The organism is Streptomyces sp. A1277, from assembly GCF_004795015.1.
In the GTDB taxonomy this organism is placed as follows: domain Bacteria; phylum Actinomycetota; class Actinomycetes; order Streptomycetales; family Streptomycetaceae; genus Streptomyces.
The window spans coordinates 56,932-104,084 of record NZ_SSBI01000027.1 but is presented as its reverse complement, the minus strand read 5'-3'; the positions used below and the strand labels follow the sequence as shown (position 1 = coordinate 104,084).

Sequence of the window (47,153 nt, the reverse complement as noted above, 5' to 3'; positions counted from 1 at the left end):
GCCTGTACGGCCTGTTCACCGAGCCCGTGGTGACCGACTCGGGGCACGGCGGCGTCCGGACCTGGGTGGCCGGATCCGACGGCCGCCTCCACACGGTCGGCGACGTGGCACCCGGCGGAGCCGGGCGCGCCCTGGGCGTGGCCGACCGGGCCGTGCGCCTGGGGGACACCGCGCTCACCCACCGGGAGCTGGGCCGGGCCGGCCTGGCGGTCTCGGGGGCGACGGTCTCGCCGGACGGAAGGCTGGGCGCCGGCAAGGGCGTCAAGGCCGTCACCGCCCGGGGCGCGGCGTGGACGGAGCCGCCGCTCGCCGCCCTGTGGGAGACGCCGCCGGCCGCACAGGCCGCCCGCGCCCTGCGGACCACCTCCCGTTACGGGGACCCGGGCGGAGGCGGCGGCGACCTGCTCTTCCTGGACGTCGAACTCCTCGGCGCCGTGGCGGAGCCGGGCGGCACCTGCCTGTTGGCGCTGTGCGAGGGAGGCATCCCCGTCCGGCTCGCCGTCGCCGACGACGATCCCGCGCTGGCCCACCGCGACAACCTGATGCTGCTGGCCACGGCACCGGGGACACGGCTGAGGATCATCGGCCGCATGGTGCCCGCCCTCCACCCCCGGCTCACCCTCCTCGCCTGCTCGCACCCCGCAGGCGAGGGCACGCTCGACCTCGGCCTCGACCGCCTGCGCCGCGCCGACCTCCCGGACCCGTCCGCCCCCGTCCGCCCTGCCCCGCCACAGCCCGGAGGGTCCGGCGCGGAGTCGCCCCTGTTTCTCCTGGAGCGCCGGGTCGAACAGGCGGTCACGGCGGGCCGCTCAGCCCTCGGCATGCTCGGCGACGTCACCGCCGAGACCCGCCGCATCCGCCGCGCGGGCCTCCCCACGGCCGCCGGGCTCCTCGCCGCCCTGTGCGCATCGGCGGGCCGGCGCGAGCGGGACCTCTTCGGCCGCCTCCTCCCCGCCGACACCGACGGCTTCGCCACCCACTGGCTCACCGCCGCCCGCTACACGGCCGCCGTGGCCGAGTCCCTGTGCGCCGCAGCCTGGGAACCACCCCTCCGCCGCAGCGCCGGTCGGCCGCTTGATCGCCCGCGCTCGGGGTAGCGCAAAGGCATGGCCACTGACAACACACCCCCTGCCGAGAGCGCCGAGAGCGGTTACGTACAGCCCGAGGTCGACGTACGGGCCCTGACCGAGGTGCTCGACGGCGAGTACGCCGGCATCCGTGACCTCGTCCGGACCAATCTGACGGCGTACGCCTCCGTCCTGGAGGAGGCCGAGGAGCTCGGCATCGACGCGTACCGCGAACGGGTGCGGGACATCGTGGTCGAGATGGCCGCGACGGGCCAGACCGGGATGGGATTCCCGAGCGAGTACGGCGGGGGCGGCGACATCGGCGCGTCGATCGCCGCGTTCGAGACGCTGGCCTTCGGCGACCTGTCCGTGCTGGTGAAGGTCGGTGTGCAGTTCGGACTCTTCGGCGGCGCGATCCTCCATCTGGGCACCCGCCGCCACCACGAGGCCCATCTGCCCGACCTGATCACCGGGCGCCTGATGGGCTGTTTCGCGATGACCGAGACCGGGCACGGCTCCAACGTGCAGGCGCTCGGCACCGTCGCGACGTACGACGCCGCCGCCCAGGAGTTCGTCATCACCACCCGGGGCGAGGGGGCTGGCAAGGACTACATCGGCAACGCGGCCCGCCACGCGGAGCTGGCGGTGGTCTTCGCCCAGCTGGAGGTGGGCGGGAAGGCCGAGGGGGTGCACGCGTTCGTCGTGCGGGTCCGGGACGGGGGCGAGGTGGTGCCCGGCGTCCGGATCGAGGACGACGGCCGCAAGATGGGCCTCAACGGCGTGGACAACGGCCGCATCCGGTTCGACGGCGTGCGGGTGCCTCGTGAGGCACTGCTCAACCGGTTCGCCGACGTCACCCCCGACGGCGTCTACGAGAGCCCGATCGAGAATCCCGGACGGCGCTTCTTCACCATGCTCGGCACGCTGGTGCAGGGCCGCGTCAGCGTCGCCGGGGCCGGGGTCGGCGCGGCCAAGGTGGCGCTGGCGGTCGCCACGAAGTACGCCGTGCGGCGCCGGCAGTTCGCAGCCGCCCCGGACACGGACGAGCAGCTGCTCCTCGACTACGGCCTGCACCAGCGCAGGCTGCTGCCGCTTCTCGCACGCACGTACGCGCTGCACTTCGCGCAGGACGTCGTGCGCACCCAGCTGCACGACGTCTTCTCCGGCATCGAGGACGACGCGCAGGCACGGCGCCTGCTGGAGTCACGGGCCGCCGGCACCAAGGCGCTCGCCACCTGGCACGCCACCCGGGTCGTCCAGGAGTGCCGTGAGGCGTGCGGGGGCGCCGGCTACCTCAGCGTCAACCGGTTCGCCGCGCTCAAGGCCGACAGCGACATCTTCACCACCTTCGAGGGCGACAACCACGTCCTGCTGCAGCTCGTGGCGAAGGGGCTGCTCACCCACTACGCGAGTGAGTTCGAGGACCTGGACCAGCTGGGCACGGTCCGCCACGTGGCCGGTATCGCGGTCGAGGCGGTCATGGAGAAGACATCGGCCCACAAGCTGCTGGAGCGGGTACGGGACCTGCTGCCCGGCGGCGACGAGTGGGACCGCGAAGCCGGTCTGCTCGATTCGGAGTACCAGCTCGCCATGCTCCGCTTCCGGGAGGAGCACATGCTCGCCGGTGTGGCCCGCCGGCTCAAGCGCGGGATCGACGACCGGCGCGACCCGGGCGCCGTCTTCTCCCAGGTGCAGGACCACGTGATCGCGGTCGCCCACGCGCACGTCGAGCGGCTGGTCCTGGAGGCGTTCACCACCAAGGTGGGCGAGCTGCCCGAGGGCGGCAACAAGGCGGCGCTGGTCCTGCTGTGCGACCTGTTCGCGCTGTCCACGATCGAGGCGGACCGCGCCTGGTTCATGGAACACGGCCGTCTGACCGTCCAGCGCTCCAAGGCGATCAGCCGCGAGGTGAACGACCTCTGCCGCAAGGTCCGCCCCCTCGCGGTCGACCTGGTCGACGCCTGGGGCATCCCGCCCGAGATGCTGCGCGCGCCGGACCTGGTGGGCTGAGCCTCCGCACCAGGCCGCCCGGACAGGCCCGGGCGGCCTACCAGTTCGGCGGGCCGCCGTCGCCCCGCAGCGGGCGCGGCGGCTGGTTGAGGATGTCGCGGGCCGTGCTGCCGTCGCCGGACGGGGGCCGGCGGGAGCGGGTCCTGCCGACCAGGAGGAGGACGACGCGTTCGAGGAGCAGGGAGAGTGTCCCTTTGGTCCGTTCCACGGTGATTCCTTCCAGGGGGTCTGGGAATATCCACCGCGCATCTGAACAATAGACATCAGTACGGGCTGGGCGGAGCCATCGGGGCTGACGAGGGGGTCGGGTGGGCGGCATCGGTGGGGACGACGGCCGGCCGGCCGGGCCGCGCGAGCAGGCGGCGGGCACGGCACCGAAGACGCAGCTGTCCGAGGACGCCGTCCGGGTGTTCCGGTGGGTGAGCGACCAGGGCTCGTGCGACGCGCGGACCGTGGGCGCGACGCTGGGCCTGCCGGAGAACTGCGCGGCCTCGGCGGTGCGGACCCTGACCGACCTCCTGCTGCTGAGACATCTGCCCGAGGACCCCGACCGGCTGGTCCCGGTGGCGCCGGACGCGGCCATCGCCGCGCTCATCGCGCCGAAGGAGGCGGGGCTGCGCCGGGAACTCGCCGAGATCGACCAGCTCCGCGGCGAACTGGCGCTCCTGACGCCCCTCTACACGGAGGGCCGGCGAAGATGGCAGGGGCGGCCGGCGCTGACGGAGGTCACGGACCTCAAGACCGTCGTCGGCATGATCACCGAGGCGACCCTGCGATGCCGGTGCGAGGTGCGCACCTGTCATCCCGGCGGGGGCCGCTCCCCGGCGCTCCTGGAACAGGCATTCGTCCGGGACCGGGACATGCTGCGCAGAGGGGTGCGGATGCGCACGCTGTACCAGCACACCGCCCGCTACCACCTGCCCACGCAGGAGTACGCGCGGCGGATGACCGGTGAAGGGGCCGAGATAAGAACCCTGAGCGAACTGTTCGGCAGAATGGTCGCGTTCGACGGGGACACCGTGTTCATCCCGCACCAGGACGACCTGGACGCGGCCATCGTCATCCACGACCCGTCCACGGTGGCGTACCTGTGCACGACCTTCGACCACGCCTGGTCGCTGGCGGAGCCCTACCAGCCGGCCTGGACCGAGAGCTCGGCGCGCGACGAGGTGAAGCAGGCGATCGTGCGGCTGCTGGCCGAGGGCATGAAGGACGAGATGGTGGCCCGGCGGCTGGGGATGTCGCTGCGGACCTGCCGCAAGCACATCGCCGAGATCATGGAACAGCTGGGCGCGGCCAGCCGCTTCCAGGCCGGTTACCTGGCCCGCGTGCAGTCCTCCGGCCCGGCCGCGGCGGCCCCCGGTGGCGCCTGAACGCCCCGGCGAGCCCGGCGGAGCCCCCGGCGCCGCGCCGGACGGGTCCCGCCCCGCAGCTAGCACCTCGTTTCCCGCGCGCTCGCCCGGTCCCGCTGCTCCCGCGCGAACAGCAGGGTCAGCCACGGCAGTTCGTACCGTACGCACTCCTCGGCCGCCGACGCGTGCGCGATCACGTCCGGGCAGGGCGGCGGGGCCAGGACGCCGACGTCGATCAGGTGCTCCAGGGCCCGTTGGGTGTCCCGCCCCTCCAGGCCCAGGGCGCGGGCGGCGGCGGGCAGGGAGAAGGCCGGGTCCGGCAGCGCGGCCAGGGCGTGGAGGGTGGCGCGGGCGGGCCCGGGCAGCCGGGCCCAGGCGTCCGCGAGCCGCGTGCGCACCCCGGCCCCGCCGGACGCGAGCTCGTCCAGCGCCTCCGCCGGGTGTTCCAGCCGGTCCGCGTACTGCCCGAGCGGCATGTGGCGCAGGACGGAGAGGCGGTTGCCGGCCGCCCGCAGGGCGTACGGGAGGAGCCCGGTGGCGGCCACGATGCGTGCGGCGGCGGCCGGTTCGGCGGCCGGCCGGCTCCGGCCGATGATGCCGCCCAGCAGGTCCAGGGCCTCGTCGGGGGAGAGCGGCGGGAGTTCGGTCCGGTGTGCGGCCTCCAGGCAGGGCAGCCGGCTCCGGGAGGTGACCAGCGCGGCGGTGGGGCCCGACGGCGGCAGGAGCGGGCCGAGGGCGGCCGGGTCCGGCGCGTCGTCCAGGACCAGCAGGACGCGGCGCCCGGACAGCCAGGACCGCCAGGTGATCGCGGCCTCCTCCCGGCCGGCCGGGAGGCGTTCCGTACAGCCCAGGGCGCGGGCCAGTTCCGCCAGCACCGATGCCCAGGGGCGTACGGACCCGTCCTCGGCGCAGAGCCGGGTGGCGACCACGCCGTCCGGGTAGTGGACGGCGAGCCGGTGCGCGACGTGCACGGCGAGGGCGGTCTTGCCGACACCGGGCGGGCCGGTGAGCAGCACCGGCGGCCCGCCCTCGCGGCCCAGCTGCGCGCAGACGGCCGCCACCTCCCGCGCCCGCCCGGTGAAGTCGCCGAGGTCCGGCGGGAGCAGCCGCGGCCCGGTGGCACCGTCGCGCGGCCGGAAAGGGGCAGCGTCCGCCAGCAGGGCGCGGTAGGCGCTCTGCAGGGCCGCGCCCGGCTCCAGGCCCAGTTCGCGGGAGAGCTGCTGGCGGCAGTCGTCATACGCGGCCAGCGCCTCCGTGCGGCGGCCGGCCCGGTGCAGCGCGGTGATCTGGGCGGCGCGCAGCCGCTCCCGCAGCGGGTGACGGGCGGCCATCTCGTCCACCGTGTCGGCGACCGCGGCCGCCTCGCCCGTCTCCAACTGGGCCTCCGCCCACGCCTCGTACACCGCGAGCCGGCGCACGTGCCGGCGTTCGACGGCGGCGCGCAGCACATCGGCGCGGCCGGCGAGGTCGGCGAAGGGCTCGTGCCGCCACAGGTCGAGCGCCTGGCGGTACAGCCGGGCGGCGCGGCTCGGGGCGCCCGCGCGCACCTCGGCGTCGCCGAGCCGGGCCAGCTCGTCGAAGCGCAGGCTGTCGCACTCGTCGGCGCCGAGGTGCAGCACGTATCCGCCGGGGCCGTGGTGCAGTCGGCCCAGGTCGTCCGGGTCGAGGATCCGCCGCAGGGTCGAGACGTACACCTGGAGGTTCTTGCGGGCCGTGCGCGGCGGGTCGTCCGGCCACACGGCGTCGGTCAGTTCCTCCAGCGAGACCGGCGCGTTCGGGCGGGTGAGCAGGACCGCCAGGACCAGGCGCTGCTTCAGCGGGCCGAGCGGCAGCGGCAGCCCGTCACGGGTGGCGCGCAGCGGACCGAGCAGGTCGATCCGCAAACGGACGCCGGCGTGTTCTCGTGCGGCCCCGGTCTCCGCCTCCCCGGGGCGAATTTCCGCAAAGGTGTCCGTCATCTTTTCCTCAACCCCTTCCCCAGCCGGTGTCGTCGGAGTTCAGGGAGCAGAGAACAATGGCATGCACGAAAGCCTCCGGGGAGCGGTCGGGGGGTGAGCGAATCCGCGAGGAGCCGTGAATACAGCGGCAATGCGATGGAATTCCCGCTGTTCATCACAGCATGGTCACAAGCCGGGGGCGCGGCCATGGGCTTGAGGATGGCTCAAGGTGCATGCAGCAACACACCCGCCGGGACGAAGGGTGAGCAAGCGTTCATAGCGGGGTGAAACGGCCGGCCGGTCGCGCGGGCGGACGGCCCCGCTCCCGTACCGGCTCCGAACCGGACGCCAACCGCCGCCGAACCGGTGCCGCGCACGCTGGCGCCGCATGCCCCGGTGACCGAGGAGGTGACGCGATGCGACTGGCGGAGATCATCGAACTGCGCCCGGTGCCCGCCGCCGGGCTGCTCGCCACCCTCACCAGGCGCTGCCCGCTGAGCTGCGCCCACTGCTCCACCTCGTCCGGCCCCCGGGGCGAGGACACCCCGGCCGAGGCGTTGCGCCGCTTCGTCGGCGGCTTCACCCCGCAGGACCGGCCGGAGGTCCTCATGCTCACGGGCGGTGAGCCGCTGCTGCGGCCGGCGCTCGTGGACGGCCTCGCCGGGCTCGCCGCCGCGGCCGGAACGCGAACGGCCGTCCTCAGCGGCATGTTCTTCGCGGCCGACGGGTACATACCGGCCCGCATCCTGCGCGCGCTGCGGAACATCGACCATTTCTCCGCGAGCATCGACGCATTCCACGAGCGCGAAGTGCCACGCGCCGCGGTATTCCGCGCGGTGCACCACATCATGGGAAAGGGAATCGACGCGAGTTTCCATGTCGTGGGCCTTTCGCCCGACGACCCCTATCTCGCGGAGGTCACCGCCGCGATCCGGACCGAATTCCGGGACCGGGCGGCCGTCCTCGTCAATCACGTACGGCCTGTGGGGCGTGGCGCGCACTGGGCGGCCGCGCGCCCGCCCCACGGATCCGGGGAGCGCCCGGCCCCGTGCGCCATGGCGGCCTGGCCGACGGTGGCCTTCGACGGAACCGTCACCGCCTGCTGCAACCAGCGCGTGGTGGACGCCCGCCCCGCACCCGAGCACCTGCGCCTCGGGCACATCGCCGTCGACGGCTGGGCGGCGGTGCGGCGCCGCTGCCAGGAGTCACCCGTGCTGCGCACCCTGCGGACCGCCGGCGCCGGGTCCTGCGCGGACTGCCGGGCCCTGACCCGGCGGCCCGGGGCGCTGGCGGCGGCCGTGGCCGCCGGGTCCCGCCCGGCCGCCGGTGCGATGGACGCACTGGGCGCCCGGCTCCAGCGCGACGCGGGGGCGGAGACGCTGCTGCGGCGGTACGGCACCGGGCGGTACGCGCCGCTCGTGCTGCTCGGCGGCCGGGACGGCGAGGAGGCACCCGCGTGAGAGGCGCCCCGGTGACCTCGTCGGCCGCCGCGCTGCTGCGGCTCGAACTCTCCCTCGTACAGCCGGCGTTGCGGACCGCCGCCGCCCGCATGTGGCGCTCGGGACCCGGGCTCCCCGCCCGCTACCGGCACTACCTGCGCACCATGCACCAGGTGATCCGGGCCTCCGTCCCCCTCATGGAACGGGCCGCCGAACGCTGCGAGGCCCTGCCGCGCGACCCGGTGGCTCCGCCGCTCGCCCGCTACCTGCGGGCGCACGCCGAGGAGGAGCGCGGCCACGACGACTGGCTGCTCACGGACGCCGCCTTCTGCGGGGCGCCGCCCGGCGAGCTGACCGCCGCCGTCCCGCCCGCCCACGTCGCCGCCCTGGTCGGGGCCCAGTACTACTGGATCGAGCACAGCCACCCGGTGGCCCTGCTCGGCTACATCGCCGTACTGGAGGGCAACGCGCCGGCGCCCGGGCTGGCCGGGCGGCTCGCCCGGGAGACCGGGCTGCCGCCCGCCGCCTTCGAGACCGTACGCCTGCACGCCGACCTGGACGACGGCCACAGCGCGGACCTGGACCGGCTGATCGGCCGGCTGCCGCTGGAACCCGGGCAGCGGTCCCTGATCGCCGTCAGCGCGCTGCACACGGTCACCGCACTCGCCGAGCTGTTCGACCGCATCGCCACGGGACCACACACATCGGGGAGCACCCATGAATGACCCTGCGGACGACCGCGACCGCCTGCGCGCACTGGAGGACGCCGGGTTCCCGCTGCACAGCCTCTCGCCCGAGCAGCGGGACGTGCTCCGGGACCTCAGCGCGGAGGAACTGACCCTGCTGCTGGGCCTCAAGGAAAGGCTGGACGCGGCCGAACCGGAGGTGCAGGCGCACAGCGAGATCGCCGGCGGAGCGCTGTTCTGATGGCCGCAGCCGCACGCACCACGTGCCCCCGCTGCCCCGAACCGCCACCGGACGGCGCCGCCTTCTGCCCCCGGTGCGGAACCGCCTGCGTACCGGCGGCCGGTTCCGCAGCGGCCGAGGAGCGCCGGGTGGTGACCGTCGTCTTCTGCGACCTCGTCGGCTCCACGGCCCTGTCCGGACGGCTCGACCCGGAGACGCTGCGCACGGTCACCCTGCGGTACTTCGCGCTGATGCGGGGCCGGATCGAGGAACACGGCGGCACGGTGGAGAAGTTCATCGGCGACGCCGTGATGGCGGTCTTCGGCATCCCCGCACGACACGAGGACGACGCCCACCGGGCCCTGGCCGCCGCCCGCTCCATGGTCACCGGCCTCGACGGGCTCAACGCCGACCTGGAGCGGCGCCACGGGGTGCGGCTCGCCGTCCGCATCGGCGTGAACACCGGCGAGGTCGTGGTGAACGCCGACCCGGCGGCCCGGCAGGCCCTGGTCTCCGGCGAGGTGGTCAACATCGCGGCCCGGCTCGAACAGCGCGCCGGGACGGCGGAGATCCTCATCGGCCCCGCCACCCTCCGCGCCGCCGGGCCCTCGGCGGTCACCGAAGCCGCCGGGGCGCTGTCCCTCAAGGGCGTCGCCGCCCCCGTACCGGCCCACCGCCTGGTCGCCCTGCACGAGGACGACCCGGAGCGGGTCCGCCGCTTCGACACCCCGTTCATCGGCCGCGAGCAGGAACTCGCCGAACTCCGCCTGCTGCTGCGTAAATTGACCACCGACCCCCGTTCGCACCTGGTGACCGTCTACGGCGAGGCCGGCCTCGGCAAGACCCGGCTGCTGCGCGAATGGCTGCGGGACTGCCCGGCGTACGGGGAAGGCAGATGCCGCCCGTACGGCGAGACCGGTACCCTCGCCCCGCTCGCCGAAGCGGTACGCCAGGTGCTCGCCGCCGTCGGCGAGGACGCCGGGCTCGCGCGGCTGCCGGCCCCCGAACGCACCGAGGCGGACCAGGCGCTGCGCCTCCTGCGCGGCGGACTGCTCGCGGACGGCACGCCCAGCCCCTCCACGGACGACACGCTCATGGCGCTGGCCTGCCTGCTGGACGCGCTCTCCCGGGAGCGGCCCGTCGTGCTCGTCCTGGACGACTGCCACTGGGCCTCCGCGCCACTGCTCGACCTCGCCGACCGGCTGCTGGACGAACTCGACCGCTCGGCCGTCGCCCTGGTGTGCGCCGCGCGCCCCGAACTCCTGGAGACCCATCCGGGATGGGGCAGCGGCCGGATGCGGTCCGCCTCGCTCATGCTCACCCCGCTCACGCGCCAGGAGGCCGCCGCCCTGGCCGGCGAACTGGTCGAGGTCGCGGCCCACCGGCAGGGCGTGCTGGAGAGCGCGCTCGACCGCGCCGAGGGCAACCCGCTCTACCTGGAACACCTGACGGCCATGGCCGCCGAGTGCGACGACCTGCCGCTCACCGTGCACGCCCTGCTCGGCGCCCGCATCGACGCGCTCCCGCCCGAGGAGCGGACCCTTCTCCAACTGGCCGCCGTCCTGGGCCGCGAGTTCCGCCGCGCCGACCTCACCGGACTGGCCGCCGCCGAAGAGGCCGGCCCCGCGGAGTCCGCCACCGGCCTGCTGCGCGGGCTCCTGCGGCGGCGGCTCATCGAGACCGGCGACCGCAGCCGCGCCGCGAGCGCCGTACTCCGCTTCGGCAGCGCCCTCGTCCAGGAGACCGCGTACCGGGGGATGGCCAAGAAGGTGCGCGCCCGGCGGCACGAGCACGCCGCCCGGGTCCTGACCGGGCAGGAGGCGGGCGACGCCGCCGTCGGCACCCACCTGGCCCGTGCCCACCGGCTCCTCACCGAACTCGGCACGCACGACGAGGACACCGACGTGCTGCGGGCCCGCGCCGCCGCGCTGCTCACCCGGGCCGGCGCCGCCGCCCTGGCCCGCTCCGACCTGGCCTGGGCCGACGACCTCCTCACCCAGGGCCTGGAGCTCGCCGTCCCCGGCGAGCCCGTCGCCGCCGAGGCCGCCCGCCGCCTCGGTGAGACGAAGGCCGCGCGCGGCGACGCGGTGCGCGGCCGGGAACTGCTCGCCGGGGCGCTCGACACCGCCGAGCGGGCCGGCGACCCGCTGGGCGCGGCCCACGCCCGGCTCGCGCTGACCGCGCTCGACCCCCGGCACGGCTCGGCCGCCGATGTCGCCGAGGCCGCGCTCGGCCTGTTCACGGCGGCGGACGACGACCAGGGCATCGCCCGCGCCTGCGTCCGCATCGCCCAGGACCGCCAGCGGCGCGGCCGGCACGCCCAGGCCGAGGCGCTGCTCAGCCGCGCCCTCGACCACGCGGGCCGCGCCGACGCCGAACCCGAACGAGCCCTGGCACTCGGCGCGTTCGGCATCTCCCTGTGGCGGGGCCCGACCCCCGTCGCGCGCGCCGTCGACCGGTGCGAACAGCTCCTCGCGGCCCACGGCGCCGGCCGGCCGACCGTCCGCGCCACCCTGGCCTGCCCACTCGCCGTGCTCCTGGCCCTCCAGGGCCGCGCCGAAGAGGCCCGTGCACGGCTGGCCGAGGCGGCGGGGCTCGCCACCGGCCTCGGCTACGCGGAGAGCGCGCTGTTCGTGCCACTGTTCGCCGCCGAGGTGGAGGCCCTGACGGGCACGCCCGAGCGCAGGCTCGCCCTGCTGGACGAGGCGGCCCGGGCCGGGACGGAACTCGGTGCCACGGGCGCGCTGCCCGGCATCGCCCGCGAGCGGGCCCGCATCCTGCTGGAGCGCGGCGAGCCGGCCCACGCGCTGGCGTTGCCCGACCCGCGGGAGGCCGGCCTGCCCCCGGCGGAGTCCGCCGACGCCTTCGGGCTGCGGGCCCGCGCACTCGCGCTCGCCGGGGAACCGGCCGCGGCCCGAGCCTGCGCCCAGCGGGCGACCGCCACCGCCGCTGACACCGACTCACCGGTCGTACGCGGCACGGCCGCCCTCGACCTCGCACACACCTTGCGCACCCTGGCCCTGCCCGGCGAGGCGGCCCGGGAGGCGCGCACGGCGCTGCGGCACTTCGCAGCCAAGGGACACCGGCTCGGCGCGGACCGCGCGGCCGCGTTCGCCGACGACAGCGCGGCCGCGGCCCGGGGCGCCGGCCCGGCCGGGCGGGAAGGCAGGACCGAATGACCACCAGGACGGCGGGAGGGCTCACCTGGAGCCTGCGCGACCGTACGCCCGACGACCTCGCGATGCTCGCCGACACTGTGCCGGCCCTCTCCGCCGACCCTTCGCAGTGGTCGGACGGGGCAGGGGTACGGGTCTGCGTGGTCGACACCGGCGTGGAGTGCGGGCACCCCGGGGTCGGCCCGGTCGACGGCTCGTACGAGGTGGCGGCCGACGCGGACGGGACCCCGCGCGTCATCGACAGCGGCCCGCTGCCGGACGGCGCCGGAGACGGCTGCGGGCACGGCACGGCGTGCGCCGGGATCGTGCGGCGGGTGGCGCCGGAGTGCTCCCTGTACAGCGTGCGCGTGCTCGGCCAGGGCTTCACCGGCACCGGCGACGCCCTGCTCACGGGGTTGCGCTGGGCCGTCGACCAGGGCTTCGACGTGGTCAACCTGAGCCTGTCCACGACCCGCCCGCAGTTCCTCGAAACCCTGCGCTCCCTGGCCGACCAGGCGTTCTTCACCGGGACCACACTGGTGGCCTCGGCCCACAACACGCCGGTGGAGAGCTTCCCCTGGCGGTTCTCGTCGGTGATCTCGGTCGGTACGCACCGCGAGGACGACTCCGGGCTCTTCCTCTACAACCCCGCACCGCCCGTCGAGTTCTTCGCGCCCGGCCAGAACGTGCAGGTGGCCTGGACCGGCGGCAAGACCATCCGCACCACGGGCAACAGCTTCGCCACCCCGTTCATCAGCGGGCTGTGCGCGCGGCTGCTCGGCAGCAGGCCCAAGCTGACCCCGTTCCAGATCAAGCACGCGCTGTACCTCTCCGCGGCGAACGTACGCATCGGCGAACCAGGAACCCGAGGTGAATCATGAGCCAGTCCCACGGCCTCGTCCCCGCCACCGGCGCGGGTCCAGCGACACGGGCCGGCAGCGCCGAACGCGATCTGCTGCAGTCCGTCGTCGAGACGGCACGCGCCATCTTCGGCGCGGCGGCCAGCTCCGTCCTGCTGCACGACCGGGACGCCGACGAGCTGGTCTTCCAGGCGGTGGCCGGGGAGGGCGAGGAGTCCCTGGTGGGCTCCCGGTTCCCGGCCGGCCGGGGGCTGGCGGGCTGGGTGCTCGTCTCGGGCGAGCCGATGGTCGCGGACGACCTGAAGCAGCAGGGCATGTTCGCCCGCGATGTCGCCAAGTCGACCGGCTATGTGCCGGACGCGCTGATGGCCGCGCCCCTCGCCCACCGCGACCGGGTGCTCGGGGTGCTCGAAGTCCTCGACCCGGTCGAGCAGTCCCGCTCCAGCCTCTCCGAACTCGACCTGCTCGCCCTCTTCGCCCGTCAGGCGGCGGCGGCCCTCGCGGTCGTCACCGAGCGGCGCGAGGAGGAGCCGCCCACGGCGGTCCGGGCGCGGAGTCTGGAGCTGGTGACCGCGCTGCGCGACGTCCTGCTCGACGGCCTTCCGCCCCAGGCCCCGCACGGGGGATGAGGGTCCGCGCGTCAGCGTGCCGCCGACTCCACGGCGTCGGCGGCACGCGCCTCGCTCTTGCCGTCGGCCAGCAGACCGCCGACCTCCCGCACCCGCGCGCGCAGCCCCGGATCGCGGCCCGTCTCCTCGACCGCGGCGCGCAGCTCAGCCGTACCGGCACCGGCATCCGGCAGCCTGCGGGCGACACCGGCGCGCAGACAGGCGGCGGCGAGGACCTGCTGCTCCGACCCGTTGGGGGCGACGAGCAGCGGCTTGCCGTGCAGGAGCGCCGCCAGCACGGGGGCGGACGTCGCATTCGTCAGGACCAGGTCCGCCCGCTCCACGAGCGGCCCCATCCGGGCACGGCGCCCCACGGTCAGCCGGGCGCCCGGGGCGGCCTCGGGCGGGCCGGACCGGCCCAGCTCGACCACGGCCCGGTACGCGCCGGAGGCGAAGGCGGCGTTCAAGCGCGGCCAGAGGCTGCTGCCGCCGAAGGTGCGGCCGAGATGCACGTACGCCACCGGCCCGGCATCCGGCAACGGCTCCTCCCGCGCCGGGGGCGCCGGCTCCCACCAGCACGGGCCGACATGCCCTACCACCGAGGGCAGTTCGGCGCCGGGCACCTCCATGACGGGGTGGCCGCGCAGCAGGAAGGCGGAGCCGAGCAGCGGGGTGTCCGCGAAGCGGTCGCGGCGCGGGGCGAGCCCGGCGCTCTCCCGTACCGCCGTGTAGTGCTTCAGCATCTCCGCGAGCCGCCACGCACGGCCGCAGCCGTCGTCCGGCCCGAAGCGGTAGGGCCACAGGTGCGCCGCGAGACCCAGGACCACCACCGGCAGGCCGGCCGCCTCGGCTGCGACCAGGGCGCCGTGGTTGAGCACGGAGGTGACCAGGACGTCGGGCCGCAGTTCGCGGACCGCCGCCGCCACCGCCGCGTACTGCTCGGGGCCCCGGACCGTCCAGTGGGCCACCGACAGCGCGGTGCGCGGGGCGAGGGCCGACAGCTCAAGTCCGGCGGCGGCGACGGCGGGCGCGGCGTCCGGCCCGGCGAGGACCTGGACGGTGTGGCCCCGGCGCCGCAGCTCCCGCCCGGCCGCGAGGACCGGGTAGAGGTAGCCGGGATCGCTCAGCGGGCACAGGGTCACGTTCATCCGGAGGCGTCCTTCGTCAGGTCGAGGCCCAAGTGGTGGGCGAGGAAGGCCATGACGTCCGCGTACAGGCCGGCGCTGCGCGAGATGCCGCGCGTGCCGTGCCCGACCCCGCGCTCGGTGCGCAGCACCACCGGCCCGTCCCCCGTACCGGCCCACTGCAGCGCGGCGCACATCTTCCGCGCGTGCGCCGGGTCGACGCGGGTGTCACCGTCGAACACGGCCAGCAGCACGGCCGGGTAGCGGACGCCCCGGCGCACCCGGTGGTACGGCGAGTACGCCAGCAGCCGCGCGAACTCGGTGGGATCCTCGGCGCTCCCGTACTCGTCGCGCCAGCTCGCACCCATCCCCGACAGCTCGTAGCGCACCATGTCCAGCAGCGGCGCCGCGCACACGACCGCCCCGTACATCTCCGGCCTGCGGGTCAGCGCGGCACCGGCCAGCAGGCCGCCGTTGGAGCTGCCGAGCACCCCGAGCCGGCCCGGCGCGGCCCAGCCCCCGGCGAGCAGGTGGTCAGCGGCGGCGTCGAAGTCCTCGAAGGTGTGCTGCTTGTGCTCGCGGCGCCCGGCCCGGTGCCATGCCTCGCCCTCCTCGCCGCCGCCACGCACGCAGGCCACCGCGTACACCCCGCCCGCACGCACCCAGGGCACCGCCTGCGGGGTGAAACCGGGCGTCATCGAGGCGCCGAAGCCGCCGTACCCGGTGAGGACGGCGGGGCGTGGCCGGTCGGGAACGCCCGTGGGGGACATGACGAACATGCGCACCTCGGTGCCGTCGCCGGAGCGGACGACCTCCTGGCTGACCCGCACCCCCTCGGCCGGCGGCGCGGCAGGCGGCCCGCCCGCCCACGGACCGAGCCGGCCGGTCACCGCGTCGAAGTGCAGGACGGTGGTGGGCGTGATGTGGTCGGTGTACGAGAACCACGCCTCATGGCCACCGTCCTGACGTGTGGTCAGGCGCGTCACCGTGCCCTGCCCCGGCAGGGGTACGGACCCCGTGCGTGCGCCGGTCCGGGCGTCGTGCAGGGTCATCTCACCGACCGCGTGCCGGGTCCGTACGACCACCAGCAGCGGCCGCTTCAGCGCCGGGCCGTCCAGGACCGCGAAATCCTGGAGCACGGTGCCGGGCCGCTCGCCGACCAGGGTGCGCCACCGGCCGGGGCCCGTGGCGTCCGGGCGGGCCTCGGCGATCCGGCCGCGCGGCGCACCCGCCGTCGTCCTGAGCAGCAGCGGCCCGCCGCCCGGGCGGAGGCGGACCGAGGTGCGCGCGTCGGTGCCCTGCTGGAAGGGGCGCAGGACGGGCCGGTCCGGGCCGGTCGCGGTCAGGTCGGCGGTCCACAGGTCGGTACGCGGCGCGGTGCCCTCGCTGGCCCCGACGACGAGGAGCCGGCCGTCGGGGGAGGTGGCCACGGTGTAGTACTGGGTCTCCGGGCGCCCGGCGCCGAAGACCTCGGTGTCCCGGTCCGCCGGGGTGCCGACCTCGTGCAGATACACCCGGCGGTGACGTCCCGGCGTCCGCTCCGGCGGCAGCCGGCGTACGTAGTAGAAGGACCGGCCGTCCGGCAGCCACGCCACGGGGGAGCGGCGGACCCGGTCCACTGGCCCGTCCACCACCGCCCCGGTCACCGCGTCGAGCACCCGCAGCACCGACTGCTCCGTGCCGCCCGACGACAGCTGCACGGCCACCAGACCGCCCTCCCACGACGGCTCCCAGGCGTCGATCACCGTCGTACCGGACGGGTCGGCGTCCAGCGGGTCGAGCAGCACCCGGGTCCGGCCGCCCTCGCGGACGGCGAGCACCGCGAGTTCACGCCCCGCCTCCCTGCGCAGGCGGAACTCCCGCCCGCCGCGCACCGCCGGCGGCGCCGCGCCGCCCCCGGCGAGCAGCTCCGCCATCCGGCCGCGCAGTGCCTCCAGGCCCGGCCGGCGGGCCTCCTCCCAGGCGTAGAGCCGGTCCTGCGCGGCGCTCCAGGCGGCGGTGGCGGGGTCCTCGGCGTCCTCCAGCCAGCGGTACGGGTCGGCCACCGGCCGGCCGTGGATGATCTCGACCGGACCGGTGCGGGGGGCGGCCGGGTAACCGGGCCGGGCGGACGCAGGTCCGGCGTCGCGGGGCGGGGACACGGTCATCGCGGCGCTCCAGGGAGAACGGTCACGTCGGACACGGCGGGAGGCGGGCGCGGTCAGGAGCCGCCACTGCCCGGGCGCGGTACGGGAGGCGCCGCGACCAGCCCGGCCGCCCCGGCGTCCTCGTCGTCGGCCGGCGCGGGAAGCGGCACGTCCGCCTCCTTCGGCGCGGCACCCCGGTCGTCGTCGGTGGCGTCCAGACTGGTCTCACGCAGCAGCGGCACCGAGGAGAGCACCGTGACCACCGCCGCGGTGCCGGCCAGCACCAGCCAGGTGCGGCTCGCCCCGATGGAGTCCACGAACGAACCCGCCAGGACCGGCCCGGCGGAGGCCAGCCCGGCCATCATCAGGCCGGTCGCGGTGCTGATCCGGCCCAGCAGGTCGCGGGGCGCGAGCACCAGCACCGCGCGGCCGACCACGATGCCCGCGGGCGGGCTGAAGAAGACGACCACGATCAGGACCGGGCCGAGTGCCCAGGGGAGCGTGGTCCGGGAGAAGACGGCGAGGCCGAGCGCCCAGACCATGCCGATGAGCAGGAACAGCCGCCCGGCCGGGTTCCGCTTGATCAGCCAGGGCGCCGCCGCCGCGCCCAGCAGCCCCCCGACCCCGGCACAGGCCATCACGGCGCCGATCGCCGTGCCGCCCGCGCCGCTCTGGCGCAGCGAGACGACCATCGTCACCTGCGCGGCCGCCGAGACGATGTTGATGCCCGCGGCGAAGAGCAGGGCGGCCAGCAGCGCCCGCTGATGCGTCAGCCACCGCAGCCCGGCCGTCAGCCGGTTGTCGCGCTCGCTGTCCGCGATCCGCTCGGAGGGCCTGATGCCGATCCGCAGCAGCAGCACGGCCGACACCCCGTAGGAGGCGGCGTCGGCCGCGAACGGCAGGATCGGGTCCAGGGTGAACAGCCAGCCGCCCAGGAAGGGGCCGATCAGCGAACTCGACGCCATCGCCGTCTGGCTGCGGCTCAGCGCGTCGGTGAGGTCCTTCTCCGGCACCACGTCGCGCACGGCGATCGTGGCCGCCGGTGAGAACAGTGCGGTGGCCGCCCCCTCCACCACGGCCACGCCGAGCAACTGCGCCTGCCCGAGCCCGCCGAGCCCCGACGCCAGCGGGATGCTGGCCAGCGCCACCAGACGCACCACGTCGGTGCCCACCATGATCATCCGCCGGTCGAGCCGGTCGGCGAGGTGGCCGGCCGGCAGCCGCAGCAGCGTCCGGGTCACCATCGAGCAGGTCGCGACCGTTCCCGCCTGGGCCGCGCTGCCTCCGATGGACAGCACGAGCAGCGGGAAGGCCAGCAGCGACAGCTGGGAGCCGAGGGTGGAGAGCGTCGAACTGAGCCAGTAGCGGCGGAAGTCGGCATTGGTGCGCAGAATGCCCGCGCTCTTCATACCGGCATTCACCCCAGCCGTCCGGCACTGTGCAGGCAGTCCAGCACCCCTGCGTCCACCCGGTCCTGGAAGACGGCCCGGACGGCGGCCTCCTCGTCGTACCGGTAGTGGTCGTGGCAGCTGACCCAGCGGCCCTCCGTCTGCTCCGCGCTCAGGTAGCCGTCGGCGACGGTGCCGACCTCCATGCCGGGCTTGCCGGCCGTCTCCCAGCAACTGGCCAGCACACCGTCGGCGTTGATGACCGCGCCGTAGCGGCCGTCGGCGAAGGAGCATGCCTGGCAGGGGACGTGGGCGCGCGGCCGGGACACCGTGAAGCCGAGCTCCAGCGCGCGGGCGTGCCAGCGTACGAAGTCCGCGACCAGACCGTCCTCGTGCAGCAGGTTGTTCGCGTAGCCGACGCCGACGTCACCGACGCGGGCGAAGTGGATGCCGCAGCGGGCCGGGTCGAGCCGGGAGCCGAGGCGTTCGACCAGCTCGTCGACGCCGTGCCGGTTCAGGTGCGAGACGTTGACCCGCAGCATCCAGCGCAGCGAGGTGCGCTCGATGGCGCGCGCGATGTTGGAGACGATGACGTCGAAGGTGCCGCCCCCGGAGCGCTTGACCCGGATGGAGTCGTGGTCGGCGCGGTCCCCGTCGAAGGTCACCTGGACGGAGCCGAGCCCCGCCGCGTTGAGCTCCTTCGCGATCAGCGGGGTGAGCAGCGTGCCGTTGGACGTCATCGACGCGGTGAGCGGCCCCAGTTCGCCCGCCCGGGTGAGCAGGTCGCGGCAGCCGCGCGGGTTGAGCAGCGGCTCCCCGCCGAACAGCAGCAGCGACAGCCGGTCGAGCCCGGCCGCGTCCATGCGCGTCCGGGTGAAGTCCAGGACCTGCCCGACGGCCTCGGGCGTCAGGCGTGCGTGGCGGATGCGCGGCGGCCTGCTGCCGCCCTTGGGGTCCTGCGCGGTGTTCTGGAAGCAGTAGCCGCAGCCGAGGTTGCAGTCGGTGCTGGTCAGCACGGTGAGGGAGTAGGAGTTGTAGGGCTTCAGGTCGTACAGCCCGGCCTCGCGCAGATAGCGTTCGGCCGAGGGCCGCAGGGTGCCGTCGGGTTCCACCTGGCCGGGGCGCATCAGCGCGTACCCGCCGGCACCGAGGAACCACCACCCCCTGTCGGCGCGGATCAGACGGGCCCCGGCGGAGGGGGCGGCGAGGGACTGCGTACCGGACACGGCGACCTCCGGGTCGGGGCGGGGGCGGGACAGGGGTGGCCGGAACGGGCCCCCGGCCGCGGCGACGTGGTCGCCGCCGCGGCCGAGGAGGACCGGCCGGAGGACCGGATCAGAGCTGGTGCTCCTGGTGGACGCCGCACCACGGGGTGTCCTCGCCCTCCTCGGAGTGGGCGATCACCTCCGGCTCCTCGGCCACCTCCTGGTGCACCCCGCACCAGCCGATGGGCGACTCGACGTGGGCGACCACCTCGGGCTCCTCGGCCACCTCCTGGTGTACCCCGCACCAGCCGATGACGGCGTCGGAGTGGGCCTCCACCTCGGGGGCGTCCTGCTCGGGGGTCTCGTTGGGCTCGACGTTCTCGGCCATGATGGTCCTCCATACGACGGGCGATCGGGACGACGGACGGCGGCACTGCGCCGACCGCCAGGAAGCTAGGAGCAGAGGGTTCGGCACCGGTTCGCCCCCGGTTGGGCGGCGGTGAATCCTCCTGGTCGGGGCACCGGCGGACCCCGCACGGCGGGGCGCGGGCATACCGGAACCGCACCGGGGCCGAACCGGCGGGCAACCCGCCGTCCCTACGGTGTGCGCCGCACACACCGCGACGTGAGAGGACGGCTCCGCATGGACACCGAACCCGCTGTCACGGCCGGCGCTCCCGTGCGGGCCGGCCGACCGCGACTGCCGGAGCCGCTCGGGGGCGCGTTCGTGCGCCGGCCGGCCGGGGTACTGGCCGAGATCCGGGAGAGCGGCTGCCCGGTGGCCCGGGTCAGGACACCGGCCGGGCGCCCGGCGTGGCTGGTGACCCGCGCCGAGGACGTACGGGCCGGGTTCATGGACCCCCGCCTCTCCCTGAGCGGCGGCCGCACGCCCGACCCCGGGGTGCGCCGGCGCGCGCTGGACCTGACCCTCGTCAACTACGACCCGCCGGACCACACCCGCATCCGCCGCCTGGCGACGCCCGCCCTGACCCCGGCACGCATGGCCGCCCACCGCGAGCGGATCGAGCGGGCCGCCGCCGAACTCCTCGACGCGGCGGACGCGGCGCGCGGCCGCGGCCCCATCGAGCTGATGGGCGCCTTCGCCCGCCCCTTCGCCTTCCGGTCGCTGTGCGAGGTCTTCGACGTCCCCGAGGAGGAACGGGCCGCCCTGTACGAGCCGGTGGCGCTCCTCGCGGACAAGACGGGCCGCTCCGCCGCCGAGGTGGACGCGAGCGTCACCCGTGTCGACGCCTTCGTACGCGGAGAGATGGCCCGCCGGTCCGCCGCACCGGGCGACGACCTCGTCTCCCGCGTCCTGGCCGCCTGGCAGGAGCAGGGCGGCGCGAGCGAGGACGAAGTGGCCTCACTCCTCGCGATGCTGCTGCTCGCCGGGTTCGACAGCACGGTGCAGGCGATGGGCATGAGCGTGGTGGCGCTGCTGGCCCACCCGCAGGTGCAGCAGCGCCTGAGCGAGGAGCCGGAACGCATCCCGCGCGCGGTGGACGAGCTGCTGCGCTGGGACACCCCGGGCTCCTTCGGCACCAAACGGCTCGCGCTGGAGGACATCCGGTTCGGGGACACGGTGATCCCGGCGGGCAGCGGTGTCCTGCTGTCCGTCGCGGCGGCCAACCACGACCCCCGCTGCCACGCCGACCCCGGCACACTGGACCCCGGCCGGTCCACCGCGAGCCGCCATCTGAGCTTCGGCCTGGGCCCGCACTACTGCCCCGGATCGGGGCTCGCCCGGCTGGAGCTCACCGTGGCGCTGACCCGGCTGCTCGGCCGCTGGCACCGGCTGGCCCCGGCGGTGCCGCTGTCCCAGCTGGCCTGGGGTGGCGGCTACCTGCACCGCCGCCTGGCCGCACTGCCCGTCCTGCCGGGCGGGCCCGCGTAACCCCTGGGCCCCGGTCCGCTTCACCCCGGCCGGCACCGACGGCACGGACGGCCGGGACACCTGAGCCGCGCTCGCACCCAGGTGTCCCGGCCTTCCGCTCAGCTCCCGGTCAGGAGGCGGGCAGTTCGTCGCGGACGGTACGGGCCGCGGCGACCAGGTTCTCCAGCGATGCGCGGGTCTCGGGCCAGGCGCGGGTCTTCAGACCGCAGTCGGGGTTGACCCAGAGCCGTTCGGCGGGGATGGCCTTCAGGCCGGTGCGCAGGAGCTGTGCGGCCTCCTCGGCGCTCGGCACGCGCGGGGAGTGGATGTCGTACACGCCGGGCCCGGCCTCACGCGGATAGCCGTGTGCGGCGAGTTCGTGGGCGACCCGCATGTGGGAGCGGGCGGCCTCCAGGCTGATGACGTCGGCGTCGAGGTCGTCGATGGCCTGGACGATGTCGCCGAACTCGGCGTAGCACATGTGGGTGTGGATCTGGGTGTCCGGCCGTACCCCGGAGGTGGTGAGCCGGAACGCCTCGGTGGCCCAGGCCAGGTAGTCCGCGTGGTCGGCGGCCCTGAGCGGCAGGGTCTCGCGCAGGGCGGGCTCGTCCACCTGGATGACCGAAGTGCCGCTCGCCTCCAGGTCGTCGACCTCGTCGCGCAGGGCGAGGGCGACCTGGCGGGCGGTGTCGCCGAGAGGCTGGTCGTCGCGGACGAAGGACCAGGCGAGCATGGTGACCGGGCCGGTCAGCATGCCCTTGACCGGACGCTCGGTGAGCGACTGGGCGTACGAGGTCCAGCGCACCGTCATCGGCTCGGGGCGAGAGATGTCCCCGGCGAGGACGGGCGGGCGGACGTAACGGGTGCCGTAGGACTGGACCCAGCCGTGCTGGGTGGCGAGATAGCCGGTGAGCTGTTCGGCGAAGTACTGCACCATGTCGTTGCGTTCCGGCTCGCCGTGCACGAGGACGTCGATGCCGGTCTTCTCCTGGAAGGCGATGACCTCGCCGATCTCGGTCCGGATGCGCTTCTCGTAACCGGCCGTGTCGATGCGGCCGGCGCGCAGGTCGGCGCGGGCGGTGCGCAGTTCGCCGGTCTGCGGGAAGGAGCCGATGGTCGTCGTCGGCAGCAGCGGCAGCCCGAGGTGGGCGCGCTGGGCGGCGGCGCGTTCGGTGTACGGCTGGGAGCGGCGGCCGTCCGCGTCCGCGACGGCCCGGGCGCGTGCGCGTACCGCCGGGTCGCGGGTGATCGGCGAGCCTGCGCGGGAGGCGAGGGCGGCGCGGTTGGCGGCGAGCTCGGCGGCCACCGCCTCGGTGCCCCGGGCCAGCCCCTTCGCCAGGGTGACGACCTCGGCGGTCTTCTGCCGGGCGAAGGCCAGCCAGCCAAGGACCTCCGGGTCGATGTCCTTCTCCGGCGCGGTGTCCAGCGGGACGTGCAGCAGCGAGCAGGACGCGGCCACGTCGACCCGGCCCGCGAGGCCGAGGAGCGTGGCGAGGGTCGCGAGGGACTTCTCGTAGTCGTTGATCCAGATGTTGCGGCCGTTGACGATGCCCGCGACGAGCCGCTTGCCGGGGAGCCCGCCTACGGCAGCGAGGTCCTCCAGATGGGCCGCGGCGGCGCCGGTGAAGTCCAGCGCCAGACCCTCGACGGGGGCCTTCGCCAGGATGGGAAGGGCCTCGTCGAGCCGGTCGAAGTAGGAGGCGACGAGCAGTTGGGGCCGGTCGGTGAGGGCGCCGAGGTCGCGGTAGGCGCGGGCGGTGGCGTTCAGTTCGGCCGGGGTGCGGTCCTGGACGAGCGCGGGCTCGTCCAGCTGTACCCACTCGGCACCGGCGGCGCGCAGATCGGCCAGCACCTCCGCGTACACCGGCAGCAGCCGGTCGAGCAGGGTGAGCGGTTCGAAGTCGGCGGCCACCCCGGGGGCGGGCTTGGCCAGCAGGAGATAGGTGACGGGGCCGACGAGCACGGGCCGGGCGGTGTGCCCGAGTGCGAGAGCCTCCTTCAGCTCACCGACCTGCTTGGTGGAGTCGGCGGTGAAGACGGTGCCCGGGCCGAGCTCGGGGACCAAGTAGTGGTAGTTCGTGTCGAACCACTTGGTCATCTCCAGCGGGGCCACGTCCTGGGTCCCCCGGGCCATCGCGAAGTACCCGCCGAGCGAGTCGGAGGCGACGGCATCCCGGTGCCGCCCGGGAACGGCCCCGACCATGACGCTGGTGTCCAGGACGTGGTCGTAGTACGAGAAGTCACCGGTGGGCACCTCGTGGATGCCGGCGTCCGCCAGTCGGCGCCAGTTGGACCGGCGCAGCTCTGCCGCCGTCTCCCGGAGGGCACCGGCGGTGACCCGGCCCTTCCAGTACCCCTCGACCGCCTTCTTCAGCTCCCGGTCCGGGCCCTGTCGGGGGTAGCCGTACACGGTGGCCCGTGCTGCCGCGGCTGCGGGCTTGGATGTCACGGAAATCTCCTTCGCGAGATGACTCCTGAACATCCCGGGACGGGACGCGGGCGCGAAGGGATGACGAACCGGACGGGCCCGGACACACACGGTGCGGGTTCTCCGTCAGGTATGCACGCCGACCCGCCCACGAGGTCACCGGGATATCCGCACACGAGTGGTCGTGCGCGGGCAACGGGCAGGTCTTCGGACTCGCGGGCACATCCGCCAGGGGCGGACTCCTACTGGCCGTCGCTTCCCGGATCGGACTCGGTCCAGTGCGTATGACGGCGGTCGTTCCCACTCACCGCTGCGGGGCAGTCCCGGATTCCCACCGGGTTCCCTCTTACGACGCGCTTGTCTGGCGGACAGGGCGAACCAGCTGCACCGGCCACCCTAAGGGGTCGCCTCCGTCCGCAGCGTCCCGGCTCACATGCCGGGACGGAAACCGCGCAGGAGGGGCGTGGGCCTTCACGCGGCCTGGCGCCCTACGGTAGGTTAGGTGAGGGTAACCTAAGCTTCCGGTGCTGCCCGCCTGAACTCCGTGCGGTGGATGTCCGGTTGGCGGAAGGGGTGCCTGTGCCGCACAAGTCGATGTTAGGTTAGCCTTGCCTGGGCCTGAGGGGGACTTCGTGTGGGCGTGGAAGGTGAGGGACGGTGGCCCGGTGGTCGGGACCGTCCGCACGGCCGAGCTTGACGCCGGTACCCCCTGAGCCCGTGCGGGTCCGGAGCGTGCGCCCCGAGGCCGCCGTCCGCCCCCGCCGCGAGCCGCCCCGCGCCCCCGGCGGGACGAGCCGCGCCGCCATCTCCCGCGAAACCCCTTGTCCGGCACGGCCGTTCGCGCTGCCCGCCGCCGGGCCCGTACCCGCTGCCACCGCCGCTCCGACCCACCCGTCGGTGCTCACCCCTGAAGGAGTCGTCCGATGAGCCAGACCTTGTCGCCCGAGCGTGTCCGGGCCGACATCGCGGAACTACTGGGCTGCGAGCCCACCGAGATCGCGCCCGAGGAGAATCTCGTCGACCTCGGACTCGACTCGATGCGCATCATGGTCCTGGTGGAGCGCTGGCGTGCGGCGGGGGCGACCGAGCTGGAGTTCCCCGACCTCTTCGAGCTGCCCGAACTTGGCCACTGGCAGGCGCTGCTGGCGGGTGAGGCCGCATGAGCCGCGTCGACCACCGGGACCGGCACCTGGAACGGATCGCGCAGGTGCGGGCCGGTCTGCACGCCGAGAAGGTCGGCTACCCGATCGGCATCAGGGAGGCCGAGATCGTGCGTACGGGCACGGTCGGCGCGGGGCTGCTGCGGGTGACCCTGGGCGGGGCGGGCACCGAGGGATTCGAGGCCCACGCACCCGACGAACACGTCAAGCTGATCTTTCCGGAGGCGGACGGCACCCTGCGTCTGCCCGAGCGCAACGGATCGATGCTGCGCTGGCCGAGGCCGGCGCCCACCTCGCGCGAATACACCGTGCGCCGCTACGACCCCGTCACGGGCGAACTCGACATCGACATCGCCGCGCACGACGGCGGCCTCGCCTCCGACTGGGCCCGCAAGGTCCAGCCCGGCGACACCGTGCACATCGCGGGGCCGCCCGGCGGGCTGATCGTCCCGCACACCTACGACCGCTACCTGCTCGTCGGGGACATCACCGCGCTCCCCGCCATCGCGCGCCGGCTGGAGGAACTGCCCCCGGCCGCCAGGGGCTGGGCGTTCATCGAAGTCGCGGACGCCGGCGAGGAGATCGAGCTGACCGCGCCCGAGGGCGTCGAGGTGCGCTGGCTGCACCGCGGCGGCCGGCCGGCCGGATCGGGTGACGCGCTGTCCCGCGCCGCGATGGCGGCCACCGTGCCCGAGGGGGAGCGGGCGTATGTCTGGGCCGCGGGGGAGGCGGGGCAGATCAAGCCGCTGCGCCGCTGGGTCCGCGACGAACTGCGCCTGGACAAGGCCGACTACGACATCACCGGCTACTGGAAGCGCGGCGTCGCGGACTTCGACGAAGACGATCACGACCACGACCACAGTCACGACGACTGATCCCGGCTGTACCGGGTGGTCGGCCACTCGCGAGTTGTCCCGCCGAAAGACCATCAACTAAGGTGAGCCTTACCTAAGTAGCAAGGAGTTCGTAAATGTCCATACGCAGATCGTCCGGCCTGGTCGGCGCCCTCGCGCTGGCCCTCGTTCTGGCCGGATGCGGGTCATCCTCCGACGGCGGGTCCGACTCCGCCTCGGAGAAGAGCAGGACCCGGGTGTTCACCGCGGACAACGGCAAGATCACCATCCCGGTGAACCCGAAGCGTGTGGTGGCCACCGGGTACGCCGTACCCGCCCTCATCGAGGCCGACGCCCCGCTGGTCGGCATCTCCTCGTGGAAGCGCGGCGAGCCGATGATGACCAAGGACGACCTCGCCACCTACAAGAAGCTCAAGAAGATCGCGGGCGAGCAGGCGGCCGAGACCAACTACGAGGCCGTCGCCGAGGCCGAGCCCGACCTGATCGTCATCGGTGTGCCGGCGCCCGTGCTCGGCGACATCGACGTGAAGCGGCTGGAGTCCATCGCCCCCGTCGTCGCGATCGGCCCGAGCCTGCCCTCCGCCTGGCGCGACCTCTCGCGCAAGCAGGCCGACGCCGCGGGCGCCCTCAAGCAGTTCGACGCCCAGAAGAAGACCTACGACACCAAGGCCGCCGCACTGGCCGCCAAGTACAAGGACGTTCTGCCGAAGCTCAAGCTCGGCCACGTCGGTGCGTACGGTGACGCCGCCAAGGGCACCTTCCAGCGCGAGTTCAACGGCTCCTGGGGCACCAACATCGCCGAGGACCTGGGCGCCACCTACTACGGCAAGGTCAAGAAGCCCGGCCCCGGCTCGCAGGCGGTCAGTGAGTACCCCTCCATCGAAGAGCTTCCCGAGGCATACCGCGAGGCCGACGCGCTGACCTACTCGGTCAACGCCGACGGCAGCGTCCCGCCCTCCGTGAAGTACGTCCTGGACTCCAAGGTCTGGAAGAACCTGCCCGCCGTGAAGGCCGGCAAGGTCTACCCGTTCCGCTACACCGAGGCCGCCACCTACGGCGAGGCCCTGATGACCCTGGACGCGATCGACAAGTCGCTCGCTCCGCTGCTGAACCGGTGACCGTCGCGGGCCGCGCGTCCGATGCGGCGGGAAACCGGCGGGCCGTCCCGCAGACCGCCCTGCTCGTCGGCGGACTGGTACTGCTGGCAGCTCTCGCCGTACTCAGCATGGGCGTCGGGGCCCGCCACGTCGCACCCGGCGAAGTCGTGCGCGCACTCTTCGACTACCGGGGCACCGACGACCACGTCATCGTGCGGGACGTGCGGGCACCGCGTGCGATGCTCGCCGTCGCCGTCGGTGCCGCGCTCGCCGTGGCGGGCGCGCTCATCCAGACGCTCGCCCGCAACCCGCTGGCCGAGCCCGGCATCCTCGGGGTCACCGCGGGTGCCGGGTTCGCCGTCACCATCGGCTCCGCGCTCGGCCTAGCCGGCGGCCAGGCGGGCCAACTGGGCTTCGCCATCATCGGATCCGTGCTCGCGGCGCTGCTGGTCGCCGCGGTCGGCCGCCGCTCACCCCTGCGCCTCGTGCTCACGGGAGTGGCGCTGACCGCGGTGCTGACCGGCGTCGCCCTCGGCATGCGGCTGATGCTCCCCGACGTCTTCGACGTCTACCGCTTCTGGTCCGTCGGCACCCTGGCCGGCCGCGAACAGGCACCGCTGGCCTGGCCGCTGACCGCGATAGCCGTCTGCCTGGCCGGTGCGCTGCTGCTGAGCCGGGCGCTCAACGCCCTGACTCTCGGCGAGAACGTCGCCCACACCCTGGGCGCCGACGTGGGCCGGGTCCGAGTCGCCACCCTCGTCCTGATCACCGTGCTCAGCGGCGCGGCGACGGCGGTGGCCGGACCCATCCTCTTCGTCGGACTGATCGTGCCGCACCTGGTGCGCAAACCGGCGTCCGGATCGGTGCCCTGGCTGATCGCCTACACCATGGTCCTCGGCCCGATCCTGCTGCTCGTCGCCGACATGGCCTCCCGCGTCCTGCTGCCCACCGGCGAGGTGCCGGTGGCCATCGTGACCGCGTTCCTGGGCGGCCCCATGCTGATCTGGGCGGTCCGCCGCTACGGGGCGGGGTCACTGTGAACGTGCTGAGATTCCACGTCGAACGCCGTACGGCGGTGCTCGTCGCCGTGCTGGTCGCCCTGATGCTGGGGCTCGGCCTGCTCGGGCTGTGCTACGGGGCGTCATGGTCCTCGCCCAGCCGGGTGTTCGCCGTCCTCACCGGCTCCGAGCACTCCGTGGTGATCCGGGACTGGCGGCTGCCGCGGGTGCTGGCCGGCCTCGTCTTCGGCGCCGCGCTCGGCGTCGCCGGCGCCATCTTCCAGAACCTCACCCGCAACCCCATGGGCAGCCCCGACGTCATCGGGCTCGACGCCGGCGCCTACACGGGCGCCCTGGTCGCCATCACCGTACTGTCGGGCACGTCCGCGCAGCTCGCGGTCGGCTCCGTGCTCGGCGGCCTGGTCGTCGCGGCCGCCATCTACCTGCTCTCGTTCGAACACGGCTTCTCCGGCCTCCGGCTGGTCGTCATCGGCATCGCGGTCAACGCGATGGTGACCGCGATCAACTCGTGGATCGTGCTGCGCGCCGAACTGGAGGTGGCGATCGCCGCAGTCGGCTGGAGCGCGGGCTCGCTCAACGGTGTGGGCTGGGACGACCTCGGCATCCCGTTCACCGTGATCGCCGTCCTGCTGGCCCTCATGACCACGAAGGCCCACGCCATGCACCAGGCGGCGCTCGGCGACCCGATCGCCGTGACGACCGGCGTCGGACTCGACCGGCTGCGGCTGCTGATGGTCCTGGTCGGCGTCGGCTGCACCGCCACGGTGACCGCCGTGGCCGGACCCATCGCGTTCATCGCGCTGGCCGCCCCGCAGATCGGCCGCCGGCTCGCAGGCGCCGCCGGAGTACCCCTGCTCCCGGCCGCACTGACCGGGGCGGTGCTCCTCCAGGGTGCCGACCTGCTGGCCCAGATGCTGCTGGCGCCCGTCGCGCTGCCCGTGGGCGTCGTGAGCACCGCGATCGGCGGTTGCTATCTGATCTGGCTGCTGACCAAGGAGGTGAGGCGCGCGTGACCGCACGCCTGACAGCGCGGGAGATCACCCTGCGCTACGGAGACCGGGTCGTGTCCACCCGGCTGACCCTCGACATCCCCGACGGCGCGTTCACCGCCATCGTCGGCCCGAACGCCTGCGGGAAGTCCACCCTCCTCAGCGCGCTGGTACGGCTGCTGCGGCCGCACTCCGGGCAGGTGGAGTTCGACGGCCGCGAGGTCGGCGGCTTCGCCACCAAGGCACTGGCCAAACAGCTCGGCTTCCTGCCGCAGGACCCGACGGCCCCCGAGGACATCAAGGTCCGCCAGCTCGTCGCCCGGGGACGCTTCCCGCACCAGTCGATGCTGGCCCTGTGGTCGGCCGACGACCAGAAGGCCGTCGAAGGGGCGATGGCCGCCGCCGGCGTTTTTGACCTGGCCGACAGGCCGGTGCAGGAACTGTCCGGCGGACAGCGCCAGCGGGTCTGGATGGCCATGGTGCTCGCCCAGCAGACGCCCTACCTGCTCCTGGACGAACCCACCTCGTTCCTCGACATCACCCACCAGTACCAACTGCTCGGCCTGCTCGCCAGGCTGCGCAACGAGGGCCGCACCGTCGTCGCGGTCCTGCACGACATCAACCAGGCATGCCGGTTCGCCGACCATCTGGTCGCCATGAAGGCCGGAACGGTGGTCGCGGAGGGCGACCCCGGGGACATCGTGGACGCCACGCTGATCAAGGACGTGTTCGACCTGCCCAGCGTCGTCGTCCCGGACCCGGTGACCGGTACTCCCATGGTCGTCCCCACACTTCAAGGAGAGTAAGTTGAGCACCGCGAGCGTGTCCTCGGACGGCCTCCTGCCCCTGACCGGTGCCCAGTCGGGCATCTGGAACGCCCAGCGCATCGAACCCGACTCGCCGTACTACGTGGTCGGCGACGTGGTGGAGATATCCGGCGGCGAACCGGTCGACGTGGACGCCCTCGCCCAAGCGGTCCGGGCCACCACCGAGGAGGCCGAGAGCCTGCGGCTCAGGGTGTACGAGACCTCCGACGGGCCGCGCCAGGCGGTCAGCGAGGACCCGGTCCCGCTGCCGCCCCTGGCCGACGTCAGCGCCGAGGCCGATCCCGCCGCGGCGGCCCAGGCGCTCGTCGACGCGGAACGGGCACGTCTCGCCGAGGCATGCCGGGGCATGACGGACCGCCCGCTGTGCTCACGTACCGTCATCAAACTCTCCGACCGCGAGGTCTGGTACACCCAGCTCGGCCACCACCTCGTCTTCGACGGATACACCGCCGCCCTCCTCGCCCGCCGCACCGCCGCCCACTACACCGCCCTGGTACGCGGCACCGAGCCGCCCCGCTGCACCTTCGGCGCGTTCGCGCGGCTCGTCGCCGACGACCTGGCCTACCGCGAGAGCGACCGGGCCGCCGAGGACCGCGCGTACTGGGTCGAGCGGTTCACCCCGCTGCCCGACGTCGGCGACCAGGAAGGACCCGACGCCGCAGGCGCCCCCGCCCGCACCCTCACCGCCCGGGCCGTCCTCGGCCCCGAGGAGACCGCGCGGCTGCGCGCCTTCGCCGACGGAGAGGGCGTCACCTGGGGCGAGGCGCTGATCGCCGGCTACGCGGCCTTCCTGCACCGCATGCTGGGCCGCACCGACGTGGTGTTCGCGCTGCCGCTGATGTGCCGGACCGGCTCGGCCGCCCTGCGCACCCCCTCCATGGCCGTCAACGTGCTGCCGCTGCGGGTGACCGTGCGCGGCGGCGACGGGCTCGGCGAGCTGAGCCGGCGGGTCGCCACCGCCATGCGCGAGATGCGCGACCACCAGCGCTACCGGGGCGAGGACCTGCCCCGCGACCTCGGCGTGCCCGGCGCCGGCGCGCTGCTGCACGGACGCGGCGTCAACCTCAAGGCATTCGACCTGGCACTCGACTTCGCCGGGGCGGCCGGTGTGATGCGCAACGTCGCGGGCGGACCGCCCGAGGACATGGGCCTGAGCGTCCTGCCGACCCGCGACGGCGGGCTGCTGCTCGGCTTCGAGGTCGACGCCCGCTCCAAGGGCCAGGCCGCCGTCGACAGTCTGATGAGCGGGATGCGCGCCCTGCTGACCGGGCTGACCGAGGGCCTGCCCGTCGGCCGGATCGCCCTGGCCGAGGACGTCGACGGGCTCCTGTCCCAGTGGAGCCCGCCCGCCCTGCCCGGCACACCCGCCGACGTGCCCGCCGCGTTCGACGCGATGGTCGCCGCAGGGCCCGGGAACACCGCGCTGGTCTGCGGCGAGGAACGGCTGACCGCCGCAGAACTGGCCGACCGGGTGCACCGGCTGGCCCGCGCCCTGCGAGCCCGGGGCGTCGGCGCCGAGGACATCGTGGCGCTCGCCCTGCCGCGCTCCGCCGACGCCGTGGTCGCCCTGCTCGCGGTACTGGACGCGGGCGCCGCGTTCCTTCCGCTGGACGCCGCCCACCCGCCCGAGCGGCTGCGCGAACTCATCGAGGACACCCGCCCCGCGCTCGTCCTCACCGACGGCACGGTCGAAGGGCTGCCCTGGAAGACCTTCCTGGACGAGGCCGCCGGCCTCTCCGGCGCGCCCCTCACGGCCGCCGAACTCTCCCGGCCCCGCCACCCCGAACACCTCGCCTACGTCATCCACACCTCCGGATCGACCGGCCGCCCCAAGGGCGTACTCGGCCGCACCGGCGGCCTCGCCGCCCTGCTGCACCACCAGCGGGCCACCGTCGTCGCGGAGGCCGAGCGGGCCACCGGCCGCCGGCTGCGCGCCGCCCACACCTACTCCTTCGCCTTCGACTCCGCCTTCGAACACCTCGTCTGGCTGCTGTGCGGGCACGAACTGCACGTCTACGACACCGAGACCGCCCGCGACGCCGACGCCCTGCTCGCCGCGTACACCCGCGACGGCATCGACATCGTGGACACCACCCCCTCGATGGCCACCCCGCTCATCGACGCCGGCCTGCTCGACCTGCCGCCGGCGATGCTGCTCCTGGGCGGCGAGGCCACCCCGCCCGCGCTGTGGCGCCGCGTCGCCGCATCGGGGATCACCGCGCGCAACATGTACGGGCCCACCGAGGCGACTGTGGACAGCACCACCGCGCGCATCGACGACGGCGAACCGACCATCGGCAACCCGCTGGCCGGCACCCGGGTCTACGTCCTGGACAACGCGCTGCGGCCGGTGCCCCATGGCACGGCCGGCGAACTGTACCTGGCGGGACCCCACCTGGCCCGCGGCTACCTCGGCCGGCCCGGCGCGAGCGCCGAACGCTTCGTCGCCGACCCCTTCGGCGCCCCCGGCGAGCGGATGTACCGCACCGGCGACCTGGCCCGCTGGGTGCCCGGCCGGGGCCTGGAGTACGGCGGCCGGGGCGACGGACAGGTCAAGATCCGCGGCCACCGGGTGGAGACCGGCGAGGTCGAGGAGGCGCTCGCCGCGCTGCCCGGCGTCACCGCGGCCGCCGCCCGGGTCCTCTCGTCCCGGCTCGTCGGCTACATCGTGTCCGCGTCCGTCACCGGCGACGAGGCACGCGACCGCCTGGCCGAACGGCTGCCCGAACACATGGTGCCGGCCGCCGTGGTGGTCCTGGACCGCCTGCCCGTCACCCCCAACGGCAAGCTCGACCGCGCCGCCCTGCCCGCACCCGCGCTGCCCGGCGGCGGCCGGGAGCCGAGCACCGAGCGCGAACGGCTGCTGTGCACCGTCCTCGCCGATGCGCTCGACGTCGAACGGGTCGGCGTTGACGACGACTTCTTCGCCCTCGGCGGCGACAGCATCACCGCGATCACCGTCAGCAGCAGGCTGCGCGCGCTCGGCCTCGGGCTGCGGCCGAGGGACCTGCTGGCCCGTCGCACCTTCGCCGCGCTCGCCGCCTCCGCCGCACTGCTGGACGAGGCCGCGGTCCCCGCCGACGAGCCGGTCGGCCCGGTCCCCGCCCCGCCCATCGTGCGCGGCCTGCTCGACCCGCACCCGGACATCGACACGGTCGCCGGATACGCCCAGTGGACCGCCCTGCACATCGACACGCTCACCCGGGACGACCTGACCAGGGGCGTGCAGACCCTCCTCGACCACCACGACGCCCTGCGGCTGCGGGTCGCCGAAGGGCTGGAGGTCCTGCCCCGGGGCACGGTCCGCGCCGCCGTGGAGGAGGTGAGCGGCGAAGAGGTGACCGCCCTGGCACAGCGGCTCGCCGGGCAACTCGACCCGCGCACCGGCGACCTGGTGCGCGCCGCCCTGCTGCGCACCGGGGACGAAGCGGCGGACCGGCTGGTCGTCGTCGTGCACCATCTCGCCATGGACGGCGTGTCCTGGCGCATCCTGCTGCCCGACCTGCACACGGCCTGCGCGGGCGGCGCCCCCGACCCCGTCGGCACCTCCTGGCGGCGGCACGCCACGGTCCTCGCCCAACAGGGCGAGTCCGGGGCACGGCGCACCGAACTCGGCCACTGGCGCACCGCCTTGGAATCCGCGACTCGGCTGGGCGCCCGCCCCCTGGACCCGGCGCGCGACACCGTGGCCACCGCCCACCGGTCGGTCACCACCGCCTCGCCCGAGGCCACCGAGGCCCTGCTGACCACCCTGCCCGCCGCCTACCGCGCCGGCGTCGACGAGGTCCTGCTCGCCGCACTCGTCCTCGCCCTGCGCGGCTGGGGCCTGCGCGGCGACGCGCTCACCGTGTCGATGGAGGGCCACGGCCGCGAACACCTCGACCTGTCGCGCACGGTCGGCTGGTTCACCAGCGAGTACCCGGTACGCGTGCCCGCCTGCGACGACGTACGCGAGACGCTGCGCGCGGCCAAGGAGGCCCGCCGCGCCGTCCCCGACGCCGGGGTCGGCTACGGGGTGCTGCGCCACCTCGACCCGGAGGCCGGCCCGGAACTCGCGGCGACCCCGCCGCCGGACGTCCTGCTCAACTACCTGGGCCGGTTCGCCGCGCTGCCCGCAGGCGAGTGGCGGCTGCCCGAGCACGACGCCTTCTCGGTGACCGAACCCGGCGCCAAGGCCCTGGAACAGGTGCTGGCCCTCAACTGCTTCGTCCACGAGGGCGACGAGCCCCGGCTCGCCGTCGAGTGGACCGCCGCGACCGGGGTCATCGGCCCCGACGCCGTGGCCGCACTCCAGGACGCCTGGGCCGCGGCCCTCGACGCGCTGGCCGCGCACGCCCTGCACACCGAGGGCGGGCTCACCCCCTCCGACCTGCCGCTGGTCGGCCTCGGCCAGGACGCCATCGACGCGCTGGAGCGCACCGGCCGGATCAGCGACGTGCTGCCCGCCACCCCGCTCCAGCTCGGGCTGTCCTTCCACACCCTGGTCCGGGACGACGCGGACGCCGACGTCTACGTCGTCCAGGCCGTGACCACCCTCTCCGGCGAGCTGGACCCGGACCGGATGGCCCGCGCCGCCCGCGAACTGCTGCGCCGCCACCCCGCCCTGCGCGTCTACCTGGGCACCGCCGGCGACGACGTGGTCCAGGTGATTCCCGCCGAAGTCGCCCTGGAATGGCGGCAGGACGACAGGTTCCCCGAAGCGGCCCGCGCCGACCTGGAGCGCCCCTTCGACCCGGCCCGCCCACCGCTCATCCGCTTCCTGCTCTCCCGCGTCGGGCCCGCCGAGCACAAGCTCGTCATCACCAACCACCACGCCCTGCTCGACGGCTGGTCGATGCCGATCGTCGGCCGCACCCTGCTCGCCCTCTACGCCGAGCTCGGCGGCGGCCCCGCCGCACCCGTCTCCCCGCCGCTGTCGGAGTACTTCCGCTGGCTGTCCGGCCGGGACGAGGAGGCGTCGCTCACCGCATGGCGCCAGGCGCTCGCCGGAGTGGACGACGCGACCCGGCTGGCACCCGCGAGCACCGGAACCGGTGTGGAACGGCCCGGCCGCGAGACCGTCGCACTGGACCGCGAGTTCAGCGAACGGCTGCGCGCCTTCGCCCGCGAACAGGGCGTCACCCTGACCACGGTCCTCCAGACGGCGTGGGGCCTGCTGCTCGGCCGGCTCACCGGGCGCCGCGACGTCGTCTTCGGCTGCCCCGTCTCCGGCCGGCCCGCCGAGGTCGACGGCGTCGAGTCGATGATCGGCCAGCTCGGCACCACCGTCCCGGTCCGCGTCCGGTACACCCGGGACCGCACCGTGCGCGACCTGATGGCCGAGGTGCACGCCGAGAGCGTCGCCCTGGCCGAACACCACCACGTCGGCCTGCCCGGCATCCAGCGCGCGGCCGGCATCGGCGAACTCTTCGACACGATGCTCGTCATGGAGAACTTCCCGCTCTCCAGCCGCACCCGCACCCCCCTCGCCCCCGGACTCGACCTGACCGGCGTCGACATCACCGACGCCACGCACTACGCGCTGACCGTCATCGTGATCCCGGGCGACGAGATCACCATCGGCCTCGGCTACCAGCCGCGCGCCTTCGAACAGGAGACCGTACGCGACTACGGCCGCTGGCTGCACAACCTGCTGCGCGAGATCACCGAGGACCCGGCCCGGCCCGCACTCGCGCTGCCCGCCCTCGACGCCGGCGAGCGCGCCCTGATGCTGCGTACCGGCACCGAGACCGTCGCCGTCAAGGACCGCGGCCACTGGCTGGAGGAGTTCGCCGCCTGGGTGCGGCGCAAGCCCGACGCCGAAGCCCTGGTCTGCCGCGACCGCAGCCTGTCCTACGCCGAACTCGACCGGCAGGCCAACCGGGTCGCCCACGCGCTGATCGCGCACGGCGTACGGCCGCAGGACCCGGTCGCGGTCCTCGTCGGCCGGGACGTCGAGATGACCGTGGCCCTGTTCGGGGTGGCCAAGGCCGGCGCGGTGTACGTGCCGATGGACGCGAGCTACCCGCGCGAGCGGCTGGCGTACATGTTCGACGACATCGCCCCGGCGGCAGCCGTGACGACCGGTGCCGAACTGCCCGTCGACCGCGGCATCCCCGTCCTGCGCCTGGACGACCCGGCCACCCTCGCCCCCGTACCCGACACCGACCCGGCCGACGCCCGGGCCCGGCTCACCGACGACGCCCTCGCGTACGTCATCTACACCTCGGGGACCACCGGCCGGCCCAAGGGGGTCGGCGTCACCCACCGGGGCGTGCCCGACCTGATCGCCCTCCAGGAGGAGGTCGTCGGCGTCACCGAGCACGACCGCTACCTGCACTTCGCCTCGACCGGCTTCGATGTGGCGTTCTGGCAGACCATGGTGCCGCTGCTGTCCGGCGGTACGTCCGTCATCGCGCCCGAGGAGGTGCGCGTACCCGGTGACGAACTCCTGGACTACATCGTGGAGCACCGGGTGACCGGGGTGAACCTCCTCCCGTCGTTCCTGGCCGCGATGCCCGACGACCGCACCGTCGACCCCGACGTGTTCTTCGTCGTCGGCGCCGAACGGCTCGACCCGGAACTCGCCCACCGCTGGGGGCGGGGCCGCAGGGCGCTGTTCAACGCCTACGGGCCCACCGAGGTCACCATCAACTCCACGACCTGGCACTACGACCCGGACGACGCCGGACCGCTGCCCATCGGCCGCCCCGACCCGAACGTCCGCGCCTATGTGCTCGACGGCGGACTCCAGCCCGTCGGCGTCGGCGTCACCGGCGAGCTCTACCTCGGCGGGCCCAGCCTGGCCCGCGGCTACCTCGGCCGCCCCGGCCTGACCGCGGGCGCGTTCGTCGCCGACCCGTACGGCCCGCCCGGCACCCGCATGTACCGCACGGGCGACCTGGTGCGGTGGCGGCAGGACGGACAGCTGGTGTTCCTCGGCCGTGCCGACCACCAGATCAAGGTGCGCGGCTTCCGCGTGGAGCTGGGCGAGATCGAGACCGCCCTCACCGGCCACCCCGACGTCCGCGCCAGTGCCGTCGTCATGCGCGAGGGCCGGCTCGTCGGCTACGTCATCCCGACCGACGACGCCGACCTGGACACCGCCGAGGTGCGCGCGTACCTCGCCGAACGGCTGCCCGACCACATGGTGCCGACCGCGCTCGTCCCGCTCGACCGGCTGCCGCTGAGCCCCAGCGGCAAGCTCGACGCCTCGGCCCTGCCGGCCCCCGCCGTCGTGTCCGCCGCCCGGCGCGAACCGGCCACCGAGGCCGAGGCGTTGCTGCTCGCCGTGTTCCGGGACGTCCTGGGACGCGACGACATCGGCCCCGACGACAACTTCTTCGACATCGGCGGCGACAGCATCGTCTCCCTCCAGCTGGTCTCCCGCGTCCGCCGCCAGGGGCTCGGACTGACCCCGAAGGACGTGTTCGACGGCGAGACGGTCGCGGGTATCGCGGCCCGCGCCCGCGCCCTGGCCGGCGAAGCCGCCCCGGCGGTGGGGGACGCCCCGCTGACCCCGGTCATGCGGGACCTGCTCAACCGCTCCGGGCAGGCCGCCGACGGCTTCTGCCAGTGGGTGGAGGTCTGCGTACCGCCGGGCGGCGACGAGACGTCCTGGCGTGCCGTCCTCGACGCCCTGCTGGCCCGGCACGACGTGCTGTGCGCCCGCCTGGGCGACGACGTGCTGCACATCCCGCCGGCCGGCGAGGTGACCGGCGCCGACGTCCTGATCCGGGTCCCGGCCGAAGGCGACCCGCGCGCCGCGGCGGACGCCGCGATCGACGCGGCACGGCAGGCGATGGACCCGCGCTCCGGACCGCTGCTGCGCGCGGTGTGGGTGGACGCGGGGCCCGCCCGCCCGGGCCGGCTCGTCCTGATCGCCCACCACCTGGTCGTCGACGGGGTGTCCTGGCGCATCCTCCTGGACGACCTGGAACACGCCCACGGCGGCGGCGAGCTGACCCGGCACGGCCAGTCGTTCCTCGGCTGGGCCCGGACCCTGCGCGACGCCGACCGGCGCGGCGAACTCGCGCACTGGCGGCGGATGACGGCCACCGAGCCGCTCACCCGGCCGCTCGACCCCGCCCGGGACACCGTGGACACCGCCGCGCACCACGAGATCCGGCTCGACGCCGACACCACCCGCGCCCTGATCACGACCCTGCCCGCCGCCCACCGCACCACCCCGGACGCCGTGCTCCTGACAGCGCTCGCCCAGGCGGTACGGGAGTGGCGCGGCGCGCCGGAACTCCTGGTCGCCCTGGAGAGCCACGGCCGGCCGCGCGAGGTCGACCTGTCCCAGACCGTCGGCTGGTTCACCGCGATCCACCCCGTGCGGCTCGACGCGGACGACGACGTGCGGGCGGTCCGGGAGCGGCTGCGCGCCCAGGGCGACGGCCTCGGACACGGCATCCTCACCACGGCAGGGCTGCTCGACCCGGTACGGCCGGAGATCGCCTGGAACTACCTCGGCCAGTACCCCGGTGCCCCGGACGGCGAGACGCCCTGGCAGCCGGCCCCGGACGCCGACCCGCTCGGCTCCAACGGCTCCGCAGCGATGCCCCTGCCGTACAGCCTCATGGTCAACGCCCTGGTGCGCGACGACGCGCTCGGGATGCGGATCACCTGGCCGGCCGCGCTGTTCACCGGCGCGGAGATCGAGGACCTGGCCCAGCACCTGCGGACCGCGCTGCTGCGGGTCGCCGCCGCCCCCGAGATCAGTGCGCTCGGGGACCGGCCGGTCGCCGCAGTCCAGCCTCTCAGCCCCTTGCAGGAGGTGGTGCTGCGGCACTCGCGCACCGAGCGCCCCGACCCGTACACCGTGCAGTCGGTGTTCTCGCTCGCGGGCCGGCTCGACACGGACGCGCTGCGGGCGGCGGGCGGCGACCTGCTGGCCCGGCACCCGAACCTGGGCGCGGTGTTCCCCGCCTCGCTCGCGGTGATCCCGCAGTCGCCCCGGCCGGAGTTCCGGGTCACCGACGCACCGGCCGACGAGGTGCTGGCCGCCGACCTCGCCGAACCCTTCGACCTGGCGCAGGGCCCGCTCTACCGGATCACCGTGATCCGGCTGGGCCCCGAGCGCGCCGACCTCGTCCTGACCAGCCATCACGCGCTCTCCGACGGCTGGTCGGCCCCGCGCATCCTCGGTGAGCTCTTCGCCCTGTACACGGCGAGGACCCGGAACGCGGCACCGGACCTGCCGGCCCCCGTCCCGTTCGCCGACTACCTGAGCTGGGCCGCGGGACACGAGCCCGGCCTCGACGCCTGGGCGGCCGAACTCGACGGACTGCCCGAGGGCGACTACCTGGGCGGCGGTGAGAGCGGCCCGGCCTGGCAGGAGCCCGAGGTCATCACGTTCGACGCGGCACTCGTGGACCGCCTCACCCGGCTCGCCGCCCGGCGCGGACTGACCCCGAACACCCTGGTGCAGGGCGCCTGGTCGGTGCTGCTCGCCCGGCGGTCCGGCCACCGGGACGTGTGCTTCGGCGCCATGGTTTCCAGCCGTCCCCCGGAGCTGGAGGGGGTGGAGGAGATCATCGGGCTGCTCGCCAACACCGTGCCGGTGCGGGCGAGGCTGGAGGGCACGCTCGCCGACGTGCTCGCCGACCTTCAGACCCGCCAGCGGGGACTGGTCGAACACCACCACGTGGCCCTGTCCGACCTGGAGCGGATCACCGGGCGGCGCAGGCTGTTCGACAGCATGGTGGTGTTCGAGAACTACCCGGTCGACCCGGAGCGCCTGCGCGAACCCGCCCCCGGCCTGACCGTGCTCGCCACCCGCTTCCGCGAGTCCACGCACCACCCCGCCACCCTGACCGTCATGCCGGACGGCGACGGCTGGAGCGGCGTGCTCGCCCACCGGGCCGGCACGGACGTCGACGGACTCGCCGGGCAACTGCTCGACCTGCTCCGCACCCTGGACGAGCACCTCGACGAGGACGTGCGCGGTCTCCTGGAGAACCGATGAGTGAGCCGAGCGCTCCGCCCGCCGACCGGGTCGACAAGAGCCTGCTGCGGATCGCGTTCATCCTGGTCCTCGGCACGTTCATGGCCTCGCTGGACGCCACCATCGTCAGCGTCGGACTCGACCGCCTGACCGAGGAGTTCGACGCGTCCGTCGCCGAGATCCAGTGGGTCTCCACCGCCTACCTGCTGGCGATCGTCGCCGCCGTACCCGCGTCCGGCTGGCTGGCCGGCCGGTTCGGCGGCCGGCGGACCTGGCTGGCGGCGGTGGGCGTGTTCCTGCTCGGCTCGGTGCTGTGCGCCACGGCCTGGTCGGTGACCAGCCTCATCGTCTTCCGCGTGGTCCAGGGCCTGGGCGGGGGGCTGCTGCCCGCGACGGGCCAGGCGCTGCTGGCCCGTGTCGCGGGGCCGGGGCGCACCGGGCGGGTGATCAGCATCGTCGCCGTCGTCCCGCTGCTCTCCCCGGTGTTCGGACCGCTGGCCGGAGGCTCCGTCCTCGCCGTGGCGCCGTGGCCCTGGCTGTTCCTGATCAACCTGCCGATCGGTGGCGCGGCGGTGCTGCTCGCGCGCCGCTACGTGCCGGTGGTGCCCCCGGCGCCGCACCGGACGGCGTTCGACCTGCGCGGCGCCCTGCTGCTCTCACCCGGCCTCGCGGTGCTGGTGTTCGGGCTGACCGAGGTCGCCCACGGCCGCCCGCTCCCGGCCACGGTCGGCGTGGCGGCCGGCCTGGTGATGCTGGCCGCGTTCACCGTGCACGGGCTGCGGACCCGGGGCACCCCGCTGGTCGACCCCCGGCTGTTCACCCGGCCGCCCTTCGGCGCCGCCGCCCTCGCGCTGGTGGTGCTCGGGGCCTCGGTGTTCGGCACGATGTTCCTGCTGCCGCTGTACTTCCAGTCGGGCCGGTCCATGTCGGCGTGGGAGGCCGGGCTACTGCTCGCCCCCCAGGGGCTGGGCGCGGCGGCCGGGTCGGTGCTCGTCAACCGGACGATCAGCAAGGTCGCGCCGAGGAGTCTGGTGGTGTCCGGCGTCGTCCTGGTCCTTCTCGGGACGGCCCCGTTCACCTGGCTCGGCCACGGCGTCCCGGACGCGGTGATCGCCTCGGCGCTTGTGGTGCGGGGCTTCGGGATGTCGATGGTGGGCGCGCCCGTGATGAACATCGTCTACAGCCGCATCGAGCCGGAACAACTCCCGCGGGCGGCCGGGGCGCTCAACCTGCTGAACACCGTGGGCGGTTCGGTCGGCACCGCGGCCCTGGCCGTGATCCTGCAGAACCGGCTCGCCGCCCATGGCACGGACGTCGCCCCGGCGTTCGGCGACACCTTCCGGTGGGTGCTCGGCTTCTGCCTGTTCGCCGCCGCCGCGGCGACGCGGCTGCCCCGTACCCGGCCCGGGAAGGCGTAACGCCCTTTGCCGAGGGGCGGCCACGGGGCCGCCCCCGCTGCGCATCCTCGTGGACGGCCGCTCGCCCGGGGGCCCCTCGGGGTAGGCGTCCCGTGCGGCCGCCCCGGCAGGTGTCGTGACCGCTCCCAGGTCAGGGACGGCTGGTCAGATAGCCGCCCATGGACATGAAGTACTCCGTCGCGGGCAGCTCCCGGCCGTCCTCGGTCCGTACCCGCGTGATGGCCAGGCCGTGGTTGCGGCCGGTGCGGGCGTCGGCCCCGGCCACGATCACCACGCCCTCGCCCTCGCGGTAGAAGATCCGGCCCGGTGTCCCGCCGTAACGGCCCTCGGACACGACGGCGGCGACGACCTCGATCCGCTTGCCCCGGTGGAAGGCGAAGGCGCTGGGGTACGGCGCCGACTGGGCGCGCACCAGGCGTTCCAGGTCCTCGGCGGGCCAGTTCCAGTCGATCCGGATGTCCTGTTCGGACCTCTTGTGGAAGAAGGTCGCCTGCGAGCGGTCCTGCGGGGTGAACTCCGTCTGCCCGTCGGCGATCAGCGCGAGTGCCTTGGTGGTGACCGGGGCGATGAGGTCGACGGTCTTGTGGAAGAGGTCGGTCGCGGTGTCCCTCGGCCCGACCGGGACGGATTCCTGGCGGACGATGTCGCCCGCGTCCAGCTCGTCGTTCATCATGTGCGCGGTGACGCCCACTTCGCTCTCGCCGTTGATGAGCGCCCAGATCAGCGGCGAGAAGCCCGCGTACTTCGGCAGCAGCGAGTCGTGGACGTTCAGGGTGCCCCGGCGCGGGAGCGCGAAGATGCGCGGCGGAATCCACGTCCGCCAGTTGTTGGCCACGATGACGTCGGGGTCGGCCTCCTTGAGCCGCTCATACAGCTCGTCGTCGTCGGGCCGGTTGCGGACGAGCACGGGCACGCCGTGCTCCTCGGCGAGGTCGGCGACGGAGTCGCTCCAGATCTTCTCGTAGGCGTGCTCGCTCCTGGGGTGGGTCACCACCAGCGCCACGTCGTGCTCGGAGTCCAGGAGGGCTTGCAGGGTGCGGTGCCCCCAGGTCTGGTAACCGAACATGACGACCCGCATGGGGTTCCTCCTCGACGTAGAAACAGAGCGGGCTCAGTAAAGCAAGGCTTACCTTATCTCGCAACAGGCGCATAAGGTGCTTCAGTTGGGGCGATTCGGTGGCGGGGCTGTCCGAATCCGGCCCGTCGACAGCGTTGACGGATTAGCTTAGGCTCACCTAAGTTTGTCGGGTCGCTCCGTCGGCGTGCCCGTAATTTCGCCCGTTCCCCACATCCGACAGGCGGCTTCCCCGCACGATGGGAGTGACATGTCACAGGCTCGTCCTGGCGACGCACCAACGGTCCACGACCTCATTGGCATCGGCTTCGGCCCGTCCAATGTGGCCATGGCCATCGCGATCAGTGAGCACAACGCGCGCTCCGGGACGCAGAGAGCGGTGACCGCTCAATTCTTCGAGCAGCAGCCCCGCTTCGGCTGGCACCGCGGGATGCTCATCGACGACGCCACCATGCAGGTCTCCTTCCTCAAGGACCTGGTGACGCTCCGCAACCCGTCCAGTGAGTACAGCTTCCTCTGCTATCTGAAGAGCAAGGGGCGCCTGATCGACTTCATCAACCACAAGAACCTCTTTCCGCTGCGGGTCGAGTTCCACGAGTACTTCGAGTGGGCCGCCGCAAAGGTCGCCGGCACGGTCTCCTACGACCACGAGGTCGTCGGCGTCACGCAGGTCGTCCGGGACGGCGCCGTGGAGTTCCTGGACGTCACGGTCCGGTCGGGGGAGGGGCTCACCGTCCACCGCGCCCGCAACCTCGTCATCGGCACCGGGCTGCGCCCCCTCCTGCCGGAAGGCGTGGAGCGCGGCGACCGGGTCTGGCACAACTCCGAACTGCTGGCCCGGGTCGGCGAACTGGACGGCACCTCGCCCTCCCGCTTCGTCGTCGTGGGCGCCGGTCAGAGCGCCGCCGAGAACGTGGCCTATCTGCACCGCCGCTTCCCCGGCGCCGAGATATGCGCCGTCTTCTCCCGCTACGGCTACAGCCCCGCCGACGACAGCAGCTTCGCCAACAAGATCTTCGACCCGGACGCGGTCGACGAGTTCTACGCGGCACCGGAGCCCGTCAAGCGCAAGCTGATGGACTACCACGGCAACACCAACTACTCCGTGGTCGACATCGACCTGATCGACGGCCTGTACCGGCAGATGTACCAGGAGAAGGTGCTCGGCACCGAGCGGCTGCGCTTCCTCAACGTGTCCCGCCTCACCGAGGTCAAGGAGACCCCGGACAAGGTCCGCGCCACGGTGAAGTCCCTCGTCACGGGCGAGGAGACCCTTCTGGACGCCGAGGTCGTGGTCTTCGCCACCGGCTACAGCCCCGCCGACCCCCTCGGCCTCCTCGGCGAGGTCGGGGAGCACTGCCTGCGCGACGAGGAGGGCCGGGTCCGCGTCGAACGGGACTACCGCATCGCCACCGACGCCGCACTGAACTGCGGGATCTACCTCCAGGGCGGCACCGAGCACACCCACGGCATCACCTCCGCCCTGCTGTCCAACACCGCGATCAGGGTCGGCGAGATCCTGGACTCGCTGCTGGACCGCGGCCTCAAGTCCGCCCCGGACGAGGCCCGGCCGGTCACTGACGGAACCAGCAGCAGGTTCTAGGGCAGGCAGGGCTCGGGCACGGCCCCCCGGAGTGCGGTGCCCAGCCCGGAATTCGATCGGCGGCCCGGGCGCGCCGGGCAGGCCGAACCCGGCGAAAGGGCTCCCGGTGTCGGCCGCGCGGCCGGTGGCGAGTCCGGTCATGCCGGGCCCGTTCGATCGCCGGGGGCGCCAGAGAGGCTCCTTGTGCCGGGGGGAAAGGGGAAAGCTAAGCTCAGATATGGTTTGGTGAGGCTAACCTTACTTTGTCCACTCCTGTTGAACCGACGCGCACTCTCGACGCGGCCGTCACCGGCCCGTTGGCCCGAGGAGGCACTGCCCGTATGAGCACCAACCCGTTCGACGATCCCGAAGGCCGTTTCCTGGTCCTGGTGAACGACGAGGGCCAGCACTCCCTGTGGCCGTCCTTCGCCGAGGTGCCCGGAGGCTGGACGGTCGCCTTCGAGGAGAACACGCGCGAGGCGTGCCTCGCCTACGTCGAGGCCAACTGGACCGATCTGCGTCCCCGGTCGCTCGCGGCATCGATGGACGCCTGACCTCCGCTCCCGACGCGCTCCGGCGGGACGAGCCGCCGGAGCGCTCCTGTCTCGTGGAACCGAGGAAGGAACGTCTTGACCACGGCCACGCCGCGCCCCGTCCCACCGCCCCCGTCCCTCCCGCAGGCGCCCCGCGAACCGGCGCCCCGCGTCCGTACCGCCGGAGCCGACGACGCCGCCGGGCTCGCGGAGCTCTCCCGGCCCTTTGTGCGGTCGGGCGAGCTCCGCGAGCGGCCCGACACCCTCTACGCCGCCCGCGCGACGGAATTCCTCGTCGCGGTCGCGCCCGGCGGCCGGCTGGAGGGCTGTGTGGGCCTGCGGGTGTACGCGGCGGGGGAGCGGGGTTCCGCGGGCGTCCTGTACAACTTCTGCGTGGCCGGGCGCCGGCAGGGGCGCGGCGTTGGAGGGGCGCTCCTGCGGACCGCGCTGGCCCTGGCGCACACCCAGTCGCTCGGCGCCCTGTTCACCGCGACCACGGGCGGCGGCCGGCTGTTCCGGAGGTACGGCTTCGCGCCCGCGACGGCACGTCAGGCCCCGCGCCCGTGGGCGGAGTCACTCGACCCCCGGCGCAACGCGCTGATCCTCGCCCGGACCGTGTGAGCCGGGGCGCCGGGACCGGACGCTCATCCGCGTCCGGTCCGGCGCCTTTCGCGTCAGATCGTGCTTGTGACGTGGTCCGCACGGGCGTCGGGGACCACGGTGGTGCCGGCGCCGTTCTCGCCGAGGACGCCCCGCAGCACCGCGTGCGGCACCCGGCCGTCGAGCACGTCCGCCCGGCCCACCCCGCCCCGCACGGCCCGCAGGCAGCCCTCCATCTTGGGCAGCATGCCGCGCGCGAGATCCGGCAGCAGCCCGTCCAGCGCGCCCGCCGTCAGCCGCCCGATCACCTCGGTGCTGCGCGGCCAGTCGGCGTACAGGCCCGCCACGTCCGTGAGGATCACCAGTCGCTCCGCCCCGAGCGCCACGGCCAGGGCTGAGGCGGCGAGATCGGCGTTGACGTTGTAGACCTGGCCGTCCGTGCCCCGGGCCACGGGGGAGACCACCGGAATGTGACCTCGCGTCAGCAGAGTGCGGACCATGGCCGGGTTCACCTCCACGATGTCACCGACCTGGCCGATGTCCACCGGTGCGCCGTCCACCCAGGCGGGCCGCCGTACGGCCGTCAACGTGTGCGCGTCCTCGCCGGTCATGCCCACCGCGTACGGCCCATGGCTGTTGATGTGGCCCACCAGTTCGCGCTGGACCCGGCCGGAGAGCACCATGCGGACGACGTCCATGGTCTCCGCGGTGGTCACCCGCAGACCCGCCTCGAAGCGGCTCTCCAGGCCGAGGCGGTCGAGCATCGCGCTGATCTGCGGGCCGCCCCCGTGCACGACGACCGGGCGCAGACCCTCGCGCCGCAACTCCACGACGTCCTGGGCGAAAGCCCGTTGCAGACTCGCGTCGACCATGGCGTGGCCGCCGAACTTGATGACGACGGCCGGTCTCAGATCCTCTTCCATTTAGCTTAGCCGAACCTTAATCGGCTTGGCGTTGGTGGCGAAAAGGCCCGCCGGTGGAGCGATCGCCCCACCGGCGGGCCGGGCCGGGCGAAACCCGGCAGGTGTTCAGCCGAGCTCGATGAGCAGGTCACCCGCCTCGACCTGCTGGACCCGGCCGATGGCCAGCCGGCGCACCACACCGGCCGACTGGGCGGTGATCGACGCCTCCATCTTCATCGCCTCGATGGTGGCCACCGTCTGACCCGCCGACACCGACGCGCCCTCCTCGACCTGGAGCGTGACCACCCCGGCGAACGGAGCGGCGACATGACCCGCGTTGGCGCGGTCCGCCTTCTCCGCCGCCTTCACCTCGGTCGCCACCGACTTGTCCCGGACCGACACCGGCCGCAGCTGGCCGTTGAGCGTGGCCAGTACGCTGCGGAACCCGCGCTCGTCCGGCTCGGAGACGGCCTCCAGTTCGATCAGCAGCGTGACCCCGCGATCGAGCGTGACGGTGTGCTCGGTCTCCGTCTCCAGCCCGTACAGGAAGTCCGGCGTCGGCAGCACCGAGGTGTCGCCGTACGCTTCCCGGTGGGCGGTGAACTCCTTGGTCGGGCCGGGGAACAGCAGCCGGTTCAGCGTCGCGCGCGGCGCCTCGCGCAGCGCCTCGCGGTCCTCGTCCGACAGATGCGGCGTCTGCGCCCTCGTAGGCCGGCCCTGAAGGGCCCGGGTGCGGAACGGCTCGGGCCAGCCGCCGGGCGGGTCGCCCAGCTCACCGCGGAGGAACCCGATCACCGAGTCCGGCACGTCGAACTTGCCCGGGTCCGCCTCGAAGTCCGCGGCCTCGACGCCCGCGCCCACCAGGTGCAGCGCCAGGTCGCCGACCACCTTCGAGGACGGCGTGACCTTCACCAGCCGGCCCAGCATGCGGTCGGCCGCCGCGTAGCAGTCCTCGATGAGCTCGAAACGGTCGCCGAGGCCCAGGGCGATGGCCTGCTGCCGCAGGTTGGACAGCTGGCCGCCCGGGATCTCGTGGTGGTAGATCCGGCCGGTCGGCGAGGCGAGCCCCGACTCGAAGGGGGCGTACACCTTGCGGGTCGCCTCCCAGTACGGCTCCAGGTCGCCGACCGCCTGGAGCGAGAGGCCCGTCGCACGCTCCGTGTGGTCGGTGGCGGCCACCAGCGCGGACAGCGGCGGCTGGCTGGTGGTGCCGGCCATCGAGGCGACGGCCGCGTCCACCGCGTCCACCCCGGCGTCGATGGCGGCGATCAGCGTGCCCAGCTGCCCGCCGGCCGTGTCATGGGTGTGCAGGTGGACCGGCAGGTCGAACCGCTCGCGCAGCGCCGTGACCAGGGTGCGCGCGGCGGGCGGACGCAGCAGCCCGGCCATGTCCTTGATGGCGAGCACATGCGCGCCCGCATCCACGATCTGCTCGGCGAGCCGCAGGTAGTAGTCCAGCGTGTACAGCGTCTCGCCGGGGTCCGACAGGTCGGCGGTGTAGCACAGGGCCACCTCGGCCAGCGAGGTGCCGGTGGCGCGCACCGCGTCGATCGCCGGCCGCATCTGCGACACGTCGTTGAGGGCGTCGAAGATCCGGAAGATGTCCATCCCGGCCGAGGCCGCCTCGGAGACGAACGCCTCGGTGACCTCGGTCGGGTAGGGCGTGTACCCGACCGTGTTGCGGCCGCGCA

At 74.1% G+C, this 47,153-nt stretch carries 31 protein-coding genes, 1 pseudogene and 1 riboswitch (1 of these 33 running past the window's edge); of the genes and pseudogenes, 21 read left to right on the top strand and 11 right to left on the bottom strand.

Annotated elements, in window-relative coordinates; translation table 11 throughout:
• Positions 1-1,097: pseudogene (locus E6R18_RS19540) on the top strand (hypothetical protein); the annotation flags it as partial.
• 9 nt (positions 1,098-1,106) lie between these two features.
• Positions 1,107-3,077 carry an acyl-CoA dehydrogenase gene (locus E6R18_RS19535; protein WP_136318186.1) on the top strand — a complete coding sequence of 657 codons (1,971 nt, stop codon included), beginning with the start codon at positions 1,107-1,109 and terminating at the stop codon, positions 3,075-3,077.
• 37 nt (positions 3,078-3,114) lie between these two features.
• On the opposite strand, the gene E6R18_RS34095 is transcribed toward E6R18_RS19535, so the two are convergent.
• Positions 3,115-3,285: a hypothetical protein gene (locus tag E6R18_RS34095; RefSeq protein ID WP_168712395.1), complete on the bottom strand. Its 171-nt coding sequence runs from the start codon at positions 3,283-3,285 to the stop codon at positions 3,115-3,117.
• A gap of 100 nt (positions 3,286-3,385) precedes the next feature.
• Here E6R18_RS34095 and E6R18_RS19530 point away from each other — a divergent pair, with 100 nt between their 5' ends.
• On the top strand, positions 3,386-4,450 hold the full coding sequence (locus E6R18_RS19530; protein WP_136318185.1) for a LuxR C-terminal-related transcriptional regulator: 1,065 nt from the start codon (positions 3,386-3,388) through the stop codon (positions 4,448-4,450).
• A gap of 59 nt (positions 4,451-4,509) precedes the next feature.
• On the opposite strand, the gene E6R18_RS19525 is transcribed toward E6R18_RS19530, so the two are convergent.
• The gene (locus E6R18_RS19525) at positions 4,510-6,387 is read right to left on the bottom strand and encodes a BTAD domain-containing putative transcriptional regulator (protein ID WP_136318184.1); all 1,878 of its coding nucleotides are present in this window, start codon (positions 6,385-6,387) and stop codon (positions 4,510-4,512) included.
• 395 nt (positions 6,388-6,782) lie between these two features.
• Here E6R18_RS19525 and E6R18_RS19520 point away from each other — a divergent pair, with 395 nt between their 5' ends.
• From E6R18_RS19520 to E6R18_RS19495, 6 genes are read left to right on the top strand one after another with little or no spacing between them, the layout of a single operon-like run.
• Positions 6,783-7,826 carry a radical SAM protein gene (locus tag E6R18_RS19520; RefSeq protein WP_136318183.1) on the top strand — a complete coding sequence of 348 codons (1,044 nt, stop codon included), beginning with the start codon at positions 6,783-6,785 and terminating at the stop codon, positions 7,824-7,826.
• Positions 7,823-8,530 (top strand): iron-containing redox enzyme family protein, encoded by a 708-nt coding sequence (locus E6R18_RS19515; RefSeq protein ID WP_136318182.1) that lies wholly within the window; start codon positions 7,823-7,825, stop codon positions 8,528-8,530. Before E6R18_RS19520 ends, E6R18_RS19515 begins: the two co-directional genes overlap by 4 nt.
• Positions 8,523-8,732, top strand: a complete 210-nt coding sequence (locus tag E6R18_RS19510; protein ID WP_136318181.1) for an aroma-sacti cluster domain-containing protein — start codon at positions 8,523-8,525, stop codon at positions 8,730-8,732. Before E6R18_RS19515 ends, E6R18_RS19510 begins: the two co-directional genes overlap by 8 nt.
• The gene (locus E6R18_RS19505; RefSeq protein WP_136318180.1) at positions 8,732-11,890 is read left to right on the top strand and encodes an adenylate/guanylate cyclase domain-containing protein; all 3,159 of its coding nucleotides are present in this window, start codon (positions 8,732-8,734) and stop codon (positions 11,888-11,890) included. Before E6R18_RS19510 ends, E6R18_RS19505 begins: the two co-directional genes overlap by 1 nt.
• Positions 11,887-12,747: a S8 family serine peptidase gene (locus tag E6R18_RS19500; RefSeq protein WP_136318179.1), complete on the top strand. Its 861-nt coding sequence runs from the start codon at positions 11,887-11,889 to the stop codon at positions 12,745-12,747. The genes E6R18_RS19505 and E6R18_RS19500 overlap by 4 nt, the downstream gene beginning before the upstream one ends.
• Positions 12,744-13,355 carry a GAF domain-containing protein gene (locus E6R18_RS19495; RefSeq protein ID WP_206308324.1) on the top strand — a complete coding sequence of 204 codons (612 nt, stop codon included), beginning with the start codon at positions 12,744-12,746 and terminating at the stop codon, positions 13,353-13,355. The genes E6R18_RS19500 and E6R18_RS19495 overlap by 4 nt, the downstream gene beginning before the upstream one ends.
• Before the next feature lie 11 nt (positions 13,356-13,366).
• Here E6R18_RS19495 and E6R18_RS19490 read toward each other — a convergent pair whose 3' ends face one another.
• The 5 genes from E6R18_RS19490 to E6R18_RS19470 form a co-directional block, all read right to left on the bottom strand.
• Positions 13,367-14,482, bottom strand: a complete 1,116-nt coding sequence (locus E6R18_RS19490) for a glycosyltransferase (RefSeq protein ID WP_136318178.1) — start codon at positions 14,480-14,482, stop codon at positions 13,367-13,369.
• The gene (locus E6R18_RS19485; RefSeq protein WP_136318177.1) at positions 14,479-16,605 is read right to left on the bottom strand and encodes a prolyl oligopeptidase family serine peptidase; all 2,127 of its coding nucleotides are present in this window, start codon (positions 16,603-16,605) and stop codon (positions 14,479-14,481) included. The genes E6R18_RS19490 and E6R18_RS19485 overlap by 4 nt, the downstream gene beginning before the upstream one ends.
• A 53-nt stretch (positions 16,606-16,658) precedes the next feature.
• On the bottom strand, positions 16,659-17,993 hold the full coding sequence (locus E6R18_RS19480; protein WP_136318176.1) for an MFS transporter: 1,335 nt from the start codon (positions 17,991-17,993) through the stop codon (positions 16,659-16,661).
• A gap of 8 nt (positions 17,994-18,001) precedes the next feature.
• Positions 18,002-19,198 (bottom strand): radical SAM protein, encoded by a 1,197-nt coding sequence (locus E6R18_RS19475; protein ID WP_136318175.1) that lies wholly within the window; start codon positions 19,196-19,198, stop codon positions 18,002-18,004.
• Positions 19,199-19,307: 109 nt separating this feature from the next.
• Complete coding sequence (locus E6R18_RS19470) at positions 19,308-19,565, bottom strand: hypothetical protein (RefSeq protein WP_136318174.1); 258 nt, start codon at positions 19,563-19,565, stop codon at positions 19,308-19,310.
• 255 nt (positions 19,566-19,820) lie between these two features.
• Here E6R18_RS19470 and E6R18_RS19465 point away from each other — a divergent pair, with 255 nt between their 5' ends.
• On the top strand, positions 19,821-21,071 hold the full coding sequence (locus E6R18_RS19465; protein ID WP_136318173.1) for a cytochrome P450: 1,251 nt from the start codon (positions 19,821-19,823) through the stop codon (positions 21,069-21,071).
• A gap of 109 nt (positions 21,072-21,180) precedes the next feature.
• Here the strand turns inward: E6R18_RS19465 and metE are convergent, their stop codons facing one another.
• Entirely contained in the window at positions 21,181-23,499 is a 2,319-nt protein-coding gene (gene metE / locus E6R18_RS19460; RefSeq protein ID WP_136318172.1) for a 5-methyltetrahydropteroyltriglutamate--homocysteine S-methyltransferase, read from the bottom strand.
• Positions 23,500-23,658: 159 nt separating this feature from the next.
• Positions 23,659-23,876, bottom strand: a riboswitch (cobalamin riboswitch).
• 525 nt (positions 23,877-24,401) lie between these two features.
• Here metE and E6R18_RS19455 point away from each other — a divergent pair.
• The 8 genes from E6R18_RS19455 (at position 24,402) to E6R18_RS19420 (ending at position 40,770) form a co-directional block, all read left to right on the top strand.
• Positions 24,402-24,641 carry a phosphopantetheine-binding protein gene (locus E6R18_RS19455; RefSeq protein ID WP_136318171.1) on the top strand — a complete coding sequence of 80 codons (240 nt, stop codon included), beginning with the start codon at positions 24,402-24,404 and terminating at the stop codon, positions 24,639-24,641.
• On the top strand, positions 24,638-25,513 hold the full coding sequence (locus tag E6R18_RS19450) for a siderophore-interacting protein (protein ID WP_136318170.1): 876 nt from the start codon (positions 24,638-24,640) through the stop codon (positions 25,511-25,513). Before E6R18_RS19455 ends, E6R18_RS19450 begins: the two co-directional genes overlap by 4 nt.
• Positions 25,514-25,608: 95 nt before the next feature.
• Complete coding sequence (locus E6R18_RS19445) at positions 25,609-26,610, top strand: ABC transporter substrate-binding protein (RefSeq protein WP_136318169.1); 1,002 nt, start codon at positions 25,609-25,611, stop codon at positions 26,608-26,610.
• A complete protein-coding gene (locus E6R18_RS19440) occupies positions 26,607-27,629 on the top strand; it encodes an iron ABC transporter permease (protein WP_136318168.1) in 1,023 nt (340 codons plus the stop codon). The genes E6R18_RS19445 and E6R18_RS19440 overlap by 4 nt, the downstream gene beginning before the upstream one ends.
• The gene (locus E6R18_RS19435; protein ID WP_136318167.1) at positions 27,626-28,621 is read left to right on the top strand and encodes an iron chelate uptake ABC transporter family permease subunit; all 996 of its coding nucleotides are present in this window, start codon (positions 27,626-27,628) and stop codon (positions 28,619-28,621) included. The genes E6R18_RS19440 and E6R18_RS19435 overlap by 4 nt, the downstream gene beginning before the upstream one ends.
• Entirely contained in the window at positions 28,618-29,403 is a 786-nt protein-coding gene (locus tag E6R18_RS19430; protein WP_136318166.1) for an ABC transporter ATP-binding protein, read from the top strand. The genes E6R18_RS19435 and E6R18_RS19430 overlap by 4 nt, the downstream gene beginning before the upstream one ends.
• Before the next feature lies 1 nt (position 29,404).
• On the top strand, positions 29,405-39,373 hold the full coding sequence (locus E6R18_RS19425; protein ID WP_136318165.1) for a non-ribosomal peptide synthetase: 9,969 nt from the start codon (positions 29,405-29,407) through the stop codon (positions 39,371-39,373).
• Positions 39,370-40,770, top strand: a complete 1,401-nt coding sequence (locus E6R18_RS19420; RefSeq protein ID WP_136318164.1) for a DHA2 family efflux MFS transporter permease subunit — start codon at positions 39,370-39,372, stop codon at positions 40,768-40,770. The genes E6R18_RS19425 and E6R18_RS19420 overlap by 4 nt, the downstream gene beginning before the upstream one ends.
• A gap of 130 nt (positions 40,771-40,900) precedes the next feature.
• Here E6R18_RS19420 and E6R18_RS19415 read toward each other — a convergent pair whose 3' ends face one another.
• Positions 40,901-41,848, bottom strand: coding sequence for a methionyl-tRNA formyltransferase (locus E6R18_RS19415; RefSeq protein WP_136318163.1), 948 nt, complete (start codon positions 41,846-41,848; stop codon positions 40,901-40,903).
• 247 nt (positions 41,849-42,095) lie between these two features.
• On the opposite strand from E6R18_RS19415, the gene E6R18_RS19410 reads away from it, so the two are divergent.
• The 3 genes from E6R18_RS19410 (at position 42,096) to E6R18_RS19400 (ending at position 44,581) form a co-directional block, all read left to right on the top strand.
• Complete coding sequence (locus E6R18_RS19410) at positions 42,096-43,448, top strand: lysine N(6)-hydroxylase/L-ornithine N(5)-oxygenase family protein (protein WP_136318162.1); 1,353 nt, start codon at positions 42,096-42,098, stop codon at positions 43,446-43,448.
• A gap of 320 nt (positions 43,449-43,768) precedes the next feature.
• Entirely contained in the window at positions 43,769-43,981 is a 213-nt protein-coding gene (locus E6R18_RS19405; RefSeq protein ID WP_136318161.1) for an MbtH family protein, read from the top strand.
• A 75-nt stretch (positions 43,982-44,056) separates the two neighbouring features.
• Positions 44,057-44,581, top strand: coding sequence for a GNAT family N-acetyltransferase (locus tag E6R18_RS19400; RefSeq protein WP_136318160.1), 525 nt, complete (start codon positions 44,057-44,059; stop codon positions 44,579-44,581).
• Positions 44,582-44,634: 53 nt separating this feature from the next.
• Here the strand turns inward: E6R18_RS19400 and argB are convergent, their stop codons facing one another.
• A complete protein-coding gene (gene argB, locus E6R18_RS19395) occupies positions 44,635-45,483 on the bottom strand; it encodes an acetylglutamate kinase (RefSeq protein WP_136318159.1) in 849 nt (282 codons plus the stop codon).
• Between the two features lie 105 nt (positions 45,484-45,588).
• Positions 45,589-47,153, bottom strand: partial view of a pyruvate carboxylase gene (locus tag E6R18_RS19390; protein ID WP_136318158.1) — the 3' end only. 1,810 nt of this gene lie beyond the right edge of the window; only the last 1,565 of its 3,375 coding nucleotides appear in the window; the start codon falls outside the window, past its right edge; its stop codon occupies positions 45,589-45,591.

Bases quoted from the DNA above. Each gene is read 5' to 3' on its own strand.
- E6R18_RS19525 (WP_136318184.1), bottom strand. From the start codon at position 6,387: ATGACGGACACCTTTGCGGAAATTCGCCCCGGGGAGGCGGAGACCGGG.
- E6R18_RS19480 (WP_136318176.1), bottom strand. From the start codon at position 17,993: ATGAAGAGCGCGGGCATTCTGCGCACCAATGCCGACTTCCGCCGCTAC.
- E6R18_RS19505 (WP_136318180.1), top strand. From the start codon at position 8,732: ATGGCCGCAGCCGCACGCACCACGTGCCCCCGCTGCCCCGAACCGCCA.
- E6R18_RS19520 (WP_136318183.1), top strand. From the start codon at position 6,783: ATGCGACTGGCGGAGATCATCGAACTGCGCCCGGTGCCCGCCGCCGGG.
- E6R18_RS19405 (WP_136318161.1), top strand. From the start codon at position 43,769: ATGAGCACCAACCCGTTCGACGATCCCGAAGGCCGTTTCCTGGTCCTG.
- E6R18_RS19500 (WP_136318179.1), top strand. From the start codon at position 11,887: ATGACCACCAGGACGGCGGGAGGGCTCACCTGGAGCCTGCGCGACCGT.
- E6R18_RS19485 (WP_136318177.1), bottom strand. From the start codon at position 16,605: ATGACCGTGTCCCCGCCCCGCGACGCCGGACCTGCGTCCGCCCGGCCC.
- E6R18_RS19535 (WP_136318186.1), top strand. From the start codon at position 1,107: ATGGCCACTGACAACACACCCCCTGCCGAGAGCGCCGAGAGCGGTTAC.
- E6R18_RS19495 (WP_206308324.1), top strand. From the start codon at position 12,744: ATGAGCCAGTCCCACGGCCTCGTCCCCGCCACCGGCGCGGGTCCAGCG.
- E6R18_RS19510 (WP_136318181.1), top strand. From the start codon at position 8,523: ATGAATGACCCTGCGGACGACCGCGACCGCCTGCGCGCACTGGAGGAC.
- E6R18_RS19455 (WP_136318171.1), top strand. From the start codon at position 24,402: ATGAGCCAGACCTTGTCGCCCGAGCGTGTCCGGGCCGACATCGCGGAA.
- E6R18_RS19445 (WP_136318169.1), top strand. From the start codon at position 25,609: ATGTCCATACGCAGATCGTCCGGCCTGGTCGGCGCCCTCGCGCTGGCC.
- E6R18_RS19465 (WP_136318173.1), top strand. From the start codon at position 19,821: ATGGACACCGAACCCGCTGTCACGGCCGGCGCTCCCGTGCGGGCCGGC.
- E6R18_RS19420 (WP_136318164.1), top strand. From the start codon at position 39,370: ATGAGTGAGCCGAGCGCTCCGCCCGCCGACCGGGTCGACAAGAGCCTG.
- E6R18_RS19410 (WP_136318162.1), top strand. From the start codon at position 42,096: ATGTCACAGGCTCGTCCTGGCGACGCACCAACGGTCCACGACCTCATT.
- E6R18_RS19470 (WP_136318174.1), bottom strand. From the start codon at position 19,565: ATGGCCGAGAACGTCGAGCCCAACGAGACCCCCGAGCAGGACGCCCCC.
- E6R18_RS19490 (WP_136318178.1), bottom strand. From the start codon at position 14,482: ATGAACGTGACCCTGTGCCCGCTGAGCGATCCCGGCTACCTCTACCCG.
- E6R18_RS19450 (WP_136318170.1), top strand. From the start codon at position 24,638: ATGAGCCGCGTCGACCACCGGGACCGGCACCTGGAACGGATCGCGCAG.
- E6R18_RS19415 (WP_136318163.1), bottom strand. From the start codon at position 41,848: ATGCGGGTCGTCATGTTCGGTTACCAGACCTGGGGGCACCGCACCCTG.
- argB (WP_136318159.1), bottom strand. From the start codon at position 45,483: ATGGAAGAGGATCTGAGACCGGCCGTCGTCATCAAGTTCGGCGGCCAC.